We start from the raw sequence: 57,671 nt of genomic DNA on the forward strand, positions 1-57,671 counted from the left end.
TCTGATCAAGTACGTGCAGTGACGGAGAAAATGGTTCGCGAAATGTGGCAAGAGCTACTGAACGTTGACCTAGGTGAGTTCCCAGTTATGCCGTTTAGCGAAGCGATTCGTCGTTTCGGCTCCGACAAACCAGATCTTCGTAACCCACTAGAGCTAGTAGACGTTGCAGACCTAGTAAAAGACGTGGATTTCAAAGTGTTCTCTGGCCCTGCTAACGATGAGAAAGGTCGTGTGGCAGTTATCCGTGTTCCTGGTGGTGCAGAGCTTACTCGTAAGCAAATCGATGAGTACACTGGCTTTGTGAACATCTACGGCGCGAAAGGTCTAGCATGGATGAAGGTTAACGACCGTGCAGCTGGCATGGAAGGTATCCAATCTCCAGTCGCTAAATTCCTAAGCGAAGATGTGATCAACGGTATTCTAGAGCGCACTCAAGCAGAATCGGGTGACATCATCCTATTTGGCGCAGACAAAGCTAACATCGTTGCTGAAGCACTAGGTGCACTTCGTCTTAAACTGGGTAAAGACCTAGAGCTAACGAAAGAAGGCACTTGGGCTCCGCTATGGGTTGTTGACTTCCCAATGTTTGAAGAAGACGACGAAGGCAACCTGCATGCTATGCACCACCCATTCACATCGCCTCTAGGTGTGACAGCGGAAGAGCTAAAAGCGAACCCAGCAGCTGCGAACTCAAACGCATACGACATGGTTCTCAACGGCTACGAAGTTGGCGGTGGTTCTGTACGTATTCACAACGCAGAAATGCAGGCAGCGGTATTCGATATTCTTGGTATCGATGCTGACGAGCAAAAACTGAAATTTGGCTTCCTATTGGATGCACTGAAATTCGGTACGCCTCCACACGCAGGTCTTGCATTCGGTCTAGACCGTCTAGTCATGCTACTGTGTGGTACAGAAAACATTCGTGACGTTATCGCGTTCCCGAAAACAACGGCAGCTGCGTGTCTGATGACGGATGCGCCAAGTGTGGCTAACCCAGCAGCACTTGAAGAGCTTGCGATTGCCGTGACGGTTGCAAAAGAAAAAAGCGCAGAATAAGCAATAAGCGTTAAAAAACTCCCGCAAACGCGGGAGTTTTTGTTTAAGGAACAGATAGGAAGTGTCATGTCGATTATTCTAGGAATTGACCCAGGCTCTCGCGTTACTGGCTATGGTGTGATTCGCCAAAATGGCCGACACCTGCAATATCTTGGCAGTGGTTGTATTCGTACATCAGAAAAAGATTTACCTGGTCGTTTAAAGCAAATTTATGCGGGTGTAACGGAGATTATTACTCAGTTTCAGCCGGATGTGTTTGCCATCGAACAGGTCTTCATGGCGAAAAATGCTGACTCAGCACTCAAACTTGGCCAAGCGCGTGGTGCGGCGATCGTTTCTGCCGTGAATCACGATTTGCCAGTTTACGAATACGCAGCTCGTTTGATTAAGCAAGCCGTGGTAGGCACGGGTGGGGCTGATAAAGCACAGGTGCAACACATGGTGCAACATATGCTCAAGTTACCCGCTAAACCCCAGGCGGACGCGGCCGATGCGTTAGGTGTTGCCATTTGTCACGCCAATACCAATAAAACCCTCATTGCCTTAGCCGGGCAGGCGACCAGTGCTAAACGAGGCCGTTATCGCTAATTGGCTTAAAAATGAGACATCTCAAGCAGAATAAATAATCTAATTTGTTATTTAATTGTTAAAAAATTAATCTGGTCGGAGGTCTAGTTATATTTCAGTCAAGGAAGATTGAAGATGAATCCCGCTCATCTCTGGCACCGCTTTTGTGTGCCTTCACAAGCCCAATGGACGAGCGCTCAGCAAAGACAAGCGGCGATTCTGTCGCTGTTTACCTTTATCGCGTTCCTCGTTGGCCTATACAGTTTGTTCAAATGGTCGCGTCACGGCCATGAAAGTCTGATCACCACCTCAATCGCTCTGATTCTGTGCGAACTCGCCGCCGCGGCAGTGTTACGATGGAGTCGAAAACCGATATTGGCCCTTAACATTGGTTTTGTTGGAATGGTGACACATGCGCTCAACATCATTTATCAAAGTGGCGGCGTGGTGGAGTCTACCCAAACGTATTGGGTCCCGCTGTTGATCGTGGCATTTTTTCTTTCCGCGACTCGCATCATGGCGCTGATATGGAGTGGTTCAGTGATCATGATTGCCGCTCTGATGACTTACTTTCATCTTTCTGGAGTGGCTTTCCCTCAGCTCGAGCTCGCATCGTCAGCCCTTCGCGTGGAAATATGGTCGGGCACCGTATTGCCCTTGGTGGTGATCTGCATTGCTCAAGCCTACACGGCAGGACAGCGTGATAAAGCTATCTCAGGTGCGGAATGGGCAACCGCACAAAGTGAAGAAGCGGCGTTGAATGCCAAACAAGGGGCTGCAAATCTTACTCAGGTACTGCAACAGGCGACGGTAAGTTCGACCGAACTCAATCAGGTTTCTTTAGCGCTGGATTCACAATCGCAAACCCTAGATGCTCAAGTCAGTCAGCTTAATTTGAACTGTCAAAGTCAAGCGAGCGCGGCGGAAGAAATAAGTCAGCAGATCCACCATATTGCGGAAGGGTTGAATGAGTCTGGCCGATTTGTCAGTGAACTTCAGCAACGCAGTGAAACTGTCCATCAGCAAGCGGCGGAAAGTTCAAGGTTGCTTGTTGACTCCACTCAAGCTATTACACAAATACTCACCAGTCATGAGCAGATCATGCGAGTGGCAGATTTGATTACCTCAGTTGCAGAACAAACCAACTTATTGGCATTGAACGCAGCGATTGAAGCGGCCAGAGCAGGAGAGCAAGGCCGAGGGTTTGCGGTGGTCGCAGAGCAGGTACGCGAGCTTTCGTCAAAGAGTAGCTACTCCGCGTTGGAAATTCGCCAGTTATTGGACAGAAGTGAACAAGAAGTTCGTCACGGACAGCAAGTGGTGCACCTGAGTGCCGAGCGAATGGAGAACATCATCGCACAAATCAATACAATTCATGTCGATGTGCAAGCATTGGCTGATATCGTAGGGCAACAAAACCAAGCCGTCAAAGAGTTGGATGACGCCAGTAGCGAAGTGGCATTGAATGTGGCCAATACTAAGTGCGTTGCCGATGTGGTGGCAGACAATGGTAGTGAGTTACGACAGCAAGTGAATAAAGTCCGGTTGCTCAGTAACCAACTCGATCAAGTGATCTCAAAAAACGCCACTCACTAAGATAAAGAACTGGATGTCTATCCAGTTCTTTATTATCCTGTCGCAAATTCATTTCTAAAGAGTATTGAACGTGATCGGACGTCTTCGCGGCATTCTGCTGGAAAAACAACCCCCTGAATTGTTGATTGAAGTTAATGGCATTGGCTATGAAGTTCAGATGCCAATGAGTTGTTTCTACGAGCTTCCTAACATTGGGGAAGAAGCCATTATCTATACTCATTTTGTGGTGCGTGAAGATGCTCAGTTACTTTATGGATTCAATACCGTGAAAGAACGAGCGCTGTTTAGAGAAGTTATCAAAGCCAATGGGGTTGGACCAAAACTGGGTTTGGCCATTTTATCAGGCATGACGGCAAGCCAGTTTGTGGCGTCGGTAGAAAGAGAAGACATTTCCACGCTGGTGAAATTACCGGGCGTTGGCAAGAAGACCGCAGAACGTCTTGTGGTTGAGATGAAAGATCGTTTGAAAGGTTGGAGCGCTGGCGATCTGTTCACGCCGTTTACCGATGCGGCGCCAGTTGATTCAGGCAGCACAAGCAGTAACAGCGCAGAAGAAGAAGCGGTCAGTGCGCTCTTGGCGTTGGGATATAAGCCTGTTCAGGCATCAAAAGTCGTATCACAGATTGCTAAACCGGATATGACCAGCGAACAGTTGATCCGTGAAGCGCTCAAGTCCATGGTCTAATCGCGCAAAATAGGTATTGATATGATTGAAGCAGATCGCTTAATTGCTCCGGACAATCCCGCTTTTCGTGATGAAGATGTGATTGACCGCGCGATACGACCAAAGAAACTCGCCGATTACCAAGGCCAAGATCACGTACGTGATCAAATGGAAATTTTTATTAAAGCCGCGCAATTGCGTAACGAAGCGCTCGACCATTTATTGATTTTTGGCCCTCCAGGTTTGGGTAAAACCACCTTAGCGAACATTGTTGCAAACGAGATGGGCGTAAATATTCGCACCACGTCAGGGCCGGTGTTAGAAAAAGCGGGAGATTTAGCGGCCTTGCTGACCAATCTTGAAGAAAACGACGTGCTCTTTATTGATGAGATACACCGACTCAGCCCGATGGTGGAAGAAGTGCTGTATCCAGCCATGGAAGATTACCAATTGGATATTATGATTGGTGAAGGCCCTGCTGCACGTTCAATCAAAATCGATTTGCCGCCCTTTACGCTAATTGGTGCAACCACTCGTGCCGGCTCACTGACTTCCCCTCTGCGTGATCGTTTTGGTATTACCCAGCGTTTGGAGTATTACAAAATTCCTGATCTGCAGAATATCGTGCAACGCAGTGCTGACTGCTTGGGGCTTTCCATGGAAGCGGAAGGGGCATTAGAGGTGGCGCGTCGTGCGCGTGGTACACCGCGTATTGCCAATCGCTTGTTGCGCCGCGTACGCGATTTTGCTGAAGTAAAAGGCAATGGTCACATCTGTGCAGACACCGCAGACAAAGCGCTCAACATGCTAGATGTGGACTCGAAAGGCTTTGATTACATGGACCGCAAGTTGCTGTTGGCCATCATGGAGAAATTTGGTGGTGGTCCGGTAGGCTTGGATAACATGGCAGCCGCGATCGGTGAAGAGAAAGACACGATTGAAGATGTGTTAGAGCCATATTTGATTCAGCAGGGTTATTTACAACGCACGCCTCGAGGGCGAATCGCAACCGATCGGGCGTATCTTCATTTCGGAATTGAAAAGTAAGTTTGCAAGGCTAGGCATTAAATTTCCTAGCCTTTTCTTTAATGTGAGCAAAATCACAATAAAGAAAATCCAACTACCTCTAAATAGGTAATGCAAAATCGCGCATTGTAAACATCTCGTAGCCATAATGAGGCGTGCATTTCCTTCTGATTACCTGGCGTTAACAAACTGTCTTGCATTTGCTTGATTTAGATCAAGTTGATTGTTTTTTAGACAGAAATGCCGCATGTTTCTTGATTCAAATCAAAGCGCTTTGCGTTTATAAAACTTTTGAAACCCTCAGTTTTTAGCAGTAGTATTAGCCGCAGCTATATTAGCTGATGCTTAACAATTAACTAACCAATGCGGTACATTTTTGCAACAATATGTTGGTTTAATTCAACATTACTCAAGAAAGTTCAACTCTTGATGATGATTTGTAAAATGTAGAGAGTGTCATTCAGCCGACACATAGGAGTTACCATGATTGACGTAGTTGATCTGTCGCGGTTGCAGTTTGCACTGACAGCGATGTATCACTTCCTATTCGTACCTTTGACTCTAGGCATGGCTTTCCTTTTAGCCATCATGGAATCGCTGTACGTAATGACCGATAAGCAAATCTACAAGGACATGACTAAGTTCTGGGGTAAGCTTTTTGGTATTAACTTTGCCCTAGGTGTGGCCACAGGCCTTACCATGGAATTCCAGTTTGGTACGAACTGGTCTTACTATTCCCATTATGTCGGTGACATTTTCGGTGCCCCTCTTGCTATTGAGGCACTCGTCGCATTCTTCTTAGAGTCCACCTTCGTCGGTCTATTCTTCTTCGGATGGGAGAGATTATCTAAACGTCAACACTTGGCCGTTACATGGTTAGTGGCATTAGGTTCTAACTTCTCTGCGTTGTGGATTCTTGTCGCGAATGGCTGGATGCAAAACCCAGTGGGCGCTGAGTTCAACTTCGAAACCATGCGTATGGAGATGGTGAGCTTTGCCGAAGTGGTACTTAACCCTGTTGCTCAGGTGAAGTTTGTTCACACCGTTGCGTCTGGTTATACAACGGGTGCCATGTTTATCCTTGGCATCAGCTCATACTATCTATTGAAAGGCCGTGACGTCGCATTTGCGCGTCGTTCGTTTGCTATTGCGGCTTCGTTCGGTATGGCATCGATCTTGTCCGTTATCGTTCTTGGTGATGAATCAGGTTACGAGCTTGGCGAAGTACAAAAAGTAAAACTTGCGGCGGTAGAAGCAGAATGGCACACAGAGCCTGCTCCAGCAGCGTTTACTCTGTTTGGTTTACCGAACCAAGAAACCATGCACACCGACTACGCGATCAAGATCCCTTACGTTATGGGTATCATTGCGACGCGCTCTTTTGACGAGCAAGTAACGGGCCTTCGTGACCTACGTGATCAGCACGTTGATCGTATCCGTAACGGTATGTATGCCTACGAGTTGCTAGAAAAACTTCGTGCTGGCGATCGCTCTGAAGCGAACAAAGCGGCATTTGATGAAGTGAAAGGTGACCTTGGTTACGGCTTGCTACTTAAGCGTTATACCGACAAGGTGACCGATGCAACGGAAGAGCAAATTCAAGCCGCTGCGGATGACTCCATTCCAACCGTGTGGCCACTATTTATGTCGTTCCGCATCATGGTTGGCTGTGGCTTCATCATGCTGTTTGTCTTTGGTGCTGCATTCGTTCAAACGTGCCGTCAAAAGATCGAGCAAAAACCTTGGATTCTGAAAGCGGCGCTATTTAGCATCCCACTTCCTTGGATTGCGATCGAAGCAGGTTGGTTCGTCGCTGAGTACGGTCGTCAACCTTGGGCGGTGGGTGAAATTCTCCCAACCCACGTTGCCGCTTCGGCACTGACGATTGGTGAGCTATGGACCTCTCTATTCGCTATTTTGGCACTGTACACAGTGTTCCTGATTGCAGAGGTGTACCTCATGTTGAAGTTCGCTCGCAAGGGACCAAGTAGCCTTAAAACAGGTCGTTACCACTTCGAACAAAATGGCGAGTCTATTGAAGACAAAGTTAATCGCCAAGTAGAAGCGTAAGGCAAGGAGACAGAAAATGTTTGATTATGAAATCTTACGACTGATTTGGTGGGTTCTGATCGGTGTTCTACTGGTTGGTTTCGCCGTCACCGATGGTTTCGATATGGGGGTGGGTGCGCTCGTTCCTGTTATCGGTAAAAACGACACAGAGCGTCGTGTGATGATCAACACCATCGCACCGCACTGGGATGGTAACCAAGTTTGGCTAATCACCGCTGGTGGTGCACTGTTTGCCGCTTGGCCTTTGGTTTATGCAACGTCGTTCTCTGGCTTCTATCTAGCGATGTATGTCACGTTAGCGGCACTTTGGCTACGTCCACTTGGCTTAGACTACCGTTCTAAAATCGAAAACCCAAAATGGCGTAATGCATGGGATGGCGCGATCTGTTTTAGTGGCGCGGTACCGCCAGTCATTTTCGGTGTTGCTTTTGGTAACTTACTGCAAGGCGTACCATTTGAGTTGAACAACCTGCTAATGTCAGAGTACAAAGGTTCATTCTTTGCACTATTGAATCCATTTGCATTGCTTTGTGGTGTTCTCAGCTTAATGTTGTTTGTTCTCCAGGGTGCAACTTGGCTACAAATGAAGACAACAGAAGCGCTGCATACCCGTGCACGTAACGTTGCTCAAATTGCGGGCCTTGTGGTTGTGGCATTGTTCGTGATTGGTGGTTTCTGGGTTCAATCGATCGAAGGCTACGTGATTACGAGCACCATCGATACATTTGCAGATTCCAACCCTCTGAATAAAGAGGTTGTCCAACAAGCAGGCGCTTGGATGGCGAACTTTGAAACTTATCCAGCCATGTGGGCTGCGCCAGTATTGGGCGTGTTCATGCCATTGCTTGCGGTGATTGCCTCTCGTTTTGAGCGTGGTGGTTTCGCTTTCCTATTCTCAAGCTTGGCAAACGCAGGTGTGATTTTGACGGCTGGCTTCGCAATGTTCCCATTCGTGATGCCTTCAAGCCTTGTTCCTGCGCACAGCTTGACTATGTGGGATTCAACAGCAAGTGAACTGACCCTTGGTTTGATGACGGCTGTCGCGGCGGTTATGGTACCTGTGATTCTTGGCTACACAACTTGGACTTACTACAAGATGTTTGGTCGTCTAGATAAGAAACACATCGAAGACAACGACGTTTCAGCTTACTAAGGAGTAATTACTATGTGGTATTTCGCATGGATTCTGGGTGTACTATTAGCGTGTGCATTCGGCATTATTAATGCTCTTTGGTTAGAGCACAGTGAAATGATGGATAAAGACAGTGAGTAACTTGGATGCGCGAATCGCTTCGTTGCATGAGCCGCTAGACAAAACAATCTTAAAAGTGATTGCGTTGTTGCTTGGTTTCTTGCACGTGGGATTAGTTATGTGGGACCCAGTAGCATACGCAACTGCGATTGGTGGATTCAATGCGCTAATCGGTCCTGCTCTAATCTGGGCGGTTTGCTCCAGCATGGTTTATGGCGTTGGATTTAAGCCGAGGAAATGGGTGTGGCAACTCTTGTTTAGCCCATACTTCTCGCTGTCTATATTGCTGTTTCTCACCGCTTTATACATTTTGTAACCGAAAAGGTTAATAATTGAGCCAGGCATCTTGCCTGGCTTTTTATTTTCCCCACGCAACTCAAAAAAAGTCTGAACTGCGGTACCAATTTATGCCGCTTACGTTATAGTAATTGCCTTTAAACGCGAATGAATTGGTAGAATTTTGAACGGAATACGTCAGCCTTTTACTTGGCCAGTTACAGTGTATTACGAAGACACCGATGCAGGTGGTGTGGTATACCACTCCAATTATCTGAAGTTTTTTGAGCGAGCAAGGACCGAATTATTACGCTCAGTCGGTATTTCGCAGAATGTCTTGCTGGAACAAAACATCGGCTTTGTTGTCCGACACATGGATATCGATTTTATTCAGGGTGCTCGCCTTGACCAACACCTCACCATATTGACTAAAATTGGCGAAATTAAACGCGCTTCGCTGCTTTTCTGTCAGGAATTAGTCAATGATGACGGCAAGTTATTGTGTAAAGCAACAGTTAAGGTAGCATGTATCGACAATGTAAAAATGAAGCCAATTGCAATACCCACTTCTATTATTTCGGAGCTGACAAATAGTGACTGCTGATATTTCTATTCTTGACCTGTTTTTACAAGCAAGCCTACTGGTAAAACTGGTAATGTTGACTTTGCTTGGTATGTCAGTTGTGTCATGGGCCATGATCATCAAACGCAGTAAAGTGCTTTCAAAAGCAGCAAAAGATGCAGAAGAGTTTGAAGATAAATTTTGGTCAGGTATTGATCTCTCTCAGTTGTACCAACAAATCAAAGCTCGAAAAGATGAGCTTTCTGGCACCGAAGAAATTTTCTACGCGGGATTCACCGAATTCGCGCGTTTACGCAAAACCAACCCAACATCGCCGGACTTCGTGATGGAAGGCACTGGTCGCGCCATGCGAGTCGCGGTGTCTCGTGAAGTTGACGAGCTGGAAACGAGTTTACCATTCCTTGCTACCGTAGGTTCTATTACGCCATATATCGGTCTATTTGGTACTGTGTGGGGTATCATGCATGCTTTCATCGCGCTTGGCGAAGTGAAGCAAGCAACATTATCAATGGTGGCTCCGGGTATCGCAGAAGCGCTTATTGCGACAGCGATGGGTCTTTTTGCCGCGATCCCTGCGGTTATGGCTTACAACCGATTTGCCAGTAAAGTGGGCAAGCTAGAGCACAACTACTCAACGTTTTCGGAAGAGTTCCATAGCATTCTGCACCGTCAGGCGATGGCAGGTAGTCAGTAATGGCCGGGTATCAACCAAAAAAACGTAAGATGACCGCAGAGATTAACGTCGTGCCATATATCGACGTTATGTTAGTACTGTTGATCATCTTTATGGCAACAGCCCCGTTTGTTTCTCAGGGCGTTGACGTTGAGTTGCCAAAAACCAGTAACGCTAAAACCATGTCGGATTTAGCGGGTGAAAGTGACAGCAGCTTTATCATCATTGAGGTCGACAGCGAGGGCAACCTAGGTCTGAGTGTAAACAATGATGAAGTGCAGCGTGGACTCTCTTTAGAAGATGTGATTGTACGTGTGAAAGCCGAACTTTCACTAAAGCCAAATTCTCCCGTGGCAGTGGGTGGTGACGCGGCGACACCTTATGCGGAAGTCGTTTTGTTGTTAGATGAGCTGAGTAAGGCTGGCATCGAGAAAGTCGGCCTACTGACGGATATCAAATAGAACCAGACGCGATCATGAGAGAAAAGAAAAGCAAACGGAATGATTACGTAGTACCGATAGCAGTATCGGCGGCTCTGCACGTTGTTTTAGTTATCGCACTTTTGTGGGGCGCGGACTTTACCATGTCTAAACCACAGCCGAGTGGGCAGATGGTCCAGGCAGTCGTCATTGACCCTAACTTAGTAAAACAGCAAGCCAATCAAATTCGTCAGCAGCGCGAATCGGCAGCAAAAAAAGAGCAAGAAAGATTAGATAAACTGCGTCGTGAAGCGGAGCAACTGGAGAAGAATCGCAAAGCGGAAGAAGATCAGTTGCGCAAGCTAAAGGAGCAACAAGCGCGTGATGCCAAAGCGGCGCGAGAAGCCGAAGAAGCGCGTAAACAGAAAGAACAAGAGAAGAAAGTCGCAGAAGAAAAAGCACGCAAAGAGAAAGAGCGTGTTGCAAAGCTTGAAGCTGAGCGAAAAACAAAAGAAGAAGCGATTAAAAAAGCGGAACAAGAACGTTTAGCGAAAGAAGCAGCCATCGCGAAAGCAGAGCAAGAACGCATCGCGAAGGAAAAAGCGGCAAAAGAGGCAGAAGAAAAAGCTCGCCGTGAAAAAGAAGCCGCCGCTAAGGCAGAGCAAGAGCGCATAGCGAAGGAAAAAGCCGCCAAAGAGGCCGCAGAAAAGGCGCGTAAGGAAAAAGAACGTTTAGAGCGTCTTGAGCGTGAACGTAAAGAACAAGAAGCCGCACTGAACGACATTTTTGCTGGGCTTGAAACTGAATCTAGCCAAAACAGCGCAGCGAGAAGCCAGCATGTTCTGGATGAAAAAAATCGTTATGGTGCTATTTACACACAACTTATTCAGCAACGCCTTCTTAAGGATGAATATTTGTTGGGAAAGTCGTGTAAGGTGAACATTAAATTGATACCAACAGGTGTCGATGCAATCGTCAATTCGGTAAGTATTTTGGAAGGGGATACCCGAGTCTGTAACGCGGCTAAGAGCGCTATTTTGCAGGTTGGTTCCTTCCCAATGCCAGCGGATGATGCAGTGAGACAAGAGCTGCGTAATATCAATTTAACTGTTGATTTCGAATAAAAGGACTAAGACGTGAAAAAACGCCTTTTGATGGGATTACTAGTGCTGCTAAGCAGCGTCACGAATGTAGCCAATGCGGCTTTGGAATTGATCATCACCGATGGTATCGATTCAGCAAGACCAATTGCGATTGTTCCTTTTAAATGGCAAGGAACAAAAGCACTGCCTGTTGATATTTCGTCTGTTGTCGCGTCGGATCTTCAACGCAGTGGCAAATTCAGCCCAATTCCTACCAGCAAGATGCCTCAAACACCTTACAATGAGTCGGAAATTAACTTCGACGCATGGACTAACTTAGGTGTGGATACCTTGCTAACGGGTTCTGTGACACAAAATGAAAAAGGCGAGTACGTCATCAACTACCAACTGGTGGATGTGGTGAGAGGCCAACTGACTAGTGGTCAAAGCCGAGCGCTGGAAGATGGCCAATTAGTGCTGTCGAAAGATCACGTATTGTTCAATAAAGTGGCGACGATTACCGCTCCAAGAATGCGTGAGTATGCTCACCGCATTTCCGATCTGATCTACGAGCAGCTCACTGGTGAACGTGGTGCGTTTCTCACTCGCATTGCTTATGTGGTGGTGAATGATAAAGACAAATTCCCATATCAGTTACGAGTGGCAGATTACGACGGTTTTAACGAACGTTTAGTGCTGCGTTCAAAGCAGCCTCTCATGTCTCCTGCTTGGTCTCCTGATGGTCGTCAGCTTGCTTATGTGAGTTTCCAAAATGGCCAAGCTGAAATCTTTGTACTGAATATTTATACCGGTGAGCATGAAAAGCTAACGTCATTCCCTCGCCACAATGGTGCGCCAAGATTCTCTCCAGATGGCAAGAAATTAGCCATCGTATTGTCAAAAACTGGTTCGCTTCAGATCTACACTCTGGATCTGCAAACGCGTCAGCTAACACAAATAACGAGGGATAGATCAAATAATACGGAGCCATTTTGGCATCCTGATGGCAAATCACTCATCTTTACATCGGATCGGGGTGGTAAACCCCAGATATATAGAGTAAATTTGAGCGACGGGTCGACTAGCCGTCTTACTTGGCAAGGCAGCCAAAACCTAGGTGGGCAGATAACGCCAGATGGACGATTCTTGATTATGGTCAATCGAAGCGATTCAGGTTTTAATTTGGCTAAGCAAGATCTCGAAACCGGCGCCGTTCAGGTATTAACCAAAACGTTGTTGGACGAGTCTCCGAGTATCGCCCCGAATGGAGGTATGGTGATTTATAGCTCCATTTACGATAAAAAAAATGTGTTGTCGATGGTTTCTATCGATGGCCGCTTTAAAGCTAGATTACCGGCAACAAATGGGCGTGTAAGAGCTCCCGCATGGTCTCCGTTTTTGTAGCAACTAAGTTTGATAAACAAAGGAAAATAAGATGCAACTTAATAAGGTTCTTAAAGGGCTTCTAATCGCACTACCAGTGATGGCTGTTACCGCGTGTAGCTCTAGTGATGACGCTGCGTCTAACGCAGGCACCAGCACTGAAACAAACCAAACTACTTCTGGTTCTGCGAACACAACTGACACAACAGTTGTAACGCCAATCGATCAGAATGGTCAGCTTTCTGAGCAAGAACTGAAAGAGCAAGCTCTTCGTGAAACTCAGACAATCTACTTCGCGTTTGACAATGCAACTATCTCTAGCGATTACGAAGAGATGCTAGCAGCTCACGCAGCTTACCTAAGCAAAAACGTAAACCTAAAAGTGACTATCGAAGGTCACGCTGACGAGCGTGGTACTCCTGAGTACAACATCGCACTAGGTGAGCGTCGTGCGCAAGCTGTTGCTAAATACCTACAAGCGCTAGGTGTTCAGGCAGACCAAATTGCTATCGTAAGCTACGGTGAAGAGAAGCCTCTACTACTAGGCCAGACTGAAGAAGTCTACGCGAAAAACCGTCGCGCAGTTCTAGTATACTAATTGAGGAATTGCCTCATGTTCAGTAACACTAAGCGAGCTGTTACGCTTACGTTACTGGCAAGTGCAGCGAACCTAGCGTTCGCTGCACCAGCTCCAGTATCCGATCTCAACAGCGATTCAACGAACACTTCGGTAGCTTCCGCTACGTCTTCCTCTGCTCCGGAAACGGATGTACAGCGTCTTGAACGTTTATTGCAAAACCGTAATCGCGTGCAATTGCAAATGCAGCAGCAAATTGATCAAATGTCGCAAGAAATTGCCGAACTTCGTGGTCAACTTGAGCGCAACAGTTACGATATGCAGCAAATGCTGGAAAGACAAAGAGAACTCTTTATTGAGCTTGATCGTGTCCGCAATGAAATCAAGACGGTAAGAACGCCAACCCAAGCAACGGCCGTGGAAGAAGGCGGTGAGCAGGGCGTGTTTAGCTCCAATGTCGATGAGCAAACGGCCTATCAAAATGCCGTAGACCTAATTTTGAAGAAGCGGGATTACGCTGGTGCAATTGCTGCGTTTAAGCAGTTCCAGAAAGATTTTCCCGATTCCAATTTCGCCCCTAACTCTCATTACTGGTTAGGCCAGCTTTATTTTGCTCAAAAACAAGATAAAGAAGCGGCGAAAAGTTTTGCTGCTGTCGTCTCTTATAAGGATTCAAACAAACGCGCTGATGCTCTAGTGAAACTGGGTGACATCGCTGCACGTAATAACAATCCTGAACAGGCGAAAAAATATTATCAGCAAGCGATAGATGAACACCCAGGCAGCGCCTCTGCCAAAGTGGCAAAATCAAAACTGTAAAATAGGGAGCGAAAGCTCCTTATTTTTTGCTTCTCGCCTGCTGGAAACAATGCGTGCGGCTTTTGCATCTTACATAATCTTAAGGTTACAATACGCGGATTAAAGGAAGTTGCGTAGAGCAAGAGCAATGAGCCACATACTAGATAAAATTGACACCGTTTACCCTTTCCCGCCGAAGCCAATTCCCCTGACTCAGGACGAGAAAGCGGCGTATATCGCCAGTATCAAACAGCTACTTAAAGAGAAAGACGCGGTCTTGATCGCCCACTATTACACCGATCCTGAGATCCAAGCGCTGGCTGAAGAAACCGGTGGTTTTGTTGGTGATTCTCTTGAAATGGCTAAATTTGGTAACCGTCATCCAGCAGGTACCCTGATTATTGCGGGTGTACGCTTTATGGGTGAATCGGCAAAAATTCTAACGCCAGAAAAACGCATTCTTATGCCGACACTGGAAGCCGAATGTTCACTGGATCTTGGTTGTCCGGCAGATAAATTCACTGAATTCTGTGATGCCCATCCTGACCACACTGTAGTGGTTTATGCCAACACTTCTGCGGCAGTAAAAGCAAGAGCGGATTGGGTTGTAACCTCAAGTATTGCTCTGGAAATTGTTGAGCATCTGGATGCTGAAGATAAACCGATCATTTGGGGGCCAGATCGCCATCTTGGTTCTTACATCGCGAACAAAACGGGTGCAGACATGTTGCTTTGGCAAGGTGAGTGCGTTGTTCACGATGAGTTTTCTGCTGACGCCTTGCGCAAAATGAAAGCTGTGTATCCGGATGCTGCAATCCTTGTTCATCCAGAATCTCCGGCAAGTGTTGTAGAGCTCGCCGATGCGGTGGGATCAACAAGTCAGTTGATCAAAGCGGCAAAAGAGCTGCCACAGCAGAAAATGATTGTTGCAACTGATAAAGGCATTTTCTTTAAAATGCAGCAGTTGGTACCTGAGAAAGAGTTGATAGAAGCACCAACAGCAGGTGCCGGTGCCACATGTCGCAGCTGTGCACATTGTCCGTGGATGGCGATGAACGGGTTGAAAGCGATTGAAACCGCTTTGCGCGAAGGTGGCGAACAGCACGAGATTTTCGTTGATGAAGCTCTTCGTGTTAAGTCATTGATTCCATTAAACCGTATGTTGGACTTTGCGGAAAAGTTAAACATGCAAGTGAAAGGCAATGCATAAATTTGAGTGTTTGCTCACAAAATTTTGAACCAGCCACCATGGCTGGTTTTTTTGTATCAAATAATTGCTTTATATTCAGCCTCTTGATGAATAAGGACGTCGATTATGTCGGTTTGGTTTCTACTCAAAAAGTGGTTTCAAGCGCATGTATTTAGCTTGAGTAATCGCAATCTGTTCATTTTGTTGGTGTGCTATGTCGCGCTGTGCTGGCTCTTGCTTACGTGGGCAGGGGAGCAAGCACTCACTGAAAATGTCACGACATTTGTCTATTACCTGATGGTGACGGCGTCGACCGTGGGCTACGGTGATTTATCTCCGGCAACGCCACTGGGCCGTTGGGTTGTGATTCTTGTGGTGATCCCTGGCGGGTTAAGTCTGTTTGCAGCTTTGTTGGGGCGTGTGGCAAGTTCAGTGATTGATTACTGGCGAGCAGGTGTATTGGGAAAAAGGAGAGTGCGCGTGAATAACCATATTCTTTTGCTAGGTTGGAATGGACAAAGAACCGTCCACCTGATTCGTATGTTGCAACATGAAGAGGTGGGTAAGCGACCCATTGTGCTCTGTTCCCGCTCGGATATTGAAAATCCTCTCCCCGGAGAAATTGGCTTTGTGAAGGTAACCAGCTATACCGACGCGTTGGAAATGGCGAACGCGAATGTGGCGGATGCAAGCTGTATTATTGTTGATAATCAGCAAGACGATATCACGCTTTCGGCTGCGCTTTACTGTGCCAACATTAACCCTAATGCTCATTTGTTAGCGTATTTTAAGGATGATGCACTAGGGCAACTCTTGAGTCAGCACTGCCCTAAAGCGGAGTGCATCCCCGCTGTGGGCGCGGAAATGTTGGCCAAGGCTGCCGTTGACCCAGGGTCAAGCGCGCTTCACCAAGAGTTGCTCGCCTCTACTCGCGGCATGACGCAATACTCTGTTGAGTATCCCAAACATTTAGCGCAAACCAATGTCGACGCGCTATTTTCATTTCTAAAAAAGCATCACCAAGCAACGTTGATTGCGGTGGACGTGGGCCAAGGTATTGAGCTCAATCCGCATCTCGATCGCAAAGTGCCAAGTGGGGCAAAACTGTTTTACATTGCAGATGAACGTATCCATTCATTCGAATGGGAAGCTATAAAGGAAAATTAATGTCTGTTTTATCAGGTCTGTTGGCTGGCTTTACTAACTTTTTACTCTATTTTTCACTCTCGATTGCTTTTGTGCTCGCATTCAAGTTCATCTATGTTCGTTTAACTCCGTACGATGAATGGAAGTTAATCAAAGAGCACAGCAATACCGCGGCAGCCATTGCACTCAGCGGCGCTTTTTTAGGCTACTGCATTGCCATTTCAGGTGCAGCAAAAAACGCCATCAGTCTCGTGGATTTCGCGGTTTGGGGTGTCGTTGCAATGTGCGCGCAGGTGATCGCTTTTGCCATCGTTCGCTTTGTTTTAGTGCCTCGAATCACCGAACGCATCGAACGTGATGAGATCCCAGCAGGTATTATTTCTGCGACCGTATCAATTTCCGTTGGCGTGCTGAACGCTGCGTGCATGTCTTACTAGGAGCTGAGATGAAACGCAGCTCGAATGTCAAAAAATCTTCCTTTGAGAAGATCATGCCAGCGATCCCTTATGTTCTATTCGGCGGCTTCTTTGCCTATACCGTTTACGAACCCGAGACGGAAGGGTACATCTTCAAGGATGCCGACCATTGTAAGCGCAATAACCCAGAGTTTGGCGCACAGTGTGATCTTGCTTATCAAGAAGCTCTCGCCAGAGCGGAGTATAGCGCGCCTAAATACAGCTCGTCGCAAGCTTGTCGTAGTGAGTTTAGTGACGATGAGTGCCATTACAGCTCGGTTTATCATTCGTACATCCCACGCATGAATAGTTTTTTCTACACTTCCGACACCAGTGGTTTAAAGAACAGCAGCAAATCCTTCTTTTCTGAGCCTCTTTATCGCTACAAGCATGGCTACTATTCCGGTTCTGGCGTCTCTTATGGCAGTACGTTGGGCAAAGCGGTGAACATCAATACCAGTTCACTCAAATCAAGCGGAGGAACGATTGGTAAAGTGATGTCACGTGGTGGCTTTGGCCATTCTGTATCGGTTAGTCGAGGCGGATGAGTTGTTTCGTCGTGAGATAGAAGAGCGCGCTCACTGGCGCGCATTGGCAAAGCGGTATGGCTTTGGTTTTCATACCATGTATGGGCAACCTTATTGGGATGAATCGGCTTACTACCAATTTAATCTTCAGCAAATCGAACAAGATCTCGAAGCCCCGACAGAAGAGATCCATCAAATGTGTCTCTCCATCGTAGATAAAGTGGTTCACAATGAGCAACTCTTAGCTCGTTTTGGCATCCCGCAGCCAATGTGGGAGCAAGTGCGCCTTTCGTGGATGATGAATGAGCCTTCACTCTATTCTCGATTGGACTTTGCCTACGCGGGTAACGGGCCTGCAAAGCTCTATGAGAACAACGCTGACACCCCGACATCGCTATTTGAAACCGCGTTTTGGCAATGGTTGTGGCTAGAGGATGTGGTGAATCAAGGCTCTGTGAGTCGCCGCGCGGATCAATTCAATATACTTCAAGATTTTTTGATTGAACGTTTTCGACAAATTGCCCGCTTTCAGCCGGGGCAAACACTGCATTTCAGTTGCTGTAAAGAGACAGAAGAAGATCGAGCCACGGTGCAATACCTTGAAGATTGTGCCAAGGAAGCCGGTTTGCAAACGGCGTTTGTCTTTATTGAAGATATTGGTATCGACAGCCGATCTTGTTTTGTAGACGCTGAAAACCGCGTTATTCGCTGGATGTTTAAACTGTACCCTTGGGAAGAGATGTTTTCTGATGAATACAGCCGTTTTCTTTCTGAGGCAAAAGTGAACTGGTTGGAGCCAATGTGGAAGTCCGTATTGTCAAACAAAGCGTTACTGCCTTTGCTATGGCAAGAGTTCGAGGGGCATCCCAACCTGCTGCCTGCCTATTTTAGCGATGATCCAAAAGCAAGCTCGCTGAAAGATTTCGTCATCAAGCCATTGTTTTCTCGTGAAGGCGCGAATATTGAAATTGTCCGCAATGGTAAAACCCATCACAAGACAGAAGGGCCGTATGGTGAAGGACGTTTCATCGTTCAACAGTATTGCCCGCTTCCGAAATTTGGCAATAGCCACACATTGATCGGCAGTTGGTTGGTGAATGATAAAGCAGCTGGTATTTCCATTCGTGAGGACTCCAGCATTATTACTCAAGATCTTGCTCGTTACTTGCCACATGTGATCTTATAAGCAATGGAAAGGCGTAATTTTTCAGCCGAAAACAAAGACCCCAGCTTATTGGCTGGGGTCTTTGTTTTATAGGGTATTGATGGCGTTACTGTTCGTCCGCCAGCATCACGCCACGCTGAGTCAGTCCACACAGCATCATTGGCATGGCATTGAAGATCTCAGCAAATTGATCCAACCCGTCAAAACCTTGCTCGCTTAATGTTGCGATGGTGGTCTCTGGATCGTACAGCATGGTCAGAGACAGCAGCACACCGCCGAGCAAGGCGTTTTCTTCGCTGTGTTCCGGCATCAGCGTTTCCCAATCATCACGGGCTAATTGCCAGCCTTGCAACAGGCCTTCGCAGAAATCGCGTGTTGCTTCGTTAACAATCTCTGCTTCGTCTAGCTCGCACTCTTCTGGCCATTGCCAAGTGCCCTCAATCAACGCTGGGCGAGCTTGATTCCAAAGATTCACGATGGCATCAATATAGCTTTCGAGTTGTTCACCATCGAGGAAAGGAGCCGTTTCTTCACCACCCCAAAGGAACGGAAGCCATTCGTTTGGAGGAAGAATGTTTGGCGCAGCGGCCATTGAGGTCACGAAACCTTGAGTTTTTGCGTGATTGAGCAGTTTGCCTTCAAGTTCAGGGAGAGCGATTATGTTGTGTAAATTCAAAATAGAATACCGTCTGGTCTAATAAATGCGCGTGATGCGCCATCTTACCAAGCAAAACCTGACCAAGCAAAATGTAGAGACAAAAGGCCAAGCGAGAAAATCCTCACGAGAGCGATCACGATAATGGCACTTTCTTGATCCAGTTAGCGCTAAGGAATAACAGTATGCATTTTGCTGAAAATTGGGTATACACTTAAGCGAGACAACAGGGAAAGTATTGATAAATTATGAGAATACGCTCGTCACTTCGGAAAAAAAGCATCTATGCACTGAGTCTCTATTTGTGCTTTTTCATCGCCACAATAGGCAGTGTTGCTTATTTGGTGGTGGAACCGCCGGTGCGCAGCAATATCGAGAGAAATCTCGATCTCAGGACAGAGCTGCTTGCCTCACAAATCAAATCTCCGTTTAATCGCGCCGTGGGCGTGCTTAACAGCCTGGTCGGCGTGGCCCAAAGCCAGCAAAAGGGCGCGAACCAACCACAAATCCTCGGAAAAATCATTGCCAGTAGCGATCAAGTCATCGCCAGTGGTGGCATATGGCCGGAGCCGCAGCAAATTGACGGATCACTGCGCTATGTCAGTCTGTTTTTCAATAAAGGAGAGGATGGCCACATCGAGCAGATCCACTCTTACAACAATCCTCAATCTAGCGGCTATCACACGGAAAGTTGGTATTTATCGGTCGTCAATTTGCCAGAAAACAGCGTTGCTTGGTCAAACGTATACACCGACCCTTACACGCAAGTTCAGATGATCACTGCCTCTCAGCCTTATTTTATTGATGGTGAGTTTGCAGGTGTGGCAACTGTTGATATCTCACTAGAAACGCTTTTCGATTTCGTTAAAGGTCATACTGAGAAATATCAACTTGGTGTGTCAATTTCTGACCCTGGTGGTAAGTTGTTGCTTGAGCATGCTTTTCATCTCACACGCGATCGCTATATCAGTGAAATTGAAGTGGCCGATATTGGTTGGCGTGTCCGCGTTATCAACTCGCAATTGACCGTGTCTGATGAAGTGTTTGGCCAAGTGATGAGGGTAGAAGCAGGTATTCTTCCTTTCCTTCTGATTTGTGTTTTGGTGGGCTATTACACGCTGAATCGTTACGTGATTAAGCCCATCATCTCGATTGCGAAGAAAGTGGATGTGTCTAAAACGGGCGGTATTATTGACATTCACTATGACAGCGAAGACGAAATCAAACACCTAATCGAAACCATCAACGAGAAAACCGTCTATTTGGAAGCAGAGAAAGTCAAAGCCCAAGCCTCAACAAACGCTAAAACGGCCTTTTTGGCTACGCTCTCCCATGAAATTCGTACCCCGATGAACGGTGTGCTTGGTACGGCACAGATCTTATTAAAAACGCCTTTAAACGAAGAACAACGTAAGCATCTCAAAACCCTCTATGACTCCGGTGATCACATGATGACGTTGCTCAACGAAATTCTCGATTACTCGAAAATAGAGCAGGGGCATATGGAGTTTGATAATAATCCTTTCCCATTTGACTCCATCATTGGCAGTGTTAACAGCGTTTACTACACCTTATGCGCCGAGAAAGGCTTGCAGTTTAAAGTGTACTCAACAGTACCAACGGGCCGCTGGTACTGCGCAGACAAAGCACGCTTGCGCCAAGTGTTATTCAATCTGCTCAATAACGCCGTGAAGTTTACCGCGAGAGGCTTGGTGGAAGTGTATTTTGAAGAGCACACAAGGGAGCAAGCCAACTATCTATCAATCAAAGTAAAAGACACCGGCATCGGGATCCCTGAGTCGGCGCAAAAACGCATCTTCCGACCTTTTGAGCAGGCTGAATCATCAACCACTCGCCGTTTTGGTGGTACAGGGCTTGGCCTCGCCATCGTCAAACAAATTGCTGAACAGATGGGCGGCAGTGTTGCGGTGTCTAGCCAAGTAGGATTAGGAACCTGTTTTACGGTTGAGCTGGCTTTGGAATGCACCTCACCAGAAACGGAGAGCCCTGAACCAAGATACAAGCTCAACTATCAGGGGTTACGAGCACTGATTGTTGAAGATAACCGGACCAACGCCATCATCATCGAAACCTTCTTAAGGAATAAAGGCTTTAGCTGTGAGCGTGTGGAGAATGGAGAGCAGGCGATAGCGTGCGTAACACAGCACCCGTTTGATCTGATACTGATGGACAACCATATGCCCGTTATGGATGGTATTGAAGCGATTACCGCGATTCGTGCCATGGACTCACCTTGTCGACATACCTTGATTTTTGGCTGTACCGCCGACGTGTTTAAAGAAACCCGAGAGCGCATGTTAGGGGGAGGGGCGGATCACATTATTGCTAAGCCAATAGTAGAAGCCGAACTGGATGACGCTTTATTCCAACACGCGAAACTTTTGTACCAGTTTCGAGCAGAAGATGTGCAAGCGCAAGTTGAAGAGCAATCGATAGAATCACTTCTCGTCGGTTTCTATATCGCGATAGAAAACGGGGAACTTACTCAAGCGCACAACGCGATCAGCCAAATTCGAGGCCAGCACAAAGACGCGATCGAGCCTGCATTGGCACAATCACTCGCCAGAATTGAACAGCAACTGAGCGAGAATAAACAACCAGATCAAGAAGAGATCAACCTGCTGACCGTATTGTTGGCGGATTGAGTTACCCAATGTAGTTTAATTACGAAATAAAGCCGCTGAAAAAGCGGCTTTATTCATTTCTGGCGAATTAAACTACATCTTGCGTTTAAATTGGTTATTAATTTACATCTTCCAATTAAAAATGGTGCCAAAAACTACAAATTATCTGCTCTAATAGCGCGATGAACTGCATGTGAGTTTATTTGTTGGTTCATGATGTCGTTATTTTGCTAATTTTGCAGTTTTTAATTTTATAGAGGAAGAAAATGAAATCTCGTGCGCCATTTTGTATCCGTCATGCGGCAGCTGATACTTTTGCTATGGTGGTTTTTTGCTTTATCTCAGGGATGATTATCGAGATTCTGATTTCTGGAATGACTTTCCAGCAATCTCTGGCATCAAGAACGTTATCTATTCCGGTTAACATCGCGATCGCGTGGCCTTATGGTGTGTTTCGTGATTGGGTTCTTCGCCAAGGTGCGCGCGTATCGACCAGTGGACTGATGAAAAACGTATCCGATTTAGTGGCGTATGTGCTTTTTCAATCGCCAGTCTACGCCGGTATTTTGCTTGCGGTAGGCGCATCGACAGAGCAGATCATCACCGCAGTGACCAGCAATGCGATTATCTCTTGCGGTATGGGCGTTCTGTACGGCTACTTCCTAGATATGTGTCGCCGTTGGTTTAAGGTTCCTGGTTACTATCAGCAAGCATAATTGCTGGTAGATTGCTCGATTTAGCCAATTACTAGCCAACTAAACTCCTCATGGCGCTTTTTTTTTAAAACTGGGCTTGACCAATCCCAAGATAATCATTAAATTAGCGCCTCGTTGGCACGAGTTGCCACACAAAATTTGATTCGGTGAGTTGTCCGAGTGGCTGAAGGAGCACGCCTGGAAAGTGTGTGTACGGCAACGTACCGAGAGTTCGAATCTCTCACTCACCGCCACATTCTATAAGCCCTTGTAGTGTAAGAACTTCTTATAATACAGGGGTTTGGTGTTTTAATGTAAGCTGCCTACTGGTACAAAGAGTAGGTACAATGTCGAACATCATGGCAAGTCCTTATAAGCATCCTAAAACTGGTGTTTACTACTTTAGAATGGCTGTCCCCAAAAAGCTGGTTCCTATAATCGGTAAGACAGTCTTCAAGAAATCTCTTCAAACGAAAAACCTTTCTGAAGCTAAACCACGATTTACTGAGTGTCTATTCGATGCGCAGAAGCAGATCGCCGTTGCTCAGTTAAAACTATCTAATTCATCCAATGTCGAACTCAATGTTAGAGACTGTGCAATCATCGCAGAGCGTTGGTATGAACACGTAAAGAATGAAGTTGATACCTCTGGTAACTACGATCTTTTCCTAAAAAGGGATGTAGATGCGGAAGGCACAGTCCGTGAATTTGGCTTGTCTGATACTTTGTCCATATGTGGCAACGAGGTTGATACTGCTACTCCTGACCAGCTTCAAGAGCTAGCAGATGAACTAAAAGAGTTTATTGTTGCTCAACTAGATAGAGAGGGTTTAGTTGTCTCTTCTCACAGTGAGTCTTTCCGTCAATTAGCAGTAGCTTTCTATCACTACATTCATCGCATCGAAGCGCTATGTAGAGCGCGTTACAACCGTGACTATGGCTACGAAGCAATATCTAATCCTATTGCAGATAAACCTCTATCAGTTAACCCTTTAGCCAATAAACATCAGCCTAAACGCAAAAAGGCATCTCAATACTCCATATCTAATGTGTTTAAGAGGTATCACCAGTCTGAGATTCTTAAAGACAAAGACGCTAAAGCATTGTACGAGGCTGGCCTTCAGATTGAGCGTCTAATCGAAGTTATCGGAGATCTGGATGTTACTGAGGTAACTCGTGCGCATATCGTTGAGTTTCGAGATACATTGCTTCAGTTACCTAAGTCTAAAATTGCAAGTATCAGGAATAGACCTCTTCTAGAACAAATTGAACTTGTAAAGATACAAGGTCTAGAGACTTTAAGTGCTACTACGGTGAAGAACTGTCTACGCAAGACCTCTGTTGTGTTTAGCTATGCCATTGAACTAGGCATCATCGACTCTAATCCACACGTAGGTGTGCGTGTTGCCACGGCGGAGAAGAAGACTGAAGCAAGTGAGGGAAAAGGCTATACTGACTCAGAAATGCGTCGACTGTTCCAAGCTGACGTATTTAATGATGCTAATGCTCGTAAACCTTATGGTATGGCTTGTTATTGGATTCCTTTGTTGTGCAGATATACAGGTGCACGCCTAGAGGAAATGTCTCAACTACATAAGTCAGATGTATCCCAATCAGATTCAGGCATACATTACCTCAACATCCGTAGAGGTGAGGGGCAAAGCGTTAAGAATAACTCTTCACTAAGACACGTACCTATCCCTGCTCATCTGATAGAACTAGGTTTCTTAGATTATGTTGCGGAGTCAGTTGGCTTCTTGTTCCCTGAGCTTAAAGAGAACAAATACGGTAAGAAATCAGCGGCACTCAGTAAGTGGTGGGGTCAAACAGTTAGGTCTCTGGGTATACACACAACCCAACCAGCTCATGCCTTTAGGCATACTTTCAAGACGGCTCTGCGTAGACTGGGTATTGCTGACACTGTTAGTGACGCTATTACTGGTCACACTCCAGCGGGTGTAGGCGGTTCATATGGTACGGTTGAGTTAGAGACGAAGAAAGAAGCTATCGACCGTCTCCCTCGTTTAGCTTTAAGTAGGCTATAAGAGTATCACTTAATTACAGTTTACAGGTGCTATTGGCAAGTGGTGGAGTAAACAGGTCAAGACGTTAGGTATAACCAAGCAACCATCACACTCGTTTAGGCACTCTTTGAGAACAGCTTTGGCGGTCTAGGAGTAGTTGATTCTGTAAGTGATGCTATCACTGGTCACGCTCCGTCTAATATCGGTGCAGAATACGGTACGGTTAATATGAAGGCTAAGAAGAAAGCAATAGACTGTTTGCCTAGGTTGGCTGCCCCACGTCTTTGGTAGTTTTTCGTTAATGTCTTTACACTGTTGTGTACACCTAAAGTCTCCCCACTGTACACACGTGTACACTTTTGTTTGAATTAGCCCGTAGGCCTTGTGGTATAAGGCTTACGAGCTCGCAATGTTATTTCTATAACTCGTAGTTTTCTGTTACGTTAGGGGCTTTATTTCCACTATTTTTATCTTGAATACTTCCTTCGATAGTCCCTGCTTGCTCCAGCCACTTACTCCGTTGAGATATAGAGATACCTAGTTGAGAGCCCCTAGTGAACTTCCTTAAGCCTTCCCTGAAGATGTCCTCTCCAAAGAACTCAACGAGGCGGCTGATGCTCTTTGAGACGTCTTTAATTTGCTTTTGCTCCCACTGCTCATCATCTTTGTCAGGCGCATACTCCTTACCCTTAAAAGCATCTGAGAGTCGTCTGATCTTCGGGAACCCCTTAGAGTCCCAGCAGCTTTGGGGTAGGTAATAACGTGATTCCAAGCCAAACTTAAGGCTTTCAACAAAGCTCTCTAAGTCTTTCATCTCGTTGTCATTCCCTAATGCTTCTTTGCAAGCCTTTAAGCCGTTAGCAATGTGTCCAGCCTGACCACGGCTACATCCAACAAGCTCACATACTCGAGAGACGCTTAGGTCAAACTCTCGGTTAACAATTAGCTTGCGAAACTTAGCTTGCATTGCTTCATCTTTAGTAACTCCAACCCCATGTGCTTGGTTGACATCTTGGGCTGCTGAGAACGCCTCAGCGTAAGTACGGTTTTCTATGATCAACGAGTTAATCATTAATTCAGCATCGGGGTTTTCTTCAAGGAACTTCAGACAAGCTCCAGTTCGGTGGAAACCATCCACTACGTAATACTTGTCATTAACCACAAAAACAGTGATAGGCTGCCTTATAGGCTGTCCATTACGAAGGTCTTCAAGAATCTCCTTGCTTTGGCTCTCTTGCTTAATCTCTTGCGCTGAACGTTCTCGTTTGTCTTTTATGAGTTCAACGTCACGGGCTTGCATCGCGGGATCGAGTATGAGAGTTCGAGGGTCTAAATACGCAAATCTGCTATCTGCCATGAATTGATTCATAGTGTGTTATGTACCTGTAGGTCTATGATTAATTATTAATGTTTCTCTTTTTGGTTTGATTGGAACCCTAGTAGGGGGGAGGGTTCGGGGTAATACATATCGATTACGATTGCGGCGTACCGTTACGCACACACAAAACGTGATTTATAAAACTTCATTTTTTTTGTATTTAGGGTAGTCTAAGCTTTTGCCAAGGCTCTTTGAACTGTGGATAAGGATACTCCCACTTCGGACGCTATCTTTCTCAAGGAAAAACCTTGTGAACGTAACTCAGCAATACGCTGGTGGTTAGTTGTGTTAGTTGGTCTACCTTTATATTTCCCTGCGGCTTTAGCTTTCTCTATGCCCTCCTGACGTCTTTCCTGAATCATTGCTAACTCGAATTGAGCTACGGCTCCTAGCATGTTCAGCATGAGCTCAGACATATGATCACTTCCACCAGCATTGAAGCTTAGGCTTTCCTTGTGGAATTTCACGCTAACACCTTGGTTAGTCCAGTCGTTTATTAACTGCTTCAAATCAACCAAATTACGAGCTAGGCGGTCGATGCTATGAACGTGGATTGTATCTCCTTCTCGAACGTAGTCTTTAAGAGCTTCTAATGCTGGTCGTTTAGTTGAACCACCACTGCATTTATCTGTAAAGCTCTTATCAAAGGGGATACCAGAATCTGTAAGTTGACGGTCTGTATTTTGGTCTGTGGTCGAGACACGTAGATAAGCTATGTGTGCCATTAGGTGTACCCGTTTAACTCTTAGATGATAGAAATTTTATTGTGGTCACAATTCAAATTCAACCCTATTGGGTACTGTTTGATCAAGGTTTGACCGTAGTCGTTTGGGTATACCAAAAGACTATAGATAAGCGTTAAACAGCCATAGATCTGTACTGGTTTTGAAATTAGTTAAATCCCATCAAGGTGCTGAGAGTTGACGTAGTAAACATAATCAATATTTTTTGAGTACTTTTAGTGCCAACTGTTACATAGGATCTTGATGATTTCACCATGTTGAGATATTTATCCGTATGCTATCAGTTTAAATTAATTGGATTGCATAATATGACGACTAAATCAACAGCAGTTTTGGATTACCACGGACAACCTCAGACTTTGGCTTTTAATTACAAACGAAACAAAGCTAAAGCAATATTAACACTCAAAGGAATTCTGGATGGTATTCATGCTGATAAGCATTTGAGTGAACTCGAGGAAGTCTATCTTCGTGCATGGAAGGATAATGACGTATTCAACTTAACAGATGGAGATTTCATTGATATTCATGAACAAATCGAAGATATCTTAGAAGACGGTGTGATAACAACATCTGAACTAATTGATATGCAGGACATGCTGCAAGACATACTTAGTTATGGTGATCTTGAAGATGGTGGCTATGAAGGCACAGTCAATCATCTTCTTGGGTTTCTAAGTGGCATAAGCGCTGACGACACTTTATGTGATGCAGAAATAGAAAAACTAGCAATGCTACTCAGTCAAGATAAACACCTTGTTAGTAAGTGGCCTGCAAACGCAATAAAAAAGCGCCTTGATATGATACTGGAAGATGGGATTGTTGATGATAGTGAAAGATGTGACTTATTGAGTCTTATCAAGGCTATTTCTGGTCAATCTCTGCTGGAAACAGGCCTTGCTTATGGTATGTCAGCTGATTTTTCGACAACTCAAGATGGACGAATTTGTCTCAAGGGGAAACAAGTTTGCTTTACGGGTAAGTTTTTAAGTGGTTCAAGAAAGATTCAAGAGCAAAAAGCTTTGGCTTTAGGCGCCCAAGTAAAAGGTAATGTTGTGAAGGGACTTGATATACTTGTGCTTGGTGCCGTTGCGAGTCGAGATTGGCGGTTCACTAGTTATGGTCGAAAAATTGAATCAGTCTTAACCTATCGTGAAGAAGGACGCAAGATTGAAATTATCAATGAAGAGTTGTGGAATGCACTAACGGTTTGTGATGAACAGTAACGCTCTTCTTGTACAAAAAACTGGTACAAAGTTAAGACTTAAAGTAACATTAACTTATTGATATTAAATGATTTAAATTCGGCAGCTTGCAACCGAGAGTTCGAATCTCTCACTCACCGCCACATTCTAAAAGGTCTGATTTATCAGGCCTTTTTTCATATCTGCACAAAAGCAATGCATCTCTGGATTTGATTGGGGTGGCCTTAAATAAGAGACCATCCTTTTTGCATACAGCCACTTCACTAAATATTGAGCCGCAAGTTTTCTTGTATTTCATCTATCAGTGTTTTTGGTACATCCCATTCCTCAGCAAGCTGACGCCAAGTTGATACGTGCTCAATCGTTGTATCAATAATATCGTCGATCTTTCTCTTGTTAAAAATAGGGCTTAGTTTCTCTAAGCTATAGAAATCACTTCGTGTAAAGTTATCTCTTTTACCATTCAAGCTCATCCAATGGCTGTTCACCCATTTGCTACCTGGTTTATAGCTATAGGCTAAATCATAAGCGGGTGCGAGAGACCATTTGTCTTTTTTCAGCCTGTCTTGTTTCAACATAAAGGCAAAGTTCTTTGAGTGGTCGTCATGATTTCGAGCAATGATATTGAACGTCATGCGTTTGAATAGCTGCTCAGCGTCAACAGCGGAAAGCTTCAACTGTCTGGCAATGCCAAATAACTCTGCGTAAGAGAATGACCCAGGCTTTTTATAATCAATGTGGGCAAGACCGTTTAGTGTTTGTACGTGTACCTTGCTATTTTTAATTCGATCAAACCGCTGTGTAATAAAGTGTCGTCGATTGCCTTCATGGAGTAAGCGGCATGGCATCATATCGACACCGCATTTGTTAGCCATTAAATGATAAACAAACTCCATTACTCCATAGCCTAATGGGTCACCGAAGGTTTCTTGATTTTTGTTATGCTCGCTAACACCATCAAACTTCATCAAATAATGAGTAAACCCACTTGGCACGTTGGTTTGGCCGGAGCGTACTTGAGTAAAATCTTCATTAAATGCTAATACGGCTTTCGGTCTTGCTCCCCCCGCACTCATGCCAACAGATAATAAAGACATCATTGCTTCTCTATCGTCTTGGCCATTTTGTTTGAGCTCTACTTCAAAATTACCTCGTGAATCTAAGATTTCTTGTGCAATTGAAACGAGCGATTGGATTTCTACCTGTTGTGAAGCATTTAAACTTCGTAACTTTGTCGCTGGCGCATACTCAAGAGCGCCCATGCCTCGCTTTCCCGTATATTGGAGGCGTTGCAGTGGTGTAATGTCACTCGGTGAACGGCCCTGACTTGCAACCCATGCGTTGAGAACCGCGTTACCAAAATCATCAGGTAACGAGTCAGCAATTAAACCTGGTAGTCCTTTAAAGGTATTGAAATCCAGTTCGGGAAAGCGATAGATACGATTCGATAATGGCATTTTGATTGGAGACAGCTCGACCCCCTTTTTTACAAAGCTGGGATCATATTCAAATGACCCAAGTCCCTTTTCAGTGTCAAAACTCACAGCGCCAACGAGATCGTCTTGGTAAGTTATTGTAATGACTTCCATTACCATTCTGGTGTTTCCTCATCTTTATTACTGCGCTGGCCAGAGGCTCTCTGCCTTTTCTTTCCTTGCAGTTTTGCCAGCTGTAAGGGAGAAATTTCTTGTTTAGGGATAAAGAGATCAATTTGTTCTGTAAGGTCTAAGGCCATTAATATCGCAATCATGATATCGAGCTGCACTTTTCCTTTTTCTGCATTCAAAACTGTTTTGCGGGCAATGCCAGCAATTTCTGCAACTTCAGATTGTGTTAGGTCTCGATTGAGTCGAGCTTGCTTCAACCTATCGCCGATTTCTTCTGCTAATGCTGCGGCTGTTACATGTTTCACTCTAAAGTCCTATTTCGGTTTCATTGTTTGTATTTTGTCTGTGTAATGTCCTTAATTTAGGACCTTATGTTGGTACTGTCAATGATTGCCTTTAGTGTTCCATTTTGGTGACATTAAGTGGCTTTAAGTCTAATAAAGTAACTATTTTTGGACATTGTGATGTTTGTAGAAAATCTCTTCTAGAGGGGAGTGATGGAAGGCTCTTTGGAGGGATTACCAGAAGCTCAACGGCTCCAACAAGCATTGAAAAGGCGGTATGGCTATTATCATACGCTCTCTATCAGAGGCAGCACTGAACAAGCTTACAGGGCTTGGTATGCCAGAAACTCGATATATCGTTTAAAAGGCGTGTGAGTGATATTATTGCGAGCGAAGAGCAGATGGTGCGAAGAATTGAGAGTTTGGTGTGAAACATTGCTCTCACGCGAGCTACGTCTTTATTTACCCGAAGTAGAACAAACCAAAGCACGGATGGAGCAAACACAATGAACGCTAGCACAACTCGTGACATCGATATTGTTGAGCTGATGGCGCTGTGCGAAAACAGCACGTTACAAAAAGGTATCCAGCTTTCGCACAGTGGCGCGGTGCGCAAACTTACCATGATGGGTAATACTGCTACTGCACAGGTGAAAGGCAGCAACGTCTATCAAGTGAATCTCGATTTCACGGGTGATTTGGTCGCTGAGTGCACGTGCCCAGCTGCGCAATATCAACGCTTGTGTAAGCACAGCGTGGCAGTGGCGATGTCTCTTATCGAACAGCCACAGCTCAAGCAAGAGAGTGAGCGAGAGACAATCAAAAAACACCTGCAAAGCCTCGGTGAAGAGACTAGGCTAGAGATGCTGCTTGATTACCTAGAAGAAGACGAATACGCATGGAATGCGCTACTCACGAAAATTGAAATACGTGAAAAGCCAGCGGTGTACGGCGAGTTGAAAAAGTTAGTTACCCAAGCCTTACCACGAGAACAGTTGTGGGATTGGCGAGAGAGCCATGCCTATTTTCATTCAGCAGAAAACCAGTTGAGCATGATCATTGAGTCGATGCAAAGCCTTGATACAGAGCAGCAGTGGAAGCTCATCAACTACCTTGTGGAAAGGTTGAATAAGGTACTCGAACAGATCGATGATTCAAGTGGCGATCGTTTTGGCATTGAAAGCCTAATTAATGAGCACATGCCTAACATACTGGCAAAACTTAATTGGAGTGAACAAGAAAAAGCACATTGGATGTTTGAGCGTTTGACCCAGCATGAGTTCGATGTGTTCCCGTCGATTGAAGAGAATTTTGCCGTGGTGTGGCAAAACAACACGTACTTCCTTGATTTATGTCGACAAGCGATTGAACAAGCTTCACCAGACGAGAGTGGTTGGAATTTAAGAACATGGGCCAATCCACTCATTAAACAAAGCCCAAATTGGCTTGATGTGGTGGCCATTAAGCAAAAAATAGCGCGAACGTGCCGAGACTTCTTAGAAATTGTTGAGATGTATATCGACAACCAAGCGCCATTAGAAGCCGAGTTTTGGTTGGCGAAAGCGCGCAAAATTGCGAGCGAGTATGAACGGCAAGCGTGTGATCAGGCGCAGTTCCGCCTTTATGTTGAGCTTGGTGAAATTAAATCCGCTTGGTCGCTGGCCAATAGCCTATTAGAACGATCGCCCAGTTTTCAGCGCTATAAAGATATGGTTCTGTTTAAAGCGAATTACTCAGTGGATGACGCAGAGTTTCTTCCCCGCGTTGAGCTGTTGTTTAAGAATTCCTATCGGCTGCCAGATCAATTTAACCGTGTGTCTGAACAAACCGATGCCTTGGTGCTTTTCTATATCGACAACCAGCAATTTGACCAAGCGTGTGAATGGGTGGCAAGCAATAGAGTGTCCACCAATGCGTTGCTAACGTTGGCTGATCTTGTGGTGCATGATAAGCCAAACCATGCACTCAGCTACTACCTTCGCGTTGTCACGGCGCAGATTGAGCAGACTAACAATGAAGCCTATGCCACAGCGTTAACGCTTTTACAAAAAATCGAAGGGTTGCTTAAATCGCACTCTGCGGAGTTGGCGCAGTTCTATGTTGAAATAGCTTCACTAGCACAAAGTTATAAACGCAAGCGCAATATGCTGACTTTGTTAAAACAACACTACGCCGCCCATTTATAACCTGTTGAGATAGGAAAGGCTTTAAATCGCCCACTTTCATTCCAACAAAGAGATGGGCACCTAGGAGGTTCATTTGAATCATCGAGTTGTGTTTACCGGTGGGCCCGGGGCGGGCAAAACCTCCGTTATCGAATATCTCAATAATTTAGGCTACCCAAGTGCCCACGAAGTGGGGCGAAAAGTCATCCAAGCACAAATGCAAGCTCAAGGTAGCGCGTTACCTTGGTTGGACAAATTGGCCTTTCGCGATCAAATGGTGGCTGAAGAAATCAAAAACTATGACGACTTTGGGCATGCGGTAACCACTTTTTATGATAGAAGCATTATTGACTGCTATGGCTACAGTAAGCTTGAAAACTTACCCATTTCGACGCTTTTATCCACGAAATGTTGCGAGTTAAGGTATGAGCGTAAGGTGTTTATTTTCCCGCCGTGGGAATCGATCTATAAAAATGATCGAGAGCGAAAGCAAGATTTTAAAGAAGCTGTTGCTACGTATCGCGAGATGGTGAGTGCCTACACGCAGTTTGGTTACGATTTGCTTGAAGTGCCGATGGTTTCCGTTCGAGAGCGAGCGGAATTTATTTTAAACAACCTTAGGTGAAATCTTTAGTATGGCGTTATGCCTTTGGGAGAAAAGATGAAGTTTTATCGCGCAGAGGAGTATCAGGCTTCTTGTGAACAACGCTATCAAAAATACATAAGTGAGATTGAAGCGCTACTCCCTGATGCCGTTGTCGAGCATGTGGGAGCATCTTCCATTCCTTTGGCGGTCTCTAAAGGCGACTTGGATATCTATGTTGGTGTGGATCGCGAAGATTTAGAGAGCGCGGTAAAAATACTCAAAGGTTTGGGCTTTGAGGAAAAGCAAGATACGTTAAGAACGCCTGAGCTATGCATGTTGGAAAGCACCGCCAATGACAATGTAGCATTCCAAGTGGTTGCCAATGGTTCGGAGTTTGAGTGCTTTTTGGCGTTTCGAGATAAACTTCGTGCAAACCCTGAGTTGGTTCAACAATACAATACGCTGAAAATGGCTTGTACTGGTTGGTCTCAAGACGAATATCGTTTGAAAAAGTCAGCGTTTGTTGAACATGTTTTGGCGCAGTAAATAACGTGTGTAAGAAGATGGATAAGCTCATCGCCCTCATCAAAGAAGACCGAATGAGAGCAGAGGCGTTAGGCCATGTGGCCGAGTTGTCATTACCTCAGTGTTATATTGCCGCAGGCTTTGTGCGAAATTTGGTGTGGGATTCATTACACGGGCTAGTCACTCCCTTGAATGATGTTGATGTGATCTACTTTGATCCCACAGAGTCAAGCCCCGATGCTTATCTGCAATATGAAGCGCATTTAAAGGCGCGTATGCCGCAGTTCAATTGGCAGGTTCGCAATCAGGCAAAAATGCATCTTCGTAACGGTGATGAGCCGTATCAAAGCGCGGTAGATGCCATGCGTTATTGGCCAGAGAAAGAAACGGCGGTGGCCGTTCGGCAAGTGGCGGCAGATCACTATGAATGTGTTTCGGCTTTTGGGATTGAATCTCTATTTCGTGGGCATATCACGCACAATCCAAAGCGTTGTTTGGCAACGTTTGAACACCGCGTTATTTCAAGAGGATGGGTGTCCCGCTGGCCTAAATTAGTGGTGATGTCGTAACAACACGGTGCTGATTGGGCTTACCTTTACCGTGATGCTGCTGGTGGCTCTGAATCTGCATCACTCATTTCTATCAATTCACGGAGTGGAGAGAATAATGGAAGCAAAAGAGGTCGTTTTAGCCTATTGGCAGGCGATGAAAAGCAATGATTTTGCCAAAGCCAGTGAATGGTTAAGTTTGGATTTTGAGGGTTTTTGGCCGCAATCTGGCGAACTTATTGTTGGCAGAGAGAATTTTATCGCGATTAACACCTATTACCCAGCCAATGGTGTTTGGACATTCGACATTCATTCCGTTGTTTGCGAAGGGGCTACGGTTGTAACAGACGTTGTGATCACCGATGGCGTTCAAAAAGCGCGAGCCATTACCTTTCATACTGTTGAAAATGGGCTTATCTGCAAGCAAAAGGAATTTTGGCCCGATCCAATGCCAGCGCAAACCTGGCGTTCAAAATGGGTCAAGATCGTTCAAGAGTCGTTTAATTAAGTGATTTTTGGGCTATCGCGAGCCACAAAAGAATAAACAAAACAATAGGGAGAAAGTTTTGCAAGAGTTTCAAGTTTACCTGTTTGATATGGATGGCACCTTAGTGAATTCGGAGCCGCTGAAGGGGCAAGCATTAGCCCTGGCTTGTCAAGATTACGGCTCAGTGGTGGATTTTAATATCTATAAAGAGGTGATGGGGGAGAGCTGGCCTGTGGTCACTGGCCACTTTTTCAAACACGCGAATATTTCCCCTGAGCTTGCCGAGTTCAATGCACACTTTCGGGCTCACTACGAGAGATTGTTGTCGGAAAACCTCGAATTAAATCGGGGTGCGAAAGCGTACATTGAACATTTGAATGCGAGCGGAAAGCAGTGTGCCGTGGTGAGTTCGGCAGCGACGTGGATGGTGGAAAACATACTGAATGCGCTGGATCTGAAGGAGGCGTTTAAGGTTGTGATTACACAAGAGGACGTTACAAAACACAAACCCGATCCAGAAGCCTTTAATCTGGCGTTGTCAAAACTGGGTGTGACGCCAGAACAGGCAATTATATTTGAAGATTCTCATGCTGGCGTCTTGGCTGGTCGAGCGAGCGGTTGTAACGTGGTGGCCATCAGGCATGAGTTTAATGGCAAAAATGATTTGAGTGGTGCGGTTGCTTGTATCGAGAGTTTTGAAGCGCTTTTGGCGTAACGCAAAACACAAACACATTCAGGCCATGATAATAGGTGTATAGGGAGAGAAGCTGTTGAAGGCAATCTTACCTTTGAACAAGGCCGGGCAATGCGGTGGCATTTGAAACAACGCCTAATGCTTTAAAAACTCAACCTGGTGACAGATTGAGTTTTTACTTTTTGTCGGCCAAGTATTCGTTGACCGTTACACTTTAAAGAAGGCAACTTCTTGTTTGAGATGATCAGAAAGCGCGTTCAAATTTTGGCTGGCCACTTGGTTATTCTCCATTGATCGAATGGACTCTTTCGACATGCAGGATATCTGTTCCATGGCCACGACGAGCTCACGGACCACTTCCACTTGTTCATCCGTTGCGATGACAACGTCACGCACTCGGTTGAGAGAATCTTGAGACTGCTGCTCAATGCTCACCAGCAGTTGGCTCGCTTGTGCGGTGTTTTTCTGACAACTTTCTACTTTAGGCTGTGTGTTTTCCATTGCAGTCACGCTGGCAACGGTTTGAGCTTGTACTTCTTTGAGCATCGCCTCGATCTGCGTTGTCGCTTCGCCTGTACGTTTGGCTAGGCTTCGTACCTCATCTGCCACAACGGCAAAGCCGCGCCCAGATTCACCCGCTCGCGCCGCTTCTATCGCGGCATTCAGCGCGAGCAAGTTGGTTTGCTCTGAGATACTGCTGATCATATTGACGATTCCGCCAATATCGCGCGTTTTGGCTTCTAATTGTTTGACCTGAGCAACCGTTTCATTGACGGCGACTGTCACAGACAGCATTTGCTCCGCTACTGCCGCCACAAGCACGCGGCCATCACGGGCATTATCCGAGGTATTGACTGAGTTTTGTTCAGTAAGGCTCACCACTTTAGCAATCTCATCAATGCTGGCGTGCATGCTTTCTAATTTTGTGGCCATGTTTTGTGTCAGCGATGCTTGTTGCTGAGCGGAGTCAAAGACCGAACTGGAACCGCTTGAAACGGCTTCCACTTGGGTGGCCAGTTGCTCTGATGCGTTTCGGATATTGTGCACGATAGAGCTGAGTTTATCGGACATCAACGAAAGTGAGTGCAGAATACTGCCTTGATCACTGCTCTGATATTGTTGAGTTAACTCGCCATTGGCCATCAACTGAATCGCATGTTGGGCCACATAAGGTTCACTCCCCAAGGAGAGGCGAAAACTGCGCTCAATAATGAAACCAACCATCGCCGAAATCAGCACGGCGATACCACTTAGCACCAGCATTAAGCTCTGAAATCCGTTGGCCTCCGCACGAGCGATGGGTGTCAGTTGCTGGTTGAGCGACTCTTGATAATCAATAAACTCATTGATCACCTTTAACCAGTTGGCGAAGCTTGGACGAACTTGCTCAAGCAGCATAGGGGTAACGTCTTCGCCACTCTTTTTCTTCGCAATCACTTCTCTCACAAGAGGCAGCGTTTTTGTTTGTATATCACCAATGCGCTGCAAAATGGCTCGCTCTTGCGCTGAAAAGGGAATGCCATCAGCCATCATGCTTTGCATGTTTTGTTCCGATTGTTGATAGAATTTTTCTAATCGACGGATTTCATCTTCAAAACGAGCAAGCTCTTGTGGAGTTCGAGCCATTGCAACATCGCGAATGGCGATAGCTCGATCATGAACACTGCCGCGAAAGTTGATCGCGTATCGTTGTTTTACCGAGTTAATGTCCGTCACCTCAGCAAGGCTCATGTCGATAAAGTTAACTTTTTGAATTCCGACGATGGTCAGTAATGCCATAAGTGCCACTAACGTACCAAAACCGAGCGCCAAACGCGTCCTTACTTTTAACTGTGCAAGGTATTGCATTCCATACTCCTGATAGCAAACGTAACCGTTGAGGCAATGTCGCCCACAACGCCTATTTTTTAGTTTTTGTGGAAAGAGTGAGACCGCTTTATTCGAGCAAAAATGACAAGCAACCAAAGAAAGGGTGAAGTATCACCAACATTGATGAAATCAGCGCCTGGATATTGCGGTCTCGCGCGACATTCTCGCAGAGGGATAAGGGGGAATTCCAATTACTTGCTTCTATTGCATTAATAGCTTTTGGCTTTTATAGAGCCTCTTGATTGGAAGAAAAATCCAGCATTTGATGATGACGGATGTGTGGTTTTGACCGTTTGCCACACAAAATGCCCGATTTTTTGTGTGGTCTTTCAACTTTTCGGGCAAAAGTGGGCAAGCAAAAAATCACCGTGAGCCGTGTCACGGAATTTCGTGCCACGTAAACTAATATCAGACTCAATTCATGTAATTGAGAAACTTATTAATGCAAGCAGCATCACGAGCTAGTTTTATTATTAAAACAATATCAAAAGTAGGCCAAGTATCCGTTGTTGATCTTTCTGAAGAATTAAATGTTTCTGTTGAAACAATCAGACGAGATTTAAAAGAACTAGACAAGAAAGGTGAGGTTGTTCGTGTTCATGGTGGTGCGATATGTAAGGAATATCGTGATGAAGGTACATCGTTCAATAATAGAGCAAGCAGTAATGTTACTGACAAAATGCATCTTGTAGAGCAAGTCATTTCTAATGTTTATGAAGGTTCGGTGATTGGATTAGATGCGAGTTCATCAAGTTGGTTGGTGGCGCAATCGTTACCGGATATTCAGTGTACGGTGGTAACAAACTCAATTAATAACATAAATGTATTATGTGGAAAGAGAAATATTACCATTATTAGTTTGGGTGGTTATTTTTCCGAAAAATATAAAGCTTTTTACGGCATGTTAGCGAAGAACATGCTTTCTGAAATGGCCCTAGATCTATGTGTGATCTCCTGTGTGGGTTTTGATGAAGACACAGGCGTTTGGGATTCGAATGAATACAACTATGAAATCAAGAAGACATTCATTGAAGTTTCAGAAAAAGTAATTCTGTTAGCTGACAAGAGCAAATATAAAAAGAAAAGTCTTTTACGAATTTGTGGGTTGGATGAAATAGATTTATTAATATCTAACGCTGCAATTAATACAAAAATATAAAACTTAATTTATTCAATAACGTGAAACTCATTCCTATAAAAATAATGAGAGGGATGACCGTACTTAAAGGAAATTAAAATGACCGACACTTTATCGTCCGTAACACAAGCGGAAATAAAAAAAGGAAATAGTGATGTTATTCCTAGAGCTGTCTTGATCCCATTTATATTGCTGACATCGTGTTTCGCTCTATGGGGACTGGCTAATAACATGACCGATGTGCTCATCGCTCAGTTTAGAAAAGTATTTACTTTGACGGATATGCAATCTGGATTAGTGCAAACAGCATTCTATGGTGCGTACTTTGTGCTAGCTTTGCCTGCGGCATTATTTATCCAGCGCTACAGTTACAAAGCGGGGGTTTTACTTGGCTTAGGACTATTCGCATCGGGCGCTTTACTGTTCTATCCGGCGGCACAGGCAATGGAATATTTGCCCTTCCTCATGGCGTTGTTTGTCTTAGCGGGCGGGCTGTCAATTCTTGAAACCAGTGCCAACCCATACATTATTGCCATGGGCCCACAAGAGACAGCAACTCGCCGCCTTAACATCGCGCAAGCCTTTAACCCTGTTGGTTCAATCACTGGCGTTCTGATCGGTAAATTCTACATTCTATCTCAACTTCACCCAGCATCAGACGCTGAGCGTGCTGCTATGTCTACAGATCAGCTCGCCACAATCCAAACTTCAGAACTTGATGCGGTCATGATGCCATACCTAGCGGTTGCGGCAGTGATTGTGGTGGTTTGGTTAGCGATCGCGTTTACAAAAATGCCAAAAGCGAAAGAAGCTCGCCTTGTAGATGGCTCAGATCACTCACTCAAAGCAACATTTTCTCGCCTCGCAGAGAAGAAGCATTTTGTTCGAGGTGTGATTGGCCAGTTCTTCTATGTTGGCTGTCAGATTGGTTGCTGGTCTTGGACAATCCGCTATGTGATGACGCAAGTGGGCGGCACAGAAGCGGAGGCATCAAACTTCCTACTTGCCTCTATCGTGGTGTTCAGCGCGTTCCGCTTTATCTGTGTTGGCTTAATGAAGTACATCGCCCCAGAGAAGCTATTAGCCATGTTGGCTTTGGTTGCGTCGCTGCTGGTGCTGGTTCTTATGACTGCCGGTGGCGTGACAGGTGCCTACGCACTCGTCGGCATCTCAGCGTGTATGTCACTGATGTTCCCAACGATTTTTGGTCTCTCTCTACAAGATCTTGGCAGCGACTCTAAGTTTGGTGGCAGCTGCTTAATCATGGCGATTCTCGGTGGCGCGGTTCTTACCGCCATCATGGGCCAACTATCAGATTCAATGGGTATTCAAGCCGCGTTCGCTATTCCTCTCATTGGCTTTGTCTACCTCGTTTACTTTGGCCTTAAAGGCTACCAAATCGAAAAGTAATTCAAATTAACGTGAAATAAGAGAATTTTAAAATGAGTAATTTAGTCAAAATCGGTATTCGCCCAACAATTGATGGCCGTCGTTTAGGTGTGCGTGAGTCTCTAGAAGAGCAAACCATGAACATGGCGAAAAATTTAGCCAACTTTATCGTTGAAAATGTCCGTCATGTTAGCGGCGACGCGGTCGAATGTGTGATTGCAGATTCAACCATCGGCGGTGTGGCAGAAGCAGCCGCGTGTGCGGATAAGTTCAAGCGCGAAAATGTTGGTCTCTCTATCACTGTCACTCCTTGCTGGTGTTACGGCACGGAGACGATTGATATGGACCCACATATGCCCAAAGCGATTTGGGGCTTTAATGGCACTGAACGTCCGGGAGCAGTTTACTTAGCCGCAGCGATGGCGGGTCACTCCCAAGTTGGTCTCCCTGCGTTCTCAATCTATGGTGAGGAAGTGCAAGATAAAGACGACACTTCTATTCCATCTGACGTACAAGAGAAGATCTTGCGTTTCTGCCGCGCCGGTCTGACGGTGGCGACAATTCGCGGTAAATCTTACCTATCCATGGGTTCGGTCTCTATGGGTATCGCAGGCTCGATTGTTGATCAACCCTTCTTCCAGCACTACCTAGGTATGCGTAATGAATACGTGGATATGACGGAAATCAAACGCCGCCTAGATCGAGAGATCTTCGATAAAGAAGAGTTCGAGTTAGCGATGGCGTGGACGAAAGAGCATTGCCATGAAGGTAAAGATTACAACCGTGAGCCAATGAGTGAAGCGCGTAAACAGGAAGATTGGCAGACAGTGGTTAAGATGACGATGATCATGCGCGATCTGATGGAAGGTAACCCTAAACTGGCGGAAATGGGCTTCGGTGAAGAAGCACTCGGTCATAACGCCGTCGTGGGAGGCTTCCAAGGCCAGCGTCATTGGACAGACCATCTGCCAAATGGTGACTTTAGTGAGGCGATCCTTAACTCTTCGTTTGACTGGAATGGCATTCGTGAACCGTTTGTGATTGCGACTGAAAACGACAGCCTTAATGGCGTTAACATGCTGTTTGGCAAGATGTTGACAGGTCAAGCGCAAGTGTTCTGCGATGTTCGTACTTACTGGTCAGCAGACTCGGTTGAACGCGTCAGTGGCTACCGCCCAGAATCCGGCTTTATCCATCTGGTTAACTCAGGTTCTGCTGCGCTTGATGGTTGTGGCGAAGCTAAGTTAACCAGTGGCGAGTCCGCCATCAAACCGCACTGGCAGATGAGCGCGCAAGATGCAGAGGCATGCCTTAGCGCTACCAAATGGCCACCAGCAGATGTTGAATACTTCCGTGGCGGCGGTTTCTCTTCGAATTTCCTAACCCATGGCGGCATGCCATTTACCATGCACCGCATCAACATCATTAAGGGGATCGGTCCGGTTCTACAAATCGCAGAAGGTCACTCAATTACGCTGCCGCAAGAGGTGCATGAAACTCTTAATGAGCGTACCAACCCAACTTGGCCGACCACATGGTTTGTGCCGCGCTTAAATGGCGAAGGAGCATTCAAAGATGTTTATTCGGTGATGGCGAACTGGGGCGCGAACCACTGTGTGATCACTTATGGTCACGTTGGGGCTGATTTGATCACCCTCGCGTCGATGCTGCGCATTCCTGTTGCGATGCACAACGTGGAAGAGAGTGACGTGTTCAGACCTCACACCTGGAGTGCATTCGGTCAAGACAAAGAAGGCCAAGACTACCGCGCTTGTGCAACCTTTGGTCCTTTGTACAAATAACCAGTTGGGGGCGGAGTACGCTCCGCCCAATTAGGAGTCTCTATGTCAGTAGTAATTGTTTTGGATTGCGGAGCAACAAACTTGCGAGCCATTGCCATTGACTCTCAAGGGAAGATTGTTGCCTCGTACTTTGTTAAGAATGAGACCAAACAAGACATAAATAACCCTGATTACCATATCTGGGACTTTGAACAAATTTGGACCAAATTGGTCGAGTGTGGTCAGAAGGTGATTGCCGAAGTAGGGGCGAAAAATGTGCTCGCTCTGACTGTCACCACCTTTGGGGTCGATGGCGCGCCATTTGATAATCAAGGTAATCAGTTGTACCCCATTATCTCTTGGAAATGCCCACGCACGGTACCGGTGATGAAGCAAGTGGAGCAAGAACTCGATCGTTTGCAGCTTTACCGTGATAACGGCATTGGCGATTACAGCTTTAATACGCTCTACAAACTACGTTGGTTCCAACAGCATCAGCCACAGTTGTTTGAGCAAATGGATAAGTTTGTCTTTATCTCATCGATGATTACCCATCAACTGACGGGTGTGTGGTCGACTGACTACACCATGGCAGGAACCTCGATGATGACCGACTTAACCCTGTGCAATTGGAGTCCAGCGGTGCTTGAGTATCTCGGATTGAGCGAAGAGCGGTTCCCCCCGCTAGTAATGGCAGGTGATGTGATTGGTTCGGTCACAAGTGATATTGCTAAGCTGCTCGGCCTTGGGGCTGACGTGCCAGTGATTTCAGCGGGGCACGACACCCAATTTGCACTTGTTGGGTCGGGGGCGGCTGAAAACCAAGCTTTTTTGAGTTCAGGCACATGGGAAATTCTTATGGCGCGCAGCCAACGCCCGCAGCTCGATGTTCATGCCTTGCAACATGGTGTCACCGTAGAGTTGGACTCGGTCAAAGGCTTCTACAACCCTGCGATTCAATGGTTATCGAGCGCGGTAGTTGAGTGGGTCGCCAATCAGTTTTTTACCGCAGAACAAGCCTCAGGCGAGCTGTATAAGGTGATGATTGAAGAGGCGCGAGAAGTAGGTAACGGTGCGAGTGGGGTGGTGTTTAAACCCAACTTCACCACTAACGCAGATGGCATTGGTCAAGGGGCGATCGAAGGGCTTGGGTTACATACAAACCGTGGTCAGATTGCTCGCGCAGTGTTTGAAGGGCTTAGTAAGCAACTTAAACAGCGTTTTGATTACCTCTCACAGCTTTGCCAACTCAGCGATGGCCCGGTGGTTGTGGTCGGCGGGGGCACCAAAAACGACTTGTGGAATCAGCTCAGAGCCGACGCATTGCAAAGGCCGCTACATATCGTAGAGCAAGCGGAGGCGACCGTGATTGGCGCCGCGATGTTTGCTTTCACTGGCTCGGGTTTTTATCCCGACATCGATAGTGCTCAAGCGCAAATGAAACCGAGCTTACGCGTGGTGAACCCAAGTTTGCTCAACACCCCACCGCTTGAATCGAAAACTGTGCAACAGGAGTCTACTCATGCTTAAAGGAATCCACCCTGCTTTATCACCGCAGTTGCTCGCGACCTTATCGGAAATGGGCCATGGCGATGAGATCTTGTTTGCTGATGCGCATTTTCCTGCCCATAGCTTCAGTCACAACGTGATTCGCTGCGACGGAGTGGGGGTTGATACCTTGCTCTCAGGCGTGATCCCGCTGTTTGAGCTTGACCAATATGTGCCGAAACCGCTTGTGATGATGCAGGCGGTCAGTGGTGACCAACTGGATCCAAATGTAGAACGAAAATATCTCCAAGCGATGGTGCAAGCGAATGTCGCTTCTCAACAAATTGAACGCGTTGAACGTTTTGCTTTCTATGAGCGAGTAAAACAGTGCTACGCGGTAGTGCTGACTGGTGAAACCGCAAAATACGGCAACATCATTCTCAAAAAAGGCGTAACCAGTATTTAAAGGAAATGAAAAAATGAATCGAGTAGAACTATCACAACAAATCATCGACACTTGTCTTGAAATGACTCGTCTTGGCCTAAACCAAGGCACAGCAGGTAACGTTAGCGTGCGTTTTGACAATGGCATGCTGATTACTCCAACTGGTATTCCGTATGAAAAACTCACTCCTGACCATATTGTGTATGTGGCGCAGGATGGCAGCTTTGAAGAGGGCAAATTGCCATCATCAGAGTGGCTGTTCCACTTAACTTGTTACCAGCAGCGTGATGATATTAACGCTGTGGTGCACAACCACGCGATCAACTGTGCAGCAGTTTCTATCCTGAATAAATCCATTCCAGCCATTCATTATATGGTTGCGGCATCTGGTGCGACTGAAATCCCATGTGTCCCTTATGCGACGTTCGGCAGCTCTAAACTGGCGCAATTCGTGGAAGAGGGCATTGCGAAAAGTAAAGCGATCTTGCTTCAACATCACGGTCTAATCGCAGGTGAAGTGAATTTAGAAAAAGCCTTGTGGTTAGCGCATGAGGTGGAAGTGTTGGCCGATCTCTATCTAAAAACGCTCGCAATAACACCGGATGTTCCCGTGTTAGATGAAGCGTCGATGGCCGTGGTACTGGACAAGTTTAAGTCTTACGGCTTGCGTGTAGAGAAATAGGGGGAAATGTCATGGCATTTGCACTAAATCTTCCTAAATTGAGTTACTCAGGTGTCGGAGCGGTCGATGATGCGATCGCAACGCTAAGCCAACAGCCAATCAAACGCGCGTTAGTGGTAACGGACCATAATCTGGTCGAACTGGGCATCTTGGATCATTTGTTTGAGTTGCTTGATGAGTTCTCTATTGACTACGAATTGTTTGACAAAGTGACGCCAAATCCAACTGCAACGTTAGTGCGAGAAGGATTAGCGGTTTACAACGATACTGGCTGCGATTGTTTCATCGCAGTCGGGGGCGGTAGCCCAGTCGATTGTGCCAAAGCGATCCGTATTGTGGCGTCTAACCCAGGTGATATCGTTGATTTTGATGGGGTTGGCAAAGTGAAGAGTGCTGGTGATTTCTTCATTGCCATCAATACCACCGCAGGGACCGCGGCCGAGATGACCTCTAACTCGGTGATCACTGATGAGTCGCGCCAAGTAAAAATGGTCATTATTGACGCCAAACAGATCCCTGATGTCGCGGTTAATGACCCGACGTTGATGGTCAATTTGCCACCGCACGTAACCGCCGCGACGGGGATGGATGCGCTCACTCACGCGGTGGAAGCCTATGTCACACCAGGCGCACATACCTTAACTAAACCGACTGCGCTTGAGGCAATCAAACTGATTGCCCAGTGGTTACCTATCGCGGTTGAAGATGGTAAAAATCTTGAAGCGCGCGAGCAATTGGCTAACGCTCAGTTCTTAGCGGGCATGGCGTTTAACAGTGCGGGTTTGGGGTTAGTGCACGCCATGGCTCATCAACCTGGCGCGACTCATAATTTACCTCATGGGGTGTGCAATGCGATTTTGCTGCCGCAAGTGTGTGAATTTAACGCCGAGAAATATCCTCAACGTTTTCGCGATATCGCTTCGGTGATGGGTGGGAAAACGGAGGGGCTGAGCGATAGAGAAGCTGCCGATTTAGCCGTTAATCTGATGCGGAATTTGTCAAAACGAGTCAACATTCCTAGCGGTTTTTCTTTGCTTGGAATAAGTCGAGCAGATTGCGAGCTGTGGATAGAGAAAGCCCTGGCTGACCCGTGTCTGGGGGGAAACCCTCGCCAGCCAACAACCAGTGAAGTAGAGTCACTCTACCTTGCGTGTATGTAAATAGCCGATTCGAACGATACCTCTCTCGGTAGCAGTGTGCTACTAAGGGAGGCCATAGATAGCTCCTTCTTCCTATTCTCATTTATCCGCCTGTTTTTTAATCTCCCTCCTCTTTAAGCACAATTTTTACAGTGTTTTTTTTGCCGATTAAAGGAGTATAGTTGGCGTTAACCCAATGTTTTATCGAACTATATTATTCAATCTTTGCTCAGTTATTAGTCAGAAATGGCTCAAAAATAAATCGGTAAAACAGGGTTGGTAATAACAAAGCAAATAGCGCAATGTTTGCTGTAAGCAGTAATAAAAAGGCAAGTGCGAGAGAACTGGCCGACGAAGGAGAACACCATGATCAAGATCGCTTTTTTTAGCGCGAAATCTTATGACGAAGCCTCGTTTAATAAAGTGAATGGCAACAAAGAGTATGAGTTTCACTACCATGATTTTCGCTTGCGGCTAAAAACCAGCAAAATGGCTCAAGGTTGTGATGTGGTCTGTGCATTCGTCAATGACGATCTATCTGCCCCTGTTCTTGAGCAGTTAGCGCTTGGTGGCACAAAGCTGATTGCGATGCGCTGTGCTGGGTTTGATAAAGTCGATCTGCAGGCGGCCAAAAAACTGGGTTTGCAAGTGGTGCGAGTGCCAGCGTACTCTCCAGAGGCGGTAGCGGAACACGCGGTTGGCATGATGATGTGTCTGAATCGTCGCTTGCATAAAGCCTATCAGCGAACTCGCGATGCCAACTTCTCGCTTGAGGGGTTAGTTGGCTTTAATTTCTACGGCAAGACCGTTGGGGTCATTGGTACGGGGAAAATCGGCCTTGCGACGATGCGGATTCTAAAAGGATTGGGGATGGAAATTCTTTGCTACGATCCTTATGAAAATCCACTGGCCATCGAAATGGGCGCGCGCTACACCACTCTCCAAGAAATTTACCAAAGTGCCGATGTGATTTCACTGCATTGTCCGATGAGCAAAGAAAACTTCCATTTACTCAATGAACACTCGTTTGAACAGATGAAAGATGGCGTGATGATCATCAACACGAGCCGCGGTGAATTGCTTGATTCAGCAGCGGCGATTGAAGCGCTGAAAAAAGGCAAAATAGGCGCATTGGGCCTCGATGTTTATGACAACGAGAAAGATCTGTTCTTCCAAGACAAATCGAATGATGTGATTGTCGATGACGTGTTCCGCCGTTTGTCTGCGTGCCACAACGTTTTGTTTACTGGCCATCAGGCCTTTTTAACGCATGAAGCGTTGAACAATATTGCCTCGGTAACGCTTAACAATGTCGAGGCTTTCTTTGCTGGCAACACCTCTGGCAATGAGTTGGTGGAATAACGGCCGCTGATGGGTTGTGTGAAGCAGTGTCACTCTTATTGAGTGGCACTGCTTTTATTGTTTTTTGGCGTGTTACGCTTTGTTACAACTGGCCCCATTGCCAAGGTAGGTGGTTGCTGATTTACTAAATGTCCCTAAGCAATAGAGGTATATTTTTTAATGGACGACCCCCTTAGTCGACAAAACACTTCCCTTACTTCCACTGATGTGGAGCTCTTCTTATGTTAGAACTGTTCATGCAACCCGAAACGTGGGTTATTTTTTCCACGTTGTTTGCCTTGGAGATTGTACTTGGCGTAGATAACGTCGTATTTATCTCTGTTTTGTGTGAACGATTACCACCTGAACAACGCAAGTTTGCTCGTAACATGGGTATTAGCCTTGCGGTTTCTGCGCGTATCGTGTTGGTCTTTTCCATCTCGTGGGTGATGTCTCTAACGCAACCGATCTTGTCATTTCAAGATGTTGAATTCACTGGCCGTGATGTGATCATGATTGCTGGTGGCGCATTCTTACTGGCTAAAAGTGCCAAAGAGTTGTGGTCTTGGTTAACGCAGCATGAGCATGCACATTCCACCCATGTCAGAACGGGTTTGGCTGTGGTATTGCTACAGATTGTAGCGGTGGATGCCGTTTTCTCTATGGACTCAGTTATCACGGCGGTTGGCCTGACCAATGAAGTGCCTATCATGGTCGCCGCCATTTTAGCCTCGGCAGTGGTGATGGTGCTAACGGCTGAAAAGATCAACCATGTGGTGACTAAGTACCCAGGTTTTAAAACCTTGGCGTTACTTTTCCTGATCCTACTGGGAGGGTTGCTCATGGCCGAAGGTTTCGCAGTTCACGTGAATAAAGGCTATGTCTACTTCGCGATGGCTTTTGGTTTGATATTAGAGCTTTGCCATATTCAGTTGAAGAAAAAGCAAAAGGTGAATATTCGTCGTATTCGTCCGTTAAACGTGTCTATTCAAGGCGATCTTATCCGAGGGTAAAACGCTAAAACTAGGCTATGAAGTAAGGCTCCGAAAGGGGCCTTATTACGTTGAGAAAGTCTTACAAAAATATCGATAAAACGGCTTGAACCAATGCCACTCCTTCCTTCTCGCGCACGCTTTAGGATGGGTCCCCGCCTGCGCGAGGATGACAAGAAATAGCTGAAAGAGATAGGCAGACGAAAGCCTTTAGAACACGGGAAATCTCTAATCCGCTGACCACACATTACGAATATCTGGCCAACCCCAGTTGGTGAGCGCAACGTCATGAAGCACCCCGTGAAAGCGCAAAGTCTGACGATGATGAAACAGAGGAGTAAGCCAACACTCACTAATGAGCAGTGATGCAATCGGCTCTAACTGTTGCAGATACTCGTGCAGGGGTACCTGCTCTCTCAGCAGAGTTAACTGATTGAGCAACCAAGCTTTGTCGCTTTCAGTCATGCAAGCATGAAGAATCGGATTACTAAACAGCATGGCAAAGGCCGAGGGATGTCGATTGTCATCCAGATTAAGGCTGGTGAGCACTAAATCTTCATCCCATTGCTGATCTAAACTACGCTGATGTAATTCTTGATAGGTATAGCAACGAATAACCACTTCAATGCCAATCTTGGCTAGCAGCCTAGCAATGGCATTCGCACAAATATTCAACGCAGTGTAATTGTAAACCGCGAGCGTGATTCGTCGAGGCAGCGGAACGACTTTGGCTGGCGTTTTGAGTACAGCACGCCAATGTGGCAGCAAATTGGCGGCGTGGACAACGCCAAACATATTGCCGTGAAGTCTGATCTCCTCCTCAATGGCAGATGGGCTGAGCATCTGCATCAAGTAGTGGCGCTGAGCATAATCAAGAGGCAGGGGAGCGCGCTGATTAAAAAGCAGCATCAAACATCCATCTTCTACTCGGCTATGTTGTTGCTCGGAATCATTAGGTTGTCGTTGTTTGGCATTCTTTGTGACGTTGAAACTGCAAGGCGTTGGTGGCGATTCTGGATGGTTGGTTTCAATCAACGTCGCGCTTAAGCGCTCTTCATCTACCCGCCAGATGGTCACTTTTTCCGTCAATGCTCGGCACGCGTAAAACTGATTAAACGCTTTTAAGCAGAGCTTATTCTCATTGTGTTCCGTCACTTCAAAGGCGCCACTGCCCACAACGGGTATGCGACGCTCGCGAAGGCCAGCAACGTTGTTGAGCTGGCTAACTGGCTGTATCGCGTATTTCACGCCTGTAATCAGCCCTGCAAAACCAAGATCGGGTCGATCGAGGGAGAACACCACCTTAAAAGGCGTTGGCGCTTTGATGTCGACAACGTGAGCCAGTTCTTGTTGATGACTTGGCAAGCGGGACAGCTTGGCAAATAAACTCACAATGCTCGCTGCATCAATGGCGGCGCCGTTGTGAAACGTCAACCCCGGCCGCAGATGGAAAGTCCATTGCAACAACTGAGCATCATAGTGCCAATGGTGTGCCAGCTCTGGTTGAATTTGGCCATGGGTATCAACGGACACCAGACAACAATAGATCTGGCGAATTAAGAAACGTTCGCTGCTGCGTTGTGGAAGGTGGGGCAATAATGGCTCAAACATGCGCTTGTAAGTCAGCTGAATATGCAGCCGGCCTTCTTGCAGTGTCGCGCCCGATGTACGTTTCAATAACTTGGCGAAGGCAATGTCATCGTTATCAAGAATAGCGAGGGCTTTTTCGTATTTGCCGATGCGAACCCGTTTGGCCGCCAGCTCTTCTTTCAACGCAATGAGCTCAAAATTCAATACCAGTGATGAACGATGATGGCGTCCCGGCTTGGGCGTCCAGCTCAGCCAGCCCACTTGATGCAGCTTCACCAAAAGATTACGCGCATGACGAGTGCTGGTAAAAAGACGATCAGCCAGCTCAGATAGGGTGGTTTTTATTTCATCTCCCACACCTAATGGGGTCAGTCGCGCGTAATAGCGCAGTAAGTTGAGATCGGACACACATACCTCGGTGAGCATCATGGAGAGTGACCATTGTAATGAAAATTGGTGTGGCTAATGGTGAAAACCTTCCGCTTGGTTTGTTCCTCTTTTGCGGGTTTTGAGGCAGTTGAGTGCGTGGTGGGGCAAGAAAAAACGATAAAGCGGAACGAACGGCAACGCATTGCTCAGTTTTTCTCATCATCTTTGCAAGGCAGAATGAAAGGGTAGAGACAACGCAGGAGGGCGATGTATGTACCTAACTCAGAAAACGGAAAAGCACCCCATGGCGGAGTATTACCAGCACAGGTTACAACAGAGTCATAGTCGTATTGAGCGTTTGGCACTGCTGGCCTTAATGGAGTTGATGTTTGCCCGCTCAGAGCCAGCGCAATCAAGTAAGAATAAACACTAACTCCGCAAGAATAAACGCAGCACTCTTCACTGCTCCTGATGGTTCAAATAGCTTTCCCCCAAAGTCTATGGTTGAGTGCTGCTTTTGCCCGATAAACAACTCCCCCAACTGAGGTTGAGGGAGCGTGTCTGAGGCTTACCAGATTAAACGTCCAACGAGACCACCGGGAAATCGATGTCTGTCTCCGCAATGTGGTTGGCGTAGTTGGTAAAGGTGTTAAGTGCGACTTGCGCCAATACTTCAAACAACAATTCGTTATCGAGACCCTTCGCTTGTAAATCGGCTAACTGCTCATTTGAGATCACGCCGCGTTGTGTCACCGTCAGTGCTGCAAATTCAACAATCGCTTGATCAACGCTGTTATCGGCTTCGACTTTACGTGCTGCCACGATTTCTCCTTTGGTTAAACCGGTGCTTGATGCAATCAGCGTGTGAGCGGATAGGCAGTATTGACAAGCATTGGCTTGACCTACCGCTAAAGCCACCAATTCACGTTGGCGAGCGGTCAATTTGCCTTTGCCCAACGAATCACCAAACGCCAGAATTGAGTTCAATACCGTTGGCGAGTGAGCGATGGTGGCGTAGAGGTTTGGCACCATACCGAGTTTCTTTTCGATCGCTGATAGTGTGATTTCCGCTGCGCCTTGTGGGTTAACCAGTTTTTGGATACGAGACATAATGTTTTCCTTTTTGTGTGTGCTGATTTGTTGAAGAGATATTGACACAAGAAGTAAGACGATTTATCACTAAAAGTCTTATTGGATATACCAAGAGTCTTTTTATGGATGCACTATCGGCACTCGTTCAACACGCCGCCCCCAAAGCGAACTTGTTTTTTAGTGGCAATCTTTGTGGCAGCTCGGAGAGCACAAGCCACGGGCAAGGTGGCCAATTGCACTTACTGAAAAGTGGAGAGCTGAATGTGTATGAGTCGCACGGGCGCAAACATGTGTTAACTGAACCGACACTCATTTTCTACCCAAAGGGGCGCAAGCATTCTATTCAGTCACGCACGTTACAAGGCTGCGATCTGGTGTGTGCAACGGTAAGCTTTCAAGATTCCCCTTTATTGAGAGCAATGCCCGAAGTGGTGGTGATTCCGTTAAGTCAATTGACGCATCTTGATTCCGTGCTGAGCTTGCTGTTTGATGAGGCGTTTTCACAGCGCTACGGTTACGTCGCCAGCATCGCGCATTTGTTGGATCTGCTGTTGATTTTGCTGATCCGCCATTTGGTGGCAGAAAAAATTTGTCAGGCAGGAGTATTGGCGGCGTTGGCTCATCCGAGATTGGCATCATCACTTGAGGTGATGCATAACCAAATGGATCATCCTTGGACAATAGAGAGCCTTGCGCGAGAGGCAGGCATGTCGCGTGCCCGTTTTGCAGCCGTTTTCCAGCAGACGTTAGGACAACCCCCGCTGACTTACCTGACGGAAGTTCGTTTACTTAAGGCGCAACAGTTATTGCTTTCAGGACAAGCGATAAAGTCGGTCGCGCTGGAGGTGGGCTACAGTGGCAGTGTTGCTTTTACTCGCGCATTTAGCCGATGTTTTGATACCACACCGGCTCAATGGTTAGCGCTTCAGCAAGCACAAGCTCACACGAGCCCTGCTGAATAAAGGGCATTCGGGAAATAGAGAAGAGACGAAAAGGCCCCTCATGCCACTTCGGGAATCGCTTTTGGCGGTTCTTCCAAATCGGGCTCTTTTTGCACAGTAGGGACTTGACCTTCACCCACGGCGCTGAGGTAACAGCCACTGAGTTTGATGGCGAGATACATATCCGCGCGCAGCAAAATGCCACCTTCACTGGTGCTGATGCCCGTCAATTCGCACCACTGACGAAGGCGTCGTTTACGGCCAGCTAGAATCAAGCGAATTCCTCGTTTTTTCAGCGTTTCATGCACATCCGCGAGCGTTGCCATTACACTCAAATCTAGGTGAGTGAAGCTAGAAACCGCATCCACCACCACGCAACCCACGTCTTTGGTGTGTTCCGCGTGTTCCAGTAAACGGCGCTTAAAATACGGTGCGTTGAAGTAGGTGAGTGGCGAGTTAAAACGGTAGATCACCATACCTGGGATCGGAGTCGCTTTGCCTGTGCCGTCGACGGTGCGAATGGTGCCTTCTTCATCCAACCCAAGCAATTGATCGCTTGGGCGCATAACGATGCGCAAGAACTGGAACAGACCCAACAACACCGCCAAGGTGATGCCCGGTATTACGCCAATCACCAGCACAGAAACAAAAGTGATGGAGGCGAGGTAGAAGGCGTCTTTGTCACGTTTTCGTAAGATCCAAATGCCTTTAAGATCAAGCAGCGACAGCGAGGCGATAATCAAGACCACTCCCAATGAAGCGATAGGAATAAACTGCAATGGCTGGTAAATAAACACGGCGATCACCGCAATGGTGATAGCAGCAATAATGGACACCAGTTGGGATTTTCCTCCATTGGCATCGTTGACTGCCGTGCGGGAATCGGCACCACTGATGGCAAATCCCTGTGAAAAGGCTGAAGCAATATTGGCAAAGCCTAAGGCGCGGAATTCTTTGTCGGCATCAATATCGTAGCCGTTTTTGGCCGCGAAGCTGCGGGCGGTCAGCATCATGCTGACAAAGCTCACCATCGCCAAATTGAGCGCTGGTACCACCAATTCACGAGTGACGCCCAGTTCAAACTCTGGCGTTTGGAAGTTAGGAAACCCGCCTTGTGTCAGCCCAACCACCGACACCCCAACTTCTTGCAAACGCAAAAGCCAAACGGAGGCGGTGGTGATGAGGATCGCCAACATCGCCGCAGGCCAACTAGGGCGAAATCGCTTGGTGATCAGATAGACGACCACAGTAGCCACGCTGAGCGCCAATGTCGGCCAGTGCAAATCTGCCAATCGCTGTGGGGCTTCCCATAAACGTTCAAGTAGGTAGCGCTGCTCATATTTCCAGCCTACCACCTTGGCAAACTGGCCAACGATGATGGTGAGTGCCACACCATTGAGTAGCCCTAAGAGGATCGGACGTGAAAGAAAATCAGCCAAAATGCCCAATTTCAGACGGCTTGCCAGTACGCACCACATTCCGGTCATCGCGGTCATGGTCATCACCAGTTGCCAGTGTTTGGTTGCATCACCAGCGGCAAGCGGGGTTACCACAGCGGCAATCACCGCACACGTAGCGGCATCAGGTCCGACGATCAATTGCCTTGATGTGCCCATTAAGGCGTAAACCAACATTGGCAATACGCACGAATAGAGACCGACAATCGCAGAAACCCCCGTTAATTGGGCGTAGGCGATAGCAACAGGCAGCGCGACGGCCACCACAGAAAAGGCGGCGCGAACGTCGTCGGCGAGCCACTCTTTTTGATAGTGTTTTAATTGGACGAGTCCGGGGAACCACTGCGATAGGATTATTTTGGCCAACAGATCTACCCATAAATGCGGTTAAGTTACTGTAAAGTATACAGCGTTATTTTGTAACATTCGTGAGTTATTTATCGATAGCGGAGGGTAAATTCTCTTCTAGTGGGAATTTTCGCTGATATCTTGGCAGCATTGACTCATTTCCTAACAAGCCTCCTTGGTGAATATAAAGCAGCGTTTTATCTTTATTCTCCTCTAACCAAGGGAGCAAGCAGCGCCACATGAGCGGGTCGTAAAGAAGGTCAAACTCAATATCGGTGTGATTGAGTAGAGACAACCAGGTTTGGTAGTCCTCTTTGTACAGCTTGCCGAAATGGTGCTTGTTGGCTGGGGTAAGGAGTTGGGGATGGTCTGTTTCGCCTAGTTGCTCAAATTGGCTGGTGAGGTAGCTGTCGCCTCCGACACACGCACAGGTCAAAACATCGATGCCATGAGGTTTAAGGTATTTGTGCAGATAAAGTGCGGTGGTGCCGGTTCCTGACGGGAGCGCGATGACAAATTGTTTCGACGGTTCAAAGCGTGACCAAGCCAACAGTTCCAAAGCCAGCTGTTTGATGCCTTCTTCTGCCAGTTCAAAGCGCCCACCTTCTGGAACGACATAGCAGGCATCTGATGGTTGTCTTACTTGTTCGATGTATTGTTGAGGATGCATGCTGGGGGCGTGTTGAGAAACCTCGATGATCTTCGCGCCGAGCTCTAACGCGCCACGATAGTTACCTTGTGGGCGTAAGCGTAGCCATTCCGGTAAGTGGTCGACATAAAACTCGAGTTTCCAACCTTTGATGCGTGCCAGTGCGGCCAAAGAAAAGAGAGAGTTTGCTTGCGCGGAGCCATAACTGATCAGAGTGGTGATATTGGGCAAATTGGCGTTCAATAAGCTCATGAATTTTCTTGCCTTATTCCCAGTAAAGTGGGAATGCAACAAGTCGTCACGTTTTAGGTAAAAGGTATGACCGGCGTAACAATGTTGAGTAATGGGGCTGTTATCGAGTTTCATAACGTGTGATGTTATTGACTTAAAAGAAAATAAATATAAATGATAAATTGGGAGGTCGTGTCGCTGCGATTTTAAGCGTTGAGAGAAAAAGTCTCAACACTAAGACGCAACAGCTAGCGATACTTCAGTTCTTATAAAATACTACGTCAAGGCTGGAGCTTCAGAAAACGTGCATTCGAGTTCAGATCAAAACATTCTACGGCTAATTCGTATTATTCCGTTGTGTATCATTACAGGCTTTATGTTGATCTTGGTGGCAGTGATCGTCAATGGCAATAAAAGCCGAACTACGCAATTGATTGAAACACTGCGCAGCGATTTCACCGACAATCAAAAAGCCAACGTTGCACGACAAGTTGAAAGTGTTTATCAGCAGTTAGAGTATGAGCGCGGCCAAACGATTCATGTTCTTAAAGCCTCAGTAAAAGCCCGCACCTTAGAAGCTTATCAAATCATCGAAAGTATTTACAAAGCCAACCAACATCTTTCTGAGAAGGAAGTGACTCAACTGGTGATGGAAGCGCTGCGTGATGTCCGATTCAACGATGGACGCGGCTACTATTTTATCTACAAGATGGATGGCACAACGGTCATGCATCCTCTTCGTCCAGATCTAGAACAAACCTCCACATGGGAATTACAAGACACACATGGCGGCTATATTGCCCGAGATATTGTGCGCAATATTCGCAGTTCCACTGATGGAGGCGCGTTTTCTCGCTGGTGGTTTCAAAAACCGGGCTTTGGCACGCAAGAGTTTGAGAAAATTGGCTATGCCAAACATTTTGCCCCTTACGATTGGTTTATTGGTACCGGCGAATACACGGTTGATGTGGAAGCGTATATCCAAAAACGGATGCTGAAATGGCTCTCAGAGTTTCGCTTTGATAGCAACGGCTACATTTTTGTGTTGAATATGGAAGGTGAGACCATCGCTCATATTGACCGTAGCAAGCTGAGCGTGAATCAACCGCACTTATTGCAGCTTTTCCTTGATGCGCTAGAGAAGACCGGAGATGACAACGCCGCGTTTGTTCGCTATGAAAGTGCCTATGTTCCGAAAGCCGTGACCAGCGGAGAGAAAATTAGTTACGTCAAAAAGCTGCCGGAATGGGGGTGGGTGATCGGTGGTGGGGTTTATCTGTCGGAGATCGAAAAATTCATTGATAAGCAAGGGCGTGATTTGCGTGATCGCTACCGCTCTGAGCTGTTTAAAATTCTTACGCTTTGTCTGTTATTGGCGTTTGTTTTGGCGTCATTATCACTGGCAGTCAGCCAGTACATTGGCCGTCGTTTTAATCAATATCAAAAACGCATCCGCACCGATTTCAAAAAACTTGAACAGAGCCAAGAGCAGTTGGCCTACCAAGCGAAGCACGATTCTCTCACCAAACTGCCAAACCGCTCTTTGCTGGAAGTTCAAATAGTGTCGGGCATTCAACGTTGCCGAGCGAGTGGTAAGCAACTGGCGGTGATGTTTGTTGATTTGGATAACTTTAAGAAGGTGAATGATCAGCATGGTCACAAAGTGGGTGACGAGCTGCTGCTCAGAGTGGGCGAGAAGTTCAGCCAACTGTTGCGACCGGGTGACAGCGTAGCCCGTTTTGGCGGAGATGAGTTTGTCTTCTGTTTTGCTGAGCTAAGCAGCAAGGAAGAGGCCGAAATGCTGGCAGAAAGCGTGCGACGTTCATTGACCGATCATTTCATTTTGCATGGCGCTTTGGTGTCGACGTCGTGCAGTGTTGGTGTGGCGATGTATCCTCAAGATGGTGACAGTGCCGATCAATTAATTGCCAATGCAGACATTGTGTTGTTCCGTTCGAAAGCTCAGCACAAAGGGCAAGTGATGTTCTATGATCAGAGCATTAACGAGCAGGTCCAATACGATTTCCTTTTGGAAGATGAGCTGAAATACGCCATCGAGCGCGATGAGTTAGAGGTGTATTACCAACCGCAAGTGAACCCAAGAACGGGTCAGATTGAAGGTGTTGAGGCGCTATGTCGCTGGACCAATGGCTACCTAGGTGCGGTGTCACCGATGAAATTCATACAGATTGCCGAAATCTCTGGGCAGATCTTCGCGATTGGCGATTTTGTGCTGCGCAAAGCGTGTTTAGACATGAAATGGTTAGCGCAAACCACGGGGCGAACCATGCCTGTTTCTATCAATATCTCCCCGAAACAATTACTGCAAAAAGGTTTTGTTAATGGTGTGTATTGCGTCACTCGCGAGTTGGATATTGATTGTCGCTTGATCACCTTAGAGATTACCGAAAACGTGTTTATCGAAGAGTTGGAAGAGGTTAAACCTATCATGGAAGAGTTGCGCCAACTTGGCTTCCATATCTCGTTGGACGATTTTGGTACTGGTTTCTCGTCGCTCAGCTATTTGAATGCGCTACCCATCAGCGAAATTAAGATTGATCGCTCGTTTGTCAGCAATATGCTCAGCCGATCGCAGAGTGAAAGTTTGGTCAAGACCATCGTGGCGATTGGTCATTCCAACCGAATTATTGTGGTGGCGGAGGGGGTCGAGACGGTTGACCAGCAAATCCGCTTACATCAACTGGGTTGTGACCGTCTACAGGGGTATTTGTTCTCTAAACCCGTGTCACTTAAAGATCTGGTGAACGTCGTTGAAGCCAGCAGAACCGCTAGCGTTTAACACGTGACATCAACATACAAAAAGCCAAGGTCGAGACCTTGGCTTTTGAACACTTAGAGGCGCTTTATGATCACAGACGCCTCTTTTTTATTGGTGTTAGCGAGCTCGTGACGGTTGGTTTCTGCCACCTGCACGTGGTGAGTTTTTCCCACCCGAGCTTTTCCCACCGGTGTTTGCACCAGAGCGTTGTGGATGTTTGCCACCAGTTGCTGAGCCTGAACGTGATGGCGCCGAGTTTGACTGGCCGCCACGTGTTGGTTTTTTGCCTGAACCCGCGTTAGCTTTATCACCCGGGAAACCCGGTTGGGTGCTGGTGTGTTTGGTAGCAAAACGGTTGGCACCATGGCGGCCTGATTTACGACGCTGTGCTGGCGTGCGAGCATCCACATCTTCCGCAGGCACCAAACAGCCCGGTTTATCGCCGATCAAATACTTCTTACCCATAGTGATCAGTGCTTCACGGATCAACGGCCAGTTGGCTGGGTCGTGGTAACGCAACAGCGCTTTGTGCAGTCGACGCTGGCGATCCCCTTTGGCTACCGGCACATCTTCACGCTGTTTGTACTTCACGCGTTTAAGTGGGTTAGTCTCAGAGTAGTACATCGAGGTGGCATTACACATTGGCGATGGGTAGAAGTTCTGTACCTGATCGCATTCGTAATTGTTCTTCTTCAGCCACAATGCCAAGTTCAGCATGTCTTCATCGGTCGTGCCCGGGTGCGCAGAGATGAAGTACGGGATCAGATACTGCTTCTTGCCCGCTTCTTGGCTGTACTTATCGAACATCTCTTTGAAGCGATCGTAAGTGCCCATACCCGGCTTCATCATCAGGTCGAGAGGACCCTTTTCGGTGTGCTCAGGGGCAATCTTCAAATAACCACCAACGTGGTGCGTGACCAGTTCTTTGACGTATTCTGGCGATTCAATCGCCAGATCATAACGAACGCCCGAGGCGATCATCACTTTCTTCACCCCTTTAACCTGACGCGCTGCGCGGTAGAGATCAATGGTGTGTTTATGATCGGTATTGAGCTTATTACAGATCCCCGGGAAGACACACGAAGGGCGACGACAGTTGGCTTCGGCTTTTGGATCGCTACAACCGAGGCGATACATATTGGCTGTTGGCCCGCCTAAGTCAGAAATGGTGCCCGTAAAGCCGGGTACTTTATCGCGGATCTC

At 46.5% G+C, this 57,671-nt stretch carries 54 protein-coding genes and 1 tRNA gene (2 of these 55 cut by a window edge); 44 read left to right on the forward strand and 11 right to left on the reverse strand.

Annotated elements, in window-relative coordinates; genetic code table 11:
• The 21 genes from aspS to PQQ36_RS08930 all read left to right on the forward strand — a co-directional run.
• Positions 1-1,059: the 3' portion of an aspartate--tRNA ligase gene (gene aspS, locus PQQ36_RS08830; protein ID WP_273660949.1), read on the forward strand. The gene continues 720 nt to the left of window position 1, outside the view; 1,059 of the gene's 1,779 nt are visible here — the last part of the coding sequence; its start codon lies off the left edge, out of view; its stop codon occupies positions 1,057-1,059.
• A gap of 66 nt (positions 1,060-1,125) precedes the next feature.
• Positions 1,126-1,647: a crossover junction endodeoxyribonuclease RuvC gene (gene ruvC / locus PQQ36_RS08835; RefSeq protein WP_011150789.1), complete on the forward strand. Its 522-nt coding sequence runs from the start codon at positions 1,126-1,128 to the stop codon at positions 1,645-1,647.
• Between the two features lie 114 nt (positions 1,648-1,761).
• Positions 1,762-3,222, forward strand: coding sequence for a methyl-accepting chemotaxis protein (locus tag PQQ36_RS08840; protein WP_225470631.1), 1,461 nt, complete (start codon positions 1,762-1,764; stop codon positions 3,220-3,222).
• 70 nt (positions 3,223-3,292) lie between these two features.
• The gene (gene ruvA, locus PQQ36_RS08845; RefSeq protein WP_011080038.1) at positions 3,293-3,907 is read left to right on the forward strand and encodes a Holliday junction branch migration protein RuvA; all 615 of its coding nucleotides are present in this window, start codon (positions 3,293-3,295) and stop codon (positions 3,905-3,907) included.
• Positions 3,908-3,928: 21 nt separating this feature from the next.
• Positions 3,929-4,933 carry a Holliday junction branch migration DNA helicase RuvB gene (gene ruvB, locus PQQ36_RS08850; RefSeq protein WP_011080039.1) on the forward strand — a complete coding sequence of 335 codons (1,005 nt, stop codon included), beginning with the start codon at positions 3,929-3,931 and terminating at the stop codon, positions 4,931-4,933.
• A 462-nt stretch (positions 4,934-5,395) separates the two neighbouring features.
• The gene (gene cydA, locus PQQ36_RS08855) at positions 5,396-6,982 is read left to right on the forward strand and encodes a cytochrome ubiquinol oxidase subunit I (RefSeq protein ID WP_013571418.1); all 1,587 of its coding nucleotides are present in this window, start codon (positions 5,396-5,398) and stop codon (positions 6,980-6,982) included.
• Positions 6,983-6,998: 16 nt separating this feature from the next.
• Positions 6,999-8,135 (forward strand): cytochrome d ubiquinol oxidase subunit II, encoded by a 1,137-nt coding sequence (cydB, locus tag PQQ36_RS08860; RefSeq protein ID WP_011150786.1) that lies wholly within the window; start codon positions 6,999-7,001, stop codon positions 8,133-8,135.
• A 12-nt stretch (positions 8,136-8,147) separates the two neighbouring features.
• Positions 8,148-8,255 (forward strand): cytochrome bd-I oxidase subunit CydX, encoded by a 108-nt coding sequence (cydX, locus tag PQQ36_RS08865; protein WP_000270284.1) that lies wholly within the window; start codon positions 8,148-8,150, stop codon positions 8,253-8,255.
• Entirely contained in the window at positions 8,248-8,550 is a 303-nt protein-coding gene (gene ybgE, locus PQQ36_RS08870; RefSeq protein WP_044023823.1) for a cyd operon protein YbgE, read from the forward strand. Before cydX ends, ybgE begins: the two co-directional genes overlap by 8 nt.
• Before the next feature lie 144 nt (positions 8,551-8,694).
• Positions 8,695-9,114 (forward strand): tol-pal system-associated acyl-CoA thioesterase, encoded by a 420-nt coding sequence (gene ybgC / locus PQQ36_RS08875; protein ID WP_011080043.1) that lies wholly within the window; start codon positions 8,695-8,697, stop codon positions 9,112-9,114.
• On the forward strand, positions 9,104-9,787 hold the full coding sequence (tolQ, locus tag PQQ36_RS08880) for a protein TolQ (protein WP_011080044.1): 684 nt from the start codon (positions 9,104-9,106) through the stop codon (positions 9,785-9,787). Before ybgC ends, tolQ begins: the two co-directional genes overlap by 11 nt.
• The gene (locus tag PQQ36_RS08885) at positions 9,787-10,227 is read left to right on the forward strand and encodes an ExbD/TolR family protein (RefSeq protein ID WP_011080045.1); all 441 of its coding nucleotides are present in this window, start codon (positions 9,787-9,789) and stop codon (positions 10,225-10,227) included. The genes tolQ and PQQ36_RS08885 overlap by 1 nt, the downstream gene beginning before the upstream one ends.
• A 14-nt stretch (positions 10,228-10,241) precedes the next feature.
• On the forward strand, positions 10,242-11,309 hold the full coding sequence (gene tolA / locus PQQ36_RS08890) for a cell envelope integrity protein TolA (RefSeq protein WP_011080046.1): 1,068 nt from the start codon (positions 10,242-10,244) through the stop codon (positions 11,307-11,309).
• Between the two features lie 30 nt (positions 11,310-11,339).
• Positions 11,340-12,671, forward strand: a complete 1,332-nt coding sequence (gene tolB / locus PQQ36_RS08895) for a Tol-Pal system beta propeller repeat protein TolB (protein WP_206760903.1) — start codon at positions 11,340-11,342, stop codon at positions 12,669-12,671.
• 31 nt (positions 12,672-12,702) lie between these two features.
• Positions 12,703-13,248, forward strand: coding sequence for a peptidoglycan-associated lipoprotein Pal (gene pal, locus PQQ36_RS08900; RefSeq protein ID WP_011080048.1), 546 nt, complete (start codon positions 12,703-12,705; stop codon positions 13,246-13,248).
• Positions 13,249-13,263: 15 nt separating this feature from the next.
• Positions 13,264-14,046, forward strand: coding sequence for a tol-pal system protein YbgF (gene ybgF / locus PQQ36_RS08905; protein WP_273660953.1), 783 nt, complete (start codon positions 13,264-13,266; stop codon positions 14,044-14,046).
• A gap of 127 nt (positions 14,047-14,173) precedes the next feature.
• The gene (gene nadA, locus PQQ36_RS08910) at positions 14,174-15,235 is read left to right on the forward strand and encodes a quinolinate synthase NadA (protein WP_026050624.1); all 1,062 of its coding nucleotides are present in this window, start codon (positions 14,174-14,176) and stop codon (positions 15,233-15,235) included.
• A gap of 105 nt (positions 15,236-15,340) precedes the next feature.
• Complete coding sequence (locus tag PQQ36_RS08915; RefSeq protein WP_011150779.1) at positions 15,341-16,381, forward strand: potassium channel protein; 1,041 nt, start codon at positions 15,341-15,343, stop codon at positions 16,379-16,381.
• The gene (locus PQQ36_RS08920) at positions 16,381-16,797 is read left to right on the forward strand and encodes a DUF350 domain-containing protein (protein ID WP_011080052.1); all 417 of its coding nucleotides are present in this window, start codon (positions 16,381-16,383) and stop codon (positions 16,795-16,797) included. Before PQQ36_RS08915 ends, PQQ36_RS08920 begins: the two co-directional genes overlap by 1 nt.
• An 8-nt stretch (positions 16,798-16,805) precedes the next feature.
• Complete coding sequence (locus PQQ36_RS08925; protein ID WP_039554218.1) at positions 16,806-17,363, forward strand: DUF1190 domain-containing protein; 558 nt, start codon at positions 16,806-16,808, stop codon at positions 17,361-17,363.
• A 1-nt stretch (position 17,364) separates the two neighbouring features.
• Positions 17,365-18,528: a glutathionylspermidine synthase family protein gene (locus PQQ36_RS08930; RefSeq protein WP_043877266.1), complete on the forward strand. Its 1,164-nt coding sequence runs from the start codon at positions 17,365-17,367 to the stop codon at positions 18,526-18,528.
• Positions 18,529-18,613: 85 nt separating this feature from the next.
• On the opposite strand, the gene PQQ36_RS08935 is transcribed toward PQQ36_RS08930, so the two are convergent.
• Positions 18,614-19,183 carry a UPF0149 family protein gene (locus tag PQQ36_RS08935; RefSeq protein ID WP_225463763.1) on the reverse strand — a complete coding sequence of 190 codons (570 nt, stop codon included), beginning with the start codon at positions 19,181-19,183 and terminating at the stop codon, positions 18,614-18,616.
• A 227-nt stretch (positions 19,184-19,410) separates the two neighbouring features.
• Here PQQ36_RS08935 and PQQ36_RS08940 point away from each other — a divergent pair, with 227 nt between their 5' ends.
• The 4 genes from PQQ36_RS08940 to PQQ36_RS08955 all read left to right on the forward strand — a co-directional run bounded on the left by PQQ36_RS08940 (position 19,411) and on the right by PQQ36_RS08955 (position 24,547).
• Positions 19,411-21,828, forward strand: coding sequence for a hybrid sensor histidine kinase/response regulator (locus PQQ36_RS08940; protein ID WP_273660955.1), 2,418 nt, complete (start codon positions 19,411-19,413; stop codon positions 21,826-21,828).
• A 245-nt stretch (positions 21,829-22,073) separates the two neighbouring features.
• Complete coding sequence (locus PQQ36_RS08945) at positions 22,074-22,523, forward strand: L-alanine exporter AlaE (RefSeq protein ID WP_011080057.1); 450 nt, start codon at positions 22,074-22,076, stop codon at positions 22,521-22,523.
• A 145-nt stretch (positions 22,524-22,668) separates the two neighbouring features.
• Positions 22,669-22,756: transfer RNA gene (locus PQQ36_RS08950), tRNA-Ser, on the forward strand.
• Positions 22,757-22,849: 93 nt separating this feature from the next.
• Positions 22,850-24,547, forward strand: coding sequence for a site-specific integrase (locus PQQ36_RS08955; RefSeq protein ID WP_273660956.1), 1,698 nt, complete (start codon positions 22,850-22,852; stop codon positions 24,545-24,547).
• A 397-nt stretch (positions 24,548-24,944) separates the two neighbouring features.
• On the opposite strand, the gene PQQ36_RS08960 is transcribed toward PQQ36_RS08955, so the two are convergent.
• Together PQQ36_RS08960 and PQQ36_RS08965 are read right to left on the reverse strand one after the other, a co-directional pair.
• On the reverse strand, positions 24,945-25,883 hold the full coding sequence (locus PQQ36_RS08960; RefSeq protein WP_226056627.1) for a hypothetical protein: 939 nt from the start codon (positions 25,881-25,883) through the stop codon (positions 24,945-24,947).
• 191 nt (positions 25,884-26,074) lie between these two features.
• Entirely contained in the window at positions 26,075-26,629 is a 555-nt protein-coding gene (locus tag PQQ36_RS08965; protein ID WP_025794773.1) for a recombinase family protein, read from the reverse strand.
• Positions 26,630-26,955: 326 nt separating this feature from the next.
• Between PQQ36_RS08965 and PQQ36_RS08970 the strand changes: the two genes are divergently transcribed.
• Positions 26,956-27,873, forward strand: a complete 918-nt coding sequence (locus tag PQQ36_RS08970; protein WP_025527226.1) for a BRCT domain-containing protein — start codon at positions 26,956-26,958, stop codon at positions 27,871-27,873.
• Between the two features lie 242 nt (positions 27,874-28,115).
• On the opposite strand, the gene PQQ36_RS08975 is transcribed toward PQQ36_RS08970, so the two are convergent.
• Positions 28,116-29,447, reverse strand: coding sequence for a type II toxin-antitoxin system HipA family toxin (locus PQQ36_RS08975; RefSeq protein ID WP_263217582.1), 1,332 nt, complete (start codon positions 29,445-29,447; stop codon positions 28,116-28,118).
• Positions 29,441-29,764 carry a helix-turn-helix transcriptional regulator gene (locus PQQ36_RS08980; RefSeq protein WP_011080067.1) on the reverse strand — a complete coding sequence of 108 codons (324 nt, stop codon included), beginning with the start codon at positions 29,762-29,764 and terminating at the stop codon, positions 29,441-29,443. The genes PQQ36_RS08975 and PQQ36_RS08980 overlap by 7 nt, the downstream gene beginning before the upstream one ends.
• A 485-nt stretch (positions 29,765-30,249) precedes the next feature.
• Between PQQ36_RS08980 and PQQ36_RS08985 the strand changes: the two genes are divergently transcribed.
• The 6 genes from PQQ36_RS08985 (at position 30,250) to PQQ36_RS09010 (ending at position 34,769) form a co-directional block, all read left to right on the forward strand.
• A complete protein-coding gene (locus PQQ36_RS08985) occupies positions 30,250-31,929 on the forward strand; it encodes an SWIM zinc finger family protein (RefSeq protein ID WP_263179428.1) in 1,680 nt (559 codons plus the stop codon).
• A gap of 73 nt (positions 31,930-32,002) precedes the next feature.
• Positions 32,003-32,533 carry an AAA family ATPase gene (locus PQQ36_RS08990; RefSeq protein ID WP_273660959.1) on the forward strand — a complete coding sequence of 177 codons (531 nt, stop codon included), beginning with the start codon at positions 32,003-32,005 and terminating at the stop codon, positions 32,531-32,533.
• 36 nt (positions 32,534-32,569) lie between these two features.
• On the forward strand, positions 32,570-33,040 hold the full coding sequence (locus PQQ36_RS08995) for a GrpB family protein (RefSeq protein WP_273660960.1): 471 nt from the start codon (positions 32,570-32,572) through the stop codon (positions 33,038-33,040).
• A 17-nt stretch (positions 33,041-33,057) separates the two neighbouring features.
• The gene (locus PQQ36_RS09000) at positions 33,058-33,588 is read left to right on the forward strand and encodes a nucleotidyltransferase family protein (protein ID WP_273660961.1); all 531 of its coding nucleotides are present in this window, start codon (positions 33,058-33,060) and stop codon (positions 33,586-33,588) included.
• Between the two features lie 97 nt (positions 33,589-33,685).
• Entirely contained in the window at positions 33,686-34,075 is a 390-nt protein-coding gene (locus PQQ36_RS09005; protein WP_026130707.1) for a nuclear transport factor 2 family protein, read from the forward strand.
• 58 nt (positions 34,076-34,133) lie between these two features.
• Entirely contained in the window at positions 34,134-34,769 is a 636-nt protein-coding gene (locus PQQ36_RS09010; protein WP_238822208.1) for an HAD family hydrolase, read from the forward strand.
• Between the two features lie 186 nt (positions 34,770-34,955).
• On the opposite strand, the gene PQQ36_RS09015 is transcribed toward PQQ36_RS09010, so the two are convergent.
• Positions 34,956-36,596 carry a methyl-accepting chemotaxis protein gene (locus tag PQQ36_RS09015; protein WP_065090244.1) on the reverse strand — a complete coding sequence of 547 codons (1,641 nt, stop codon included), beginning with the start codon at positions 36,594-36,596 and terminating at the stop codon, positions 34,956-34,958.
• A 463-nt stretch (positions 36,597-37,059) separates the two neighbouring features.
• On the opposite strand from PQQ36_RS09015, the gene PQQ36_RS09020 reads away from it, so the two are divergent.
• The 9 genes from PQQ36_RS09020 to PQQ36_RS09060 all read left to right on the forward strand — a co-directional run bounded on the left by PQQ36_RS09020 (position 37,060) and on the right by PQQ36_RS09060 (position 47,033).
• On the forward strand, positions 37,060-37,776 hold the full coding sequence (locus PQQ36_RS09020) for a DeoR/GlpR family DNA-binding transcription regulator (protein WP_013571443.1): 717 nt from the start codon (positions 37,060-37,062) through the stop codon (positions 37,774-37,776).
• 78 nt (positions 37,777-37,854) lie between these two features.
• On the forward strand, positions 37,855-39,165 hold the full coding sequence (gene fucP, locus PQQ36_RS09025; protein ID WP_225485546.1) for an L-fucose:H+ symporter permease: 1,311 nt from the start codon (positions 37,855-37,857) through the stop codon (positions 39,163-39,165).
• A gap of 32 nt (positions 39,166-39,197) precedes the next feature.
• Entirely contained in the window at positions 39,198-40,946 is a 1,749-nt protein-coding gene (locus tag PQQ36_RS09030) for an L-fucose isomerase (RefSeq protein WP_225480144.1), read from the forward strand.
• Positions 40,947-40,988: 42 nt separating this feature from the next.
• Positions 40,989-42,455, forward strand: a complete 1,467-nt coding sequence (fucK, locus tag PQQ36_RS09035) for an L-fuculokinase (protein ID WP_273660963.1) — start codon at positions 40,989-40,991, stop codon at positions 42,453-42,455.
• Positions 42,448-42,879, forward strand: coding sequence for an L-fucose mutarotase (gene fucU / locus PQQ36_RS09040; protein WP_043877245.1), 432 nt, complete (start codon positions 42,448-42,450; stop codon positions 42,877-42,879). The genes fucK and fucU overlap by 8 nt, the downstream gene beginning before the upstream one ends.
• A 13-nt stretch (positions 42,880-42,892) precedes the next feature.
• Positions 42,893-43,540 (forward strand): L-fuculose-phosphate aldolase, encoded by a 648-nt coding sequence (gene fucA / locus PQQ36_RS09045; protein ID WP_011150689.1) that lies wholly within the window; start codon positions 42,893-42,895, stop codon positions 43,538-43,540.
• Positions 43,541-43,551: 11 nt separating this feature from the next.
• A complete protein-coding gene (gene fucO, locus PQQ36_RS09050; protein WP_273660964.1) occupies positions 43,552-44,700 on the forward strand; it encodes a lactaldehyde reductase in 1,149 nt (382 codons plus the stop codon).
• 345 nt (positions 44,701-45,045) lie between these two features.
• Positions 45,046-46,041, forward strand: coding sequence for a 2-hydroxyacid dehydrogenase (locus PQQ36_RS09055; protein ID WP_047109578.1), 996 nt, complete (start codon positions 45,046-45,048; stop codon positions 46,039-46,041).
• A gap of 221 nt (positions 46,042-46,262) precedes the next feature.
• On the forward strand, positions 46,263-47,033 hold the full coding sequence (locus tag PQQ36_RS09060) for a TerC family protein (protein WP_047109580.1): 771 nt from the start codon (positions 46,263-46,265) through the stop codon (positions 47,031-47,033).
• Positions 47,034-47,240: 207 nt separating this feature from the next.
• On the opposite strand, the gene PQQ36_RS09065 is transcribed toward PQQ36_RS09060, so the two are convergent.
• Entirely contained in the window at positions 47,241-49,010 is a 1,770-nt protein-coding gene (locus PQQ36_RS09065) for an SgrR family transcriptional regulator (protein ID WP_273661126.1), read from the reverse strand.
• A gap of 232 nt (positions 49,011-49,242) precedes the next feature.
• Between PQQ36_RS09065 and PQQ36_RS09070 the strand changes: the two genes are divergently transcribed.
• Positions 49,243-49,404, forward strand: coding sequence for a hypothetical protein (locus PQQ36_RS09070; RefSeq protein ID WP_011150681.1), 162 nt, complete (start codon positions 49,243-49,245; stop codon positions 49,402-49,404).
• Positions 49,405-49,547: 143 nt separating this feature from the next.
• Here the strand turns inward: PQQ36_RS09070 and PQQ36_RS09075 are convergent, their stop codons facing one another.
• Positions 49,548-50,081, reverse strand: a complete 534-nt coding sequence (locus PQQ36_RS09075) for a carboxymuconolactone decarboxylase family protein (RefSeq protein WP_273660965.1) — start codon at positions 50,079-50,081, stop codon at positions 49,548-49,550.
• Positions 50,082-50,185: 104 nt separating this feature from the next.
• Between PQQ36_RS09075 and PQQ36_RS09080 the strand changes: the two genes are divergently transcribed.
• Complete coding sequence (locus PQQ36_RS09080) at positions 50,186-51,025, forward strand: cupin domain-containing protein (RefSeq protein ID WP_273660966.1); 840 nt, start codon at positions 50,186-50,188, stop codon at positions 51,023-51,025.
• Between the two features lie 38 nt (positions 51,026-51,063).
• Here the strand turns inward: PQQ36_RS09080 and PQQ36_RS09085 are convergent, their stop codons facing one another.
• Both PQQ36_RS09085 and PQQ36_RS09090 read right to left on the reverse strand, forming a co-directional pair.
• Positions 51,064-52,827 (reverse strand): SulP family inorganic anion transporter, encoded by a 1,764-nt coding sequence (locus PQQ36_RS09085; protein WP_013571457.1) that lies wholly within the window; start codon positions 52,825-52,827, stop codon positions 51,064-51,066.
• A 67-nt stretch (positions 52,828-52,894) separates the two neighbouring features.
• On the reverse strand, positions 52,895-53,824 hold the full coding sequence (locus PQQ36_RS09090; RefSeq protein WP_039554138.1) for a pyridoxal-phosphate dependent enzyme: 930 nt from the start codon (positions 53,822-53,824) through the stop codon (positions 52,895-52,897).
• A gap of 169 nt (positions 53,825-53,993) precedes the next feature.
• Here PQQ36_RS09090 and PQQ36_RS09095 point away from each other — a divergent pair, with 169 nt between their 5' ends.
• Complete coding sequence (locus PQQ36_RS09095; protein WP_011150660.1) at positions 53,994-56,489, forward strand: bifunctional diguanylate cyclase/phosphodiesterase; 2,496 nt, start codon at positions 53,994-53,996, stop codon at positions 56,487-56,489.
• 96 nt (positions 56,490-56,585) lie between these two features.
• On the opposite strand, the gene PQQ36_RS09100 is transcribed toward PQQ36_RS09095, so the two are convergent.
• Positions 56,586-57,671, reverse strand: the final stretch of a protein-coding gene (locus PQQ36_RS09100) for a YgiQ family radical SAM protein (RefSeq protein ID WP_225470652.1). 1,221 nt of this gene lie beyond the right edge of the window; only the last 1,086 of its 2,307 coding nucleotides appear in the window; the start codon falls outside the window, past its right edge; its stop codon occupies positions 56,586-56,588.

This window comes from Vibrio sp. CCUG 15886, assembly GCF_028570825.1.
GTDB classification, from domain to species: domain Bacteria; phylum Pseudomonadota; class Gammaproteobacteria; order Enterobacterales; family Vibrionaceae; genus Vibrio; species Vibrio vulnificus_B.

What these genes read in the sequence shown, in the direction of transcription:
- ruvC (WP_011150789.1), top strand. Translation starts at nt 1,126, where the DNA reads ATGTCGATTATTCTAGGAATTGACCCAGGCTCTCGCGTTACTGGCTAT.
- PQQ36_RS08840 (WP_225470631.1), top strand. Translation starts at nt 1,762, where the DNA reads ATGAATCCCGCTCATCTCTGGCACCGCTTTTGTGTGCCTTCACAAGCC.
- ruvB (WP_011080039.1), top strand. Translation starts at nt 3,929, where the DNA reads ATGATTGAAGCAGATCGCTTAATTGCTCCGGACAATCCCGCTTTTCGT.
- cydA (WP_013571418.1), top strand. Translation starts at nt 5,396, where the DNA reads ATGATTGACGTAGTTGATCTGTCGCGGTTGCAGTTTGCACTGACAGCG.
- cydB (WP_011150786.1), top strand. Translation starts at nt 6,999, where the DNA reads ATGTTTGATTATGAAATCTTACGACTGATTTGGTGGGTTCTGATCGGT.
- cydX (WP_000270284.1), top strand. Translation starts at nt 8,148, where the DNA reads ATGTGGTATTTCGCATGGATTCTGGGTGTACTATTAGCGTGTGCATTC.
- PQQ36_RS08885 (WP_011080045.1), top strand. Translation starts at nt 9,787, where the DNA reads ATGGCCGGGTATCAACCAAAAAAACGTAAGATGACCGCAGAGATTAAC.
- tolA (WP_011080046.1), top strand. Translation starts at nt 10,242, where the DNA reads ATGAGAGAAAAGAAAAGCAAACGGAATGATTACGTAGTACCGATAGCA.
- tolB (WP_206760903.1), top strand. Translation starts at nt 11,340, where the DNA reads ATGGGATTACTAGTGCTGCTAAGCAGCGTCACGAATGTAGCCAATGCG.
- pal (WP_011080048.1), top strand. Translation starts at nt 12,703, where the DNA reads ATGCAACTTAATAAGGTTCTTAAAGGGCTTCTAATCGCACTACCAGTG.
- ybgF (WP_273660953.1), top strand. Translation starts at nt 13,264, where the DNA reads ATGTTCAGTAACACTAAGCGAGCTGTTACGCTTACGTTACTGGCAAGT.
- nadA (WP_026050624.1), top strand. Translation starts at nt 14,174, where the DNA reads ATGAGCCACATACTAGATAAAATTGACACCGTTTACCCTTTCCCGCCG.
- PQQ36_RS08915 (WP_011150779.1), top strand. Translation starts at nt 15,341, where the DNA reads ATGTCGGTTTGGTTTCTACTCAAAAAGTGGTTTCAAGCGCATGTATTT.
- PQQ36_RS08920 (WP_011080052.1), top strand. Translation starts at nt 16,381, where the DNA reads ATGTCTGTTTTATCAGGTCTGTTGGCTGGCTTTACTAACTTTTTACTC.
- PQQ36_RS08925 (WP_039554218.1), top strand. Translation starts at nt 16,806, where the DNA reads ATGAAACGCAGCTCGAATGTCAAAAAATCTTCCTTTGAGAAGATCATG.
- PQQ36_RS08940 (WP_273660955.1), top strand. Translation starts at nt 19,411, where the DNA reads ATGAGAATACGCTCGTCACTTCGGAAAAAAAGCATCTATGCACTGAGT.
- PQQ36_RS08945 (WP_011080057.1), top strand. Translation starts at nt 22,074, where the DNA reads ATGAAATCTCGTGCGCCATTTTGTATCCGTCATGCGGCAGCTGATACT.
- PQQ36_RS08955 (WP_273660956.1), top strand. Translation starts at nt 22,850, where the DNA reads ATGTCGAACATCATGGCAAGTCCTTATAAGCATCCTAAAACTGGTGTT.
- PQQ36_RS08960 (WP_226056627.1), bottom strand. Translation starts at nt 25,883, where the DNA reads ATGGCAGATAGCAGATTTGCGTATTTAGACCCTCGAACTCTCATACTC.
- PQQ36_RS08965 (WP_025794773.1), bottom strand. Translation starts at nt 26,629, where the DNA reads ATGGCACACATAGCTTATCTACGTGTCTCGACCACAGACCAAAATACA.
- PQQ36_RS08970 (WP_025527226.1), top strand. Translation starts at nt 26,956, where the DNA reads ATGACGACTAAATCAACAGCAGTTTTGGATTACCACGGACAACCTCAG.
- PQQ36_RS08975 (WP_263217582.1), bottom strand. Translation starts at nt 29,447, where the DNA reads ATGGTAATGGAAGTCATTACAATAACTTACCAAGACGATCTCGTTGGC.
- PQQ36_RS08985 (WP_263179428.1), top strand. Translation starts at nt 30,250, where the DNA reads ATGAACGCTAGCACAACTCGTGACATCGATATTGTTGAGCTGATGGCG.
- PQQ36_RS08995 (WP_273660960.1), top strand. Translation starts at nt 32,570, where the DNA reads ATGAAGTTTTATCGCGCAGAGGAGTATCAGGCTTCTTGTGAACAACGC.
- PQQ36_RS09000 (WP_273660961.1), top strand. Translation starts at nt 33,058, where the DNA reads ATGGATAAGCTCATCGCCCTCATCAAAGAAGACCGAATGAGAGCAGAG.
- PQQ36_RS09005 (WP_026130707.1), top strand. Translation starts at nt 33,686, where the DNA reads ATGGAAGCAAAAGAGGTCGTTTTAGCCTATTGGCAGGCGATGAAAAGC.
- PQQ36_RS09015 (WP_065090244.1), bottom strand. Translation starts at nt 36,596, where the DNA reads ATGCAATACCTTGCACAGTTAAAAGTAAGGACGCGTTTGGCGCTCGGT.
- PQQ36_RS09020 (WP_013571443.1), top strand. Translation starts at nt 37,060, where the DNA reads ATGCAAGCAGCATCACGAGCTAGTTTTATTATTAAAACAATATCAAAA.
- fucP (WP_225485546.1), top strand. Translation starts at nt 37,855, where the DNA reads ATGACCGACACTTTATCGTCCGTAACACAAGCGGAAATAAAAAAAGGA.
- PQQ36_RS09030 (WP_225480144.1), top strand. Translation starts at nt 39,198, where the DNA reads ATGAGTAATTTAGTCAAAATCGGTATTCGCCCAACAATTGATGGCCGT.
- fucK (WP_273660963.1), top strand. Translation starts at nt 40,989, where the DNA reads ATGTCAGTAGTAATTGTTTTGGATTGCGGAGCAACAAACTTGCGAGCC.
- fucU (WP_043877245.1), top strand. Translation starts at nt 42,448, where the DNA reads ATGCTTAAAGGAATCCACCCTGCTTTATCACCGCAGTTGCTCGCGACC.
- fucA (WP_011150689.1), top strand. Translation starts at nt 42,893, where the DNA reads ATGAATCGAGTAGAACTATCACAACAAATCATCGACACTTGTCTTGAA.
- fucO (WP_273660964.1), top strand. Translation starts at nt 43,552, where the DNA reads ATGGCATTTGCACTAAATCTTCCTAAATTGAGTTACTCAGGTGTCGGA.
- PQQ36_RS09055 (WP_047109578.1), top strand. Translation starts at nt 45,046, where the DNA reads ATGATCAAGATCGCTTTTTTTAGCGCGAAATCTTATGACGAAGCCTCG.
- PQQ36_RS09060 (WP_047109580.1), top strand. Translation starts at nt 46,263, where the DNA reads ATGTTAGAACTGTTCATGCAACCCGAAACGTGGGTTATTTTTTCCACG.
- PQQ36_RS09070 (WP_011150681.1), top strand. Translation starts at nt 49,243, where the DNA reads ATGTACCTAACTCAGAAAACGGAAAAGCACCCCATGGCGGAGTATTAC.
- PQQ36_RS09075 (WP_273660965.1), bottom strand. Translation starts at nt 50,081, where the DNA reads ATGTCTCGTATCCAAAAACTGGTTAACCCACAAGGCGCAGCGGAAATC.
- PQQ36_RS09080 (WP_273660966.1), top strand. Translation starts at nt 50,186, where the DNA reads ATGGATGCACTATCGGCACTCGTTCAACACGCCGCCCCCAAAGCGAAC.
- PQQ36_RS09090 (WP_039554138.1), bottom strand. Translation starts at nt 53,824, where the DNA reads ATGAAACTCGATAACAGCCCCATTACTCAACATTGTTACGCCGGTCAT.